The organism is Listeria sp. ILCC792 (genome assembly GCF_900186135.1).
GTDB lineage: Bacteria > Bacillota > Bacilli > Lactobacillales > Listeriaceae > Listeria > Listeria goaensis.
Genome location: NZ_FYBO01000013.1, coordinates 1 through 57,416, shown reverse-complemented (window position 1 = coordinate 57,416; position 57,416 = coordinate 1). Strand labels below are relative to the sequence as shown.

Here is a 57,416-nt window from a genome sequence, read left to right as displayed (position 1 = left end):
GTCGATTTCAATTGAAGCGGCAGAACTGTTAGAATGTTTTCAGTGGAAATCTTCAGACGAAGCTATAGCTATAAATCGTGAAGAAATTTTAGAAGAAGTGGCAGATGTGATGATTTACGCGCTGCAGCTTGTTGAAAGCTTAGGAGAAGACGGGGCGGAAGTCATTAGAAGAAAGCTCGAAATCAATCGACGACGGTCATGAAAAAAGCCGCGTAATGTCTGACAAAATCAGGCGATTACGCGGCTTTATATGTCAACGGAAAGAATAACTTCTCGAACGACGTTTTTTCGCTTTCATAAAGAGTAAAATACTCATGATGATGAACAAAAGGCAAATGAGAAACACGAAAAAACCAATTAAACCTGAAATGCTAAATGAAACAGCGACACCGACAATTCCGAGGATAAGTAAAATAAGTGCTGTAATTTTCACGTACAAGCTCCTTTCAAAAAAATCTCGTACATTCATTATAACGAAAAGCGAACCAAATTTTAAGAGGGAAAAGAGAAAAAATTTTTAAAGAAAAAGGGTTGGGGGAGCATAGGTTCGCATTTTTTGAGATTAGTCAAGACTGCAAATAGAATTCTTTTTTTGATATAGTGAAGTAGAATATGTTACAGGGGGAGTAAGGAATGAACTTTAATGAGTATCAGGAAAAAGCGAGCAGAACGGCGGCTCACCACGAGCAGGCGCTCACCAATTATGGCTTAGGGATTGCTGGTGAGGCTGGTGAAGTGACGGAAATTATTAAGAAATACGCCTTTCATGGTCATGATTTGGATAAAGAGAAGCTTACGAAGGAACTTGGCGATGTTCTTTGGTATGTTTCACAAATCGCAAAATGGGCGGATATTCAAATGGAAGATGTCGCGCATGCTAACATTGATAAATTACAAAGACGATACCCCAATGGCTTTGACCGCGAAAGAAGTAAACTTAATATTTAAGGGAAAATGGAGATGGGATTGTGGATTTTTTTCGCAATCCTATTTTTTGTGACGCGATTGAGAAAGCGCTCTATAAAGAAAAGTTAAGTGTAAAACAGATGACAAGACACTTAAAGTTAGCTTTTTTCTGAAATACCGCTTATAATGTGAAAGAAGTAATAAAAGACTAAGAGAAAAAAAGGGGTATTTTCGCATGAAAGAGTATTTTATTGATCGTTCTTACAAAGCATCAATGGGCATTGCAAATGCCGTGTTAGTCACACTGGGTATGGGCTTATTGCTCCAAACAATTGGAAATTTAACTAATCTCGATTTCCTTGTTAAAATTGGTGCAATCGGAAAAAACATGTTAATTCCAGGACTTGGAATTGGTATCGCGATATGTTTACGAGCGAATACACTCGTTGTCATTAGCGCTGCTGCCTCCGCTGTCATTGGAGGTGGCGGTATTTTGGCGCTTGAAAACGGGAGCTTTGCCATCGCTGGTGGTGAACCAGTTGGGGCCATTTTAGCCGTTCTCGTTGCCGTATGGGCAGGAAAGCGCGTTACCGGCAAGACGAAGTTTGATATGATTGTCATTCCAGCTGTTTCTCTGTTAGCAGGAGGGCTCTCAGGGCTTCTTTTTGCAAAAATTATGACGCCAATTTTAGTGACCGCAAGCGGATTCATAACGACACTCGTGTCTGGTTCGCCCGTCATTTCGTCCATGGTCATCGCGGCCGTTTTTGGCTTGCTCATTTTAAGTCCAGCGTCGTCCGCTGCGCTCGCCATTGCACTGCAATTAGATCCAACAGCAAGTGCTGCCGCATTAATTGGCTGTAGCGTTCAATTCGCTTCATTTGCCATTTTAAGTTTTCGCGACAACAATTGGGGCGGCTTTTTTGCCCAGCTCATCATTACACCAAAACTTCAAACGGCAAATATTATTCGCAAACCAAGTTTAATGTTGATACCGCTCCTAACCGCCCTTGTGGCTGGCCCAATCGGCGTCCTCGTTTTCAACTTGCAAGCTACCGCAGAAATTGCCGGCATGGGCTTATGCGCGTTTGTTGCCCCGCTATACCTCATTGCTAATTACGGAATCGAAACATTCCTAGCGTTTGTCCTCGTAGCGGTCATTTTCCCAGCAGTCGTAGCGCTCATCGTTCGTCCGATTTTACTACGAAATGAAAAACTTCGAACAGGCGATTTGAAAATCGAGTTAGAATAAGTTCGCAATATAAAACCCCCTATACATTTCGTATAGGGGGTTTTACCGATGAGTTGTCTTGCCACTCACCTGATGGCCGGTTTGCCCGATGTTTCTGTTTAAACATTTTCACTTGAGATAAAAATAACGGTTAGACTTTGATCACGCAAGTAGAGAAGTGGAGCCTTACTAATTGGAAATTACAATTAGTTGGGAAAAAAGTTAATTTTCCTGTTCCCTGACTCTTGACCGAATGATTAACATCATAAGGTAGCTACTTAACGCTTCGCCATCTTTTTTAATATACGATACTGTATTCACCTGCTTCAAAATCAAATTGAAGCGGTTGACGTAACGAAAATCCGTTTCTCAAGTCGTTTTCGAATTGAACTTTGGTCTTAGTCGCGGCTATTCACCATCGCCTTCCTCCTGCATCCAAGTTCGAAACACCATCCATCAGACGTTACCGGCATATGACAAAGCTGAAAAAATCAGCTTGTACACACACGTTTTTTACGTAGAAGCGATTTTATGCGATGTGTGCGTAATGAATTAAAAAATCTTTCATTCGCAACGCCTCTCTTTCTTTTGTTACTATATTATATCCGTTTCTCCTGTTTGTAAACGCTTTATAAGCAAAATAAGCCGAAAGATTGCTTTTTGGGAAAAATTGGCATTAAAGTGCGCCTTACGGACTATTATTTATACGGAAAAAGATTGACAGCAAGGTGAAATTCGATTATGATAAGTATCAATGAGAATGATTATCACTCTCGAAATCTAAGTGGAAAAAGGGGTAGGAAAATGAAAAAAGTTTTATTTAGTATGCTCGTTATTCTTACGCTTGCTCTTGCCGCGTGCGGTGCCAGCGATTCAGATAAAGCAGATTCAAAAGCAAATGAGGCCAAAACCATTACATATAAATCGGAAAACGGGGACATAAAAGTGCCTGCTAATCCAAAACGCGTTGTCATTTTAACTGGTTATACTGGGGATTTAATTCAACTTGGGGTCCCAATTGTGGGCGCGGATTCTTACAGTTTCGCGAATCCAAATTTTAAAGAAGGATTAAAAAATGCGAAAGAAATTTCTGAGGAAAACGTAGAGGACATTATTGCTCTAAAACCAGATTTAATTATTGGAGCGAGTACTTCGAAAAACCAAGATAAACTAAAAAAAATTGCGCCACTTGTGACTTTCACGTACGGTAAAAATGATTATTTAGAGCAACATATTGAAATTGGTAAAGTAGTAAACAAGGAAAAAGAAGCGACTGACTGGGCGGCGGATTTTGAAAAGCGTGCGGAAGCAGCCGGCCAAGAAATTAAAGATAAAATTGGCGCGGATACAACAATTTCCGTAGCTGAAAACTTTGATAAGCAACTCTATGTGTTTGGCGACAACTGGGGACGTGGCACGGAAATTTTATATCAAGCGATGAAACTCAAAATGCCGCAAACTGTAAAAGATGCCGCACTAAAAGCTGGCTACTATGCAGTTTCTCCTGAAGAACTCGGAAAATATACCGGCGATTATATGGTGCTTAGCAAAACAGAAGGTCAGGATGCCTCTTTCATGAACACAACAACGTACAAAGAGATTCCAGCTGTTAAAAATAATCACGTTTTACAAGTGAAAGCCAATGAATTCTACTTTAACGATGCATTGACGCTAGAATTCCAATTAAAAACATTTCAAGATTACTTTTAGGAAAATAGAAAAGGTGGGTTCACATGTCCTTCAAAATGCCGATTTGGTCCAGATTTATACTCGTACTGCTTTTACTAATTGGCGCATTTGGCCTTGCCTTATCTTTTGGCTCCGTCCATTACTCGTTCGGATTTCTCTTTGATGGCTTTTTTAATGGGCAACACCAAAAAGAAATCACAACCTTATATGAACTTAGATTGCCGCGTAACATCGCGGCAATTCTGATTGGTGCGGCACTCGGGGTGTCCGGAAGTATCATGCAAGCGGTCACACGAAATCCGCTAGCCGACCCCGGGCTTCTAGGCGTTTCAGCAGGGGGCAATTTAAGTTTAGCGCTCGTCATTGCGTTCATGCCAACCCTAGCTTTCCCCGGAAAAATGCTCGCGTCTTTTCTCGGAGCTGCGCTCGGAACACTTTTTGTTTTAGCGATTAGCAAGCAGGGGAACATTTATAAAATCGTCCTCGCAGGTGCGGCGATTTCAGCGTTTCTTACGGCGATTTCGAGTGCGGTAAGTATTCTGTTTAAAACTTCCAAAGAAATGAATATGTGGACGTCCGGAGGCCTTGTAGGAACGACTTTTCATGAGATGATTTTAATTGCTCCGGTCATTCTCTTGGCGCTTCTTGTGACGCTGTTTTTTTCAAAACAAATCGGAATCCTAACGATGAGCGATGAAGTTGCTGTTGGGCTAGGCATTTCGGTTGATCGCATGCGGCTACTCCTGTTTTTATTTGTCGCGATTTTAACCGGCGCATCTGTTGCGTTAATCGGCGAAGTAGCTTTTGTTGGTTTAATCGTCCCGCATTTCGCGCGTTTTATTGTGGGCGTGAATTATAAATACATATTGCCAATGTCAGCACTTGTTGGCGCACTATTTTTGCTGATTGCAGATACGCTAAGCCGCTCGCTTAATCCGCCTTTTGAAATTCCAATTGTGGCGATTTTATCCGTCATCGGCTTGCCGTTCTTTATTTACATCGTGAGAGGGGGACTAAAAGGATGAAAAAATCCCGTTTTATCATCATTTTTTGTACCGGACTTATCCTCCTAATCTTAACCGCTCTGTTCAATTTAACAGTAGGCACCGAGGCGTTGCCATTTTCACGCGTCCTTGCTGTTTTAACAGGCCAAGGCGAAATGCTCGAGAATTTCGTTCTATTCGATTTACGACTGCCAAGACTGCTTATCGTTCTTTTCGGCGGCATGGCACTTGTCTTGTCTGGGAGCCTGCTCCAAACATTAATGAAAAATGACTTGGCTGATCCAGGAATCATCGGAGTCAATTCTGGTGCAGGTGTGGGTGTCGCGATATTTTTCCTATTCATGCCATTTGGAGCTGCGAGCATCAATTTGATGTTGCCACTCGCAGGCGTCATTGGCGGACTCGTCACCGCGCTACTCATCATCGTCTTGTCGCGCAATAATCCGCAATATCTTATCCTAAACGGAATCGGTTTTTCCTTCGCAATGAGCGGCCTCATGGTCGTCCTCATGTCTTCTGCGAACCGCGAAAAAGTAGATTTCCTAGCCAAATGGCTGTCTGGCTCAATTTGGGGCGTCGACTGGCCGTATGTCTGGCTTATGCTCGCCATGCTCGTCCTTTTCGTGCCGCTACTCTTTTTATACAGCCATAAATTAGACCTTTTAACTTTGGATGAAAACACGATAATTAACTTAGGCTTACGGGCAGGCATTTGGCGCATTCTCTTCATCGGAATAGCCGTCGTTTTTGCTGCCGTAACCGTATCAATTACAGGTGCGATTACTTTCCTCGGCTTGATTGGTCCGCATATCGCGAAATCACTAGTCGGCCCAAAACACCGTTTCTTCATGCCTGTTGCTATGCTCATCGGTGCGGAACTATTTTTAATCGCAGACACCATCGCGAAACCATTTGATTTACCAGCCGGTATCATTGTTTCCATCATCGGCAGCCCATATTTTATCTATCTATTATTTAAAAAGTAAAGATTTCAAGAAATGAATCGACTAAAGACCTCAAAATCCGGATTTTGAGGTCTTTTTTTGTAGTAAAGTTCGAAAAACAGACACATTATAATATCTTCCTGAATGGTATACTAAAAAAGCAGATAACAAGTCAGAAGGGATGGAGATGATGAGTCGGATTGCGATTGCCGAAGTGGAGGATTTTCTAGAAAAACTGAAGAAGTCCAATACGGAGGCGAGTAGGTGGCTAACGGACTTTCAAAAAGCGGTGATTGCCTATACGAATGAATCCCGCGTGTCAGGAGAAGCCGTCGACCGGTCGAAAGCGTATTATGAAGTAAGTTACGTGCCGCTTGTGGAAACGGTTCTACAAGCGATGACGATGAGCGAGGAGCTCCTCGCGCAGTACATACAAGATTTTTATAGTCAAGTGGACGCCACGCCAGATATGTTCATCAATGCCGAGCGGTTACAAGACGTCATGGAGGACGTGCGGCGATTAGAGCGGGAAAAAGAGCGCATTACGCAGTCGATGAGCGGTGGCATGGGCACGACGCGGCAAGGTCAGCACCTACAGTATTCGATGCGACTTTACGAAGCCATCGAGGCTGAAAAAGTGCTGGAGAAATACATCGCGTTTGAACAAAGCCACACGACTTTTTTCGCCCCGTTTAGCTGCGGTGCAACGAGCGGTGGAGGCGCTGCAAAATCAGGTGCAATTCAACGCAGAAACCGGCCTGTACAGTGTCGCGAAAACCTTTGCGCCAGCGATGAAAAGTTTACAGAAATCGCTGAATGAAGCACGCGGGATTGATCCGAAACTCGACGCCCAGTTGGAAGAGTACCTCCTCTTCAAGGTGGCGTACAAAGATTCCAGTGGAAAAGAACAAGCGATGTGGATTTTGGAGAAAGACGGGGTACGTGTCCCGAACAGCGAACTCGAAGCGTATTTAAAACGAACCGCTGACTACCAAGATAAGGATAAATATACTATACTAACGTTAGAAGAGTTAAACGAGAAAATCATGAAAGCCTGGCAAGATAAGACGTATTACATGGACGGAAAAGTGTATTCAGGCGCGGCAGGGAGCATCTTACAAGCTTCTGCGTATGTGGAGGACTGGGAAGGCCAACTAGCCGAATCCGGCATTATGTCGGCGTTATCAGGCGTAGGCCTAGGCGCTGCGATAGCTCGTGGGAGTAAGGCGTATAAGGGTGGTAGTGGGGCTGCAAAAGCTTCCCAAGTTTTCAACAAAAATATAACTGTAGATAGTATTAAAAAAAATACAGGGGCTTTCAAAGGGAAAACAGCAGATGAAATTGCAGAGTCAATGAGAAAATCGGGATATGATGTAGTTGTAGAGGAATCGTCCAAGTCACAAACAGGAGCTATGATTATCAAAGTGAAGAATGCATCTGAGAAAGAAGGAAGAAATATTTCGCAGGTACAGGTTTCACCAGGTGGAGGAAGACATGGGGATTTACCATATACTAAAATTAGTACAACAAGTGCAGATGTGGGTAAGATAAAAATTGTATATGGAGAAGAGTCTTTGTATATCTCGAATGGCGAAAAAAATGTAACAGTTGTTTTTGAAGGAGGAAGATAAAAATGATAGATATTAATGCGCCGATTGTTCCATATGAAAGTATAGGAGGAATAAAGCTATATAGTACTATTAAAGAGTTGAAAGAGATTGTTACTGGAAAGAATGTTGAAGTACAGGTGTTTAACAAAGTACGGATTATCTATACTATAGGTGATTCGTTAAAACTGTTTTTTGATCTATTGACAGGAAAGCTTTTTAAAATTGTGACGCTGGCAGGATACAAAGGGGCTCTTTTTGGCGAAATAAAAGTAGGTATGAAAAGTGAAGAATTTTTAAAGATAGAGCCGTCTTTTGTATATGACGACTTTGAGGAAGTGTATGAAACTGAAAAGGGAGTATATATTGAAACCGAGGCACGGAATGATACAGTAAGATGGATATCTATTTTTGTAAAAGAACTAGGAACGGAGGCATTTAAAAAAGGTGAATGGTAGACGTATTATATTAACAAGATTGTAATAATAAGAAATTAATCTTAATTAAATCAAAAAATAGAACTTTCACTTTCCCCTCTCGGAAAGAGATAGTGGGTTATAAAAGCTTTCCAAATTATTTTTGAAGGGAGACAAGTGAAATGATAGATGTAAATGCACCCATCATTCCATATGAAAGTATGGGGGGAGTAAAGCTATATAGTACTATCAAAGATGTGAAAGAGATAATAACTGGAAAAAATGTGGAAACAAAGGTATTTCACAATACATGGATTGTTTATAGTATAGACGATTCATTGGAATTATTTTTTGATCTATTGACAGGAAAGCTTTTTAAAATTGTAACGCTTGGAGGATATAAAGGAACTCTTTTTGGTAAAATAAAGGTAGGGATGAAGAGCGAGGAGTTTTTAAAGATAGAATCATCTTTCGTGTATGATGATTTTGAAGAAATATATGAAACTAAAAAAGGAGTATATATTGAAACTGAGGTTGTGAATGATACGGCAAAATGGATATCCATTTTTGTAAAAGAAATTGATAGTGAAAGTTTTCGTTTAGGGGAATGGTAAGACAAATCGAGAAAGGGAGCTGTTAATTTAGCTCCCTTTTAATACTATTCATCCGAATTAATCTCATCCAAATAATTCTCAAAAATGTCATCTAAGACAGTTAAAAGTACTTCCTTACTTTGCCTGTATGCGAGCTCATGCTTATCTGTGAACGCTGTATGATTATGGGAGTGTAAAGTATGTGGACGTCTAAACCTGGTAAAAAAAGTAGTTTTTAAGAGGAGCTAAAAACATGCAATGGATTATTTTAATTGGCGATGAGAACTTTAATCTTGAGGTAGTAAAGGCAATTAAATATGATAAGAAAAATAAAATGGCGGATGTAGATAGAAATAGAATCGTTGTAGACTTTGGAGAAGAACATATTTTTTATGATTATGTTGAAAATCTATTGGAAGAGTATGAAGAGGAGGAGAATAAAAATATTCCCTATAGTCACCCATATTTTATTATACTAACCTATTCTTCAGTCTCATTACTAAAGCAAATTTTTTCACAAAAGAATTTTTTGAATGATATTTATGTGGATGATGATTATGGGAGGATTATGAAAATCGAAAAATTTAAAGACGTTTTATGTAATAGTTGATGGATTCGTATAAATATGTTGCAAGCAGGGAGTTATTGATTTAATTGTTACAATAACTAAAAAAGAGAAACAAATCCTAACACAGGAAATGTTTCTCTTTTTTCACAGATTTTATTCTGCATTTGTGACAGAAAAAATGCCAATTGGTTACATCAAGTGACTTTGAAAACGAGCTATCCCACAATGGTGGTTACAATTCTTTAATAGTTGGACTAAAAAAAAGAAGCAAATCCTAATGCAGAAAATGCTTCTCTTTTTTTCAATCTATTTCTCTATCCGCCATTTTTAGTGGAAGTTCTCTTTACAAAAAATACGCCATAATAATATCGTCCACATATTCCCCGTTTATTAGAAATTCCTTCTCCAAGCGTCCTTCCACGTGAAAGTCATTTTTCGTATAGAACGAAATCGCTTTTTCATTTTTGGAAAGGACACGCAATTGGAGTTTGGTGTAACCTTCTTTTTTGGCATTTTCTTTTAGGAAGGTCATCAATTGGCTGGCGATGCCTTGTTTTTGGTAGTCTGGGTGCACGGCGATGTCGAGTGTTGCGACATGTTTGTTTGATGGCAGTGGAATCGGAGAGTGGTAGCCGAGAATGCCGACAACTTGGTCCCCGTTAACTGCCACAAATTTGTCGCCAGCAGGGTTTTTCGCTAAGTAATCAGCGGGGGAGTCAAAATGAATTTCGCTAGGTGTAGTCCCGGGTGTCCAAACTAAATGTTCCAGCGCCATCATTGACGCAGCATCTTCTTTTTTTGAATGTCTAATTTCCAAATTTTGTCACCTTCTAATTTAATTTTTTAGCATAAGAAAAAGATTTTCTTAAGGTTTTGATAAGCCCATCATTCGAGTAAAGCAGCACGTTTCCTTTGTAAAGCTTGAGCGTAAGGAAGAAAGCGAGCGCTGTTGTGAGTATTAAAATACCGAGTGAAATGAAAATGCCCGTGTTCGAAACAGAAAGTAAATCCATGCGCGCAAGCATCATCATCGGTGAGAACATCGGAATGTAGGAGCCGATAATCACGAGAATGTTGTCTGGCACGTTGCTCGCCGCAATCGAACCCCAATAGCCGAGAATCGAGAGCATCGTAAGCGGATAAATAAACTGTGCGACCGTCTCGACGTTTGGTACCATCGACCCGACCATCGCGGATAAAATAATATAAAGCAGTAAACCAAACAAAATAAAGAGCAAGTTTAGGATTAAATAGTAGGTTGGGAATGCCGCTAATTGATCTAAAATGTTTTGCACAACATCCGTGTTTTTCATCACGAGCATAACAGAAACCGAAACCACAATGTAAAAGCCAATTTGCGTGAGAAGCATTAAAATAATCGCAGTGAGCTTAGCGAGCAAATGCGTTGTCGCAGAAACGCTCGACAAAATGACTTCCATGATGCGCGTCCCTTTTTCAGTTGCAATTTCAGACGCCACAATATTCGCGTAACTGACAACAAAAATAAAGATGACGAGGGTTAAAACTAAAATGGCGGCGCTCATCACTTCTTTTTGTTTATTCGTCAGCTGGTCAGTTGATTCAACATGATTTTTGACGGGCACAGGAGCAGTAATGTCTTGTAGCTGGGCTTCCGTAATCTTGTAATTTTCTGCCTTTGTAGCAACCTTTGCAGCAGTTAAGTCGGTCGTAATACGTGCAAGCACCTCTTGACCGGCCGTTTCTTCAGTAGTGTATACGGCTGAAACTTGCCCGTTTGTATCCGTAATCGTGAGATAGCCGTCTAGTTTGCCATTTGAAAGAGCCTTCTTCGCTGCGTCTTCCGTCTTAACATCGGTTTGTACTTTAAAATAATCCTTATCTTTTTGAAAAGCCGAAACAAAAGCTTCGTTATCACTTAAAACCGCAATTTTAGTCATATCATCACTATTAAAATAATCCATAATTTTTGGCAAGCCGACAATAAAAGCGGCGATTAAAATGGGAAACAACAGTGAAAAGAGAAAAGACTTCGTTTTGACGCGCCGCTTATAAACTTGCTTCGTGATGACCGAAAACTTACTCATTTTCTTCACCCGCTTTCCATTTGAAAATTTCTTCGAGCGTTGGCGGCTCCAAGCTAAACATTGGAATAAAGCCGTCTTTTGTCACATGTTCGAAAACCGCTTTTGCAAACGATTCATCGGCTAATTCAAGCTGTAAAATACCGTCGCGTTTCGCTTCGACGTGCTTAACACCAGGCAAAACCTGTAATTCTTCTTTTGAAAAAGGAGATTTTAAGCGAATCCTTTTACTTCCAAAACTAAGCTTCACCGAATCCGTATCACCGTGTAAGACCGTTTTCCCTTTTTTCAGCATGATTAATGAATCGCAGAGTTCTTCGACATTTTCCATGCGATGACTTGAAAAAATAATGGCCGTCCCGCGCGCCTTCATTTCAAAAACAATGCTTTTAAGAATTTCAGCATTTACAGGATCAAGTCCACTAAAGGGTTCGTCTAAAATAAGCAATTTGGGGTTGTGTAAAACAGTGCTTATGAGCTGGATTTTTTGCTGATTTCCTTTAGACAATGTCTTCACCAAATCACTTTTCTTACCGACGACTTCTGCTCGTTCCAACCAGCGATCAATTTCTGGTAGAACATTTTTTTTGCTCATTCCTTTTAGTTCAGCAAAAAAAAGCAACTGGTCTTCAATTGTAACATTCGGATAAAGGCCACGCTCTTCAGGCAGGTAGCCAATTAAATTAGGATTTATTTTAGTAGTTGGTTGCCCGTCCCAAGTAATTTGCCCACTTGTTGCTTCTATAAAATGCAAAACAAGTCGGAAAGTCGTCGTTTTGCCGGCCCCGTTTTGGCCAATTAAACCAAGTATTTCGCCAGGTTCGATTTTAAAAGATAAGTCATCAACAGCTATCTTCTGACCAAATTGTTTTGTAACATGCTGTAATTCGAGTGACATTTGCTCTCCTCCTTTTTTTCTACACATTCTATTCTACCAAAAAAATGCAGAATTGCTTGCGTAAATTTACGGATAATGTAAATTTTTTCCTTTTATAGTGAAAAGATTGATTTAAAAATGAGCGAATAATTCGATATGATAACAGTAGCTCAAAATATTTTTATTTTTTTAAAGAAGAAGGTAGCTGTATGAGGATAAAATTAACTTTCGTTGCAGACGAAATTTATGCAGAATTAAAAAAAGATATTTTGAACCATAAGTTCAAGCGAGAAGAAAAGATTTCAGTGGAATACGTCATGCGCAGATTCAATGTTTGCCGACCTTTTGCGATGGATGCACTTGAAAATTTAGTGGAAACTGGCTTGCTTAGCTTTGATTACAAGATACTTACAACTGACTATGCAGATTTTCGCCTAATATCAAGGCTAAAAATGACTTTTTATAATTTAAATTATGCTGTTCAAAAATTAGAAGAAAAAGATGTTCCCGTTTGTTTTGATTGTTTAAAACAGGAACTTATGAAAACTAAACTAGCTGTTCGCGAACAAAATTTTGATGTTCTAACAAGTGGAATCCGTAATTTTTACGGCTGCATGATTGAGCATACAGAAATGCCCAGTCTAGAAAAAAATACGGATTATTTAATTGCTCTTTTAATCTCTTTAGAAAAGGAAGATAGGCAGGCGTTTTTTAATGTGCAAGCACGCGGCATAATCGACTACTTGGACACGCTGATTGATTCACTCGATAAGCGAGAATTTGAAAAATGTCATCAAACGCTCAATCAATTTTATGTGCATAACGTAAATTTACTTTTTGGTTCATAAAAAATAGTTTGGAACAAAATTTAACGTTGTTCCAAACTATTTTTTTAATTTCCCATCTTAAAATCGTCATTCGTCAATTCGAATTCCCCTTTTAAGCCGGATGTAATATAGACTTTTTTATCTTTGCTTACAAAAATGGCTTCTACACCATCGTGCGATTCAATGAATTTAAGTCCTTCTTTAATGCCTTTTGAGAAAGCTGCAGAGGAGAGGCCATCACCAGTAATTGATTTTTTACTAATAATGGAAACACCCGCAATATCATTATCGAACGGATAACCCGTTTTAGGATCAAATAAATGGTGGTATTTTTTGCCATCTACTTCTAAATAGCGCTCGTAAATCCCGGAAGTAACAATCGATTTATTTTGTTCAGGCACTTTGCCGAGAATCGTATTGCGCGGGGAGAAGGGGTCTTGAATCCCAACATTCCAATCGCCACCTTTAGGACTTTCTCCTTGAAGTAAAATATTTCCGCCTAAATCAATGATGGCCGTTGTGACGCCATTTTCTTTAAACACTTTTCCAACTTCATCAGCGATAAACCCTTTGGCGATACCACCTAAATCAAGTTCCATACCTTTTTCTTTTAAATAAACCGTTTTATCGTCCTCATTTAGTTCCACATTTTTATAGTTGATAAGCGGTAATTTAGCATCGATTTCGCTTTGAGACGGCTTTCTCGCGTCTGGAAAACCAATATGCCAAAGAGAAGTAATCGGGCCAATTGTAATATCTTTCGTACCACTTGTTTGATCACTATATTTAATGCCTTCTTTTATGAGGTAGAAAATATCATCATCAACTTTAACGGGTGCAACACCGCTTTGTTCGTTGATTTTATCAATTTCAGATGCTCTTTCTTGTTCATCATTTACATCAATTTTATTTGCGAGTTCGCGAACGCGGTCAAATCCTTTATCTAAAACAGCTTCTTTTCCATCATCATATATTGTAAGCGTTACAACGGTCCCCATCAGGAACTCCGTTTTCGTGTACGGATTAGAAGCTAAATGGCGCTCTGCTTGACTCGTTTCGCTTTTTGCCTCTTTCGGAGCTTCCCCGCAACTAGACAAGAGAAGAACTGAGCAAGTCGCAATACTAACAAGCAATCTTCTTTTTTTCATTATGTCACCTCGAATTTTTTCCTACGCTATTAATGTAACTTGTTAAACAAATGAAGTCAATAAGGCTAGTGGACTACTTTTTAATCCGGAAATAACCCCGTTCATAAATAAAAGTCGCAAGGAAAATCGTCCCCAAACCAAGTAAGCACCCAGCGAGAACATCACTCGGATAATGGACCGATAAGTACACCCGAGAAATCATCACCAGTATCACGAAAAAGCCAAATAGAAGTGGCACAATAACCTTACTGCTTTTTTTCTTTAGGTAAAAAAGAATAAGTAAGATGGCTAAAAACCCGTAGAAAGTCGTGGAGCCTGTCGCATGACCACTCGGGAAACTGTAGCCGGAAATAGGAATTAGCGGTTCATCTGGCCGCGGACGTAAAGTGATATGTTTAAAAATTTGTGGCAGCAAAAGCTCACCGAAAAAAAATGTCGCACCCGTCCAGACCGCAATTTTCACGCCTAATTTGCGCCACACAATGATAACCGTAATAAGAGAGAAAATAATCATAGCTACAGTGCCACCAAATTGTGTAAGTATTGTAAAGAATTGGGTTTTTACATCTGTCATGTTTCCTTGAACAAGAGGGATAAGCGCATCATCCAGCTTTGAGATGAAAGAGAGTTGAAACATCACACCAATCCATAGAAAAAGAAAAAGTAAGTAGCAAATAATACTAATCATTAAAAACGAATATTTTTGAGTAGCTTTGTTAGCCATCATATTCACCTCGCCCTTTTTTGTTTTATAGTAAGAAAAAAGGATGAAAGAAAAATCTTTCATCCTTGATGAGCCATGATGGGCTCGAACCATCGACCCTCTGATTAAAAGTCAGATGCTCTACCAACTGAGCTAATGGCTCAAAAATGGCTGGGCTAGCTGGATTCGAACCAGCGCATGACGGAATCAAAATCCGTTGCCTTACCGCTTGGCTATAGCCCATTACTGGTGGAGGAGAGTGGATTCGAACCACTGAACCCTAAGGAACGGATTTACAGTCCGTCGCGTTTAGCCACTTCGCTACTCCTCCAAATATTAAGATGCCGACTGCAGGAATTGAACCCGCAACCTACTGATTACGATTCAGTTGCTCTACCAGATTGAGCTAAGTCGGCGTAAGCACATCTGAACGTTGAGGCAACACATATCAGTCTCTTTTAAAATTTCAGATGTAAACACAACTTCCATTAAAAGTTACTTCATCATAATATAACATTTTCTTAAATAAAGCTAGTTTTAAGAAATAAGTATTACGATGACCCGTACGGGATTCGAACCCGTGTTACCGCCGTGAAAGGGCGGTGTCTTAACCGCTTGACCAACGGGCCAAAAATAAAAAGTAATTTTACAGCCAAAATCTATTATATAAACACTTTATAGATTTGTAAATACCTAAAATAAAGTTTCACTTTTCTGAAAATAAAAATGCGTTTTCTTATTGAAAAGAGGGTATTAATCTATAAATTTGATTGCAATATGGGCACTTTATTAGGAAGAATAAAAAAACTCGTTACTTCTATGGCTAGCTATGCTATAATTTGTCATATTGTTTTTTGCTTATTTTAAATTAAACTAAAAAAGGTAGGGAATATCATGGCTTCGCCTCTTAAAAGATTATTAATTGGGCGCCCGCTTAAAAGTTCAGAAGCAGGGGAACAAAAATTAGGGAAATTAAAAGCACTCGCAGTTTTATCATCAGATGCACTTTCATCTATTGCTTATGGGACAGAACAAATTTTGCTTGTTCTTGTTACCGTCAGTGCAGCGGCAATGTGGTATTCACTTCCAATCGCACTTTGTGTACTTATCTTATTACTAGCGTTAAATTTATCCTACAAACAAATCATTTATTCCTACCCTCACGGGGGCGGGGCGTATGTTGTTTCAAGAGAAAATTTAGGAAAAAATGCTGGCTTAGTGGCCGGAGGTTCACTCCTTGTCGATTATATGTTAACGGTCGCTGTAAGTGTATCTTCTGGTACCGATGCAATCATATCGGCAATCCCTTCTTTATTTCCTTTTGCGGTTCCAATTGCTATTGTATTAGTCATTATCGTGACAATCATTAATTTACGTGGGATTACAGAATCCGCGAGCATATTAGCAATTCCCGTTTACTTATTTGTTTTTTCTATTGTCGTTTTAATATTTACGGGACTATTTAAACTAATAATGGGTGTTGATGCCACTCACGAAACAGCATCCGTCGGGACACACGTTCAAGGTGTTACCGTATTCTTGTTACTACGAGCTTTTGCATCAGGTTCTGCCTCTTTGACAGGCATCGAAGCCATTTCAAATGCAGTACCTCTATTTAAAAAGCCGCAAGCTAAAAATGCAGCGAAGACTTTGACGATTATGGCTTCATTATTAGGTTTTTTCTTTTTAGGAATTACCTTGCTTGCCTTTATGTACGGAACAGTACCCGAACTTAAGGTGACAGTGCTATCTCAAATTGCTGAAAATGTTTTCGGACGTAATTTCATGTTTTACTTTATTCAAGCAACTACTGCGCTCATTTTAGTACTCGCAGCAAACACCGGTTTTTCAGCTTTCCCGCTGCTTGCTTTTAATTTGGCTAAGGATAAATACATGCCAAGAATGTATTTAGCGCGTGGCGATCGTTTAGGTTATTCGAACGGGATTATCACGCTTGCAGTTGGCTCCATCGTGTTGATTATTTTATTTAAAGGAAAAACTGAATTACTTGTGCCATTATATTCTGTCGGGGTGTTTATTCCGTTTACATTATCGCAATCGGGCATGATTGTAAAATGGTGGAAAGAAAAGTCTGAAGGTTGGAAGAAAAAACTTGCAGCGAATCTGCTCGGAGCAGTCATTTCATTTACTGTTTTAATTGTGCTCTTTCTAACACGAATTGAATCTGTTTGGCCGGTTTTCATTTTCTTGCCAATCATGATTTATGTATTCCACAGGACGAGAAGGCATTATGTGAAGCTTGGTCCGCAACTTAGAGTCGATGAGTCGATGGATCTTGATATGCCTGACTTTAAAGGAAATGCCGTTATTATTGCAGTTTCAGATACGACAAGAGTTGTAGAAGGGGCATTAAAATATGCGAAATCAATTGGAGACACAGTCATAGCGGTTCATGTATCTGTGGACCGTGTACAAGGGAAGGAGTTTGTTGAAAGGTGGAATCGGGTTCATCCCGAAGTTAGAATTGCCCACTTATATTCAACATATAGGTCCATCTCCGAACCGCTGATGAAGTTTATTGATACCGCAAAACAAAAAGCGGATCAGGATAATTATTCATTAACTGTGCTCATTCCGCAGTTTATTCCTAAAAAAGGCTGGGAGAATGTTCTGCATAATCAGACAAGCCTTATGATACGAACGAAGCTTATGATGAAACGCGATGTCGTTGTTGCTACGTATCCATACCATTTGAAGGAATAGTTTTTCTTCGGGGGAAAGAAAAAGTAATTTGTGGAACAGCTATAGAATAACAACTTCTTTTGGCTTTGTAAAAAGCAGGAAATCCCGTTTTTAAAATGAAATTCGTTCGAAAATCCTCTTTTTGTTAAGACAAAAAGAGGATTTTTTGTAGCCTTATATACAATGAAATACAAAATTGGGCATTTAGTAACAATTTGGTTTTACAAAAAGATAACAATTGTATCATTTTGATGTCGTAAACAAAGTTAGCTTGTAAGGAAGTTGAAAAGCGTGTTATTGTCCCATTTGTCGAAAAAAAAGCGCAAACTTGACAAATTTGTGACGTTTTGAAAAACCCTTGAAAAATGCCATTTATCGGAGTATACTAAAGTTGTAAGTGAGAGATTTTCACAAAGTTATGAAAGTAGGGGTGCGTTGAATGTCGGAACAGGATATTAGATATTTTGTATTACCAGCTTGTATCATTTTTATTCTTGGTATTGCGGCTATGAATAGCGTGGCTTCCCCGCTACTAAACTTTTTTATTGTGGCACTCATCTCATGTATAGCAGGCGTTATTATAGGTACAACGCATCAGTTGTGTAAACTTGTCGCAGAAAACGTGCGTACATATCGCGCGAAAGAGTCACCCAAGAAGAAAATGGGGACACAGTACAACAAGGCCTAACGGATTACTTTTGCCTGAATACTTCGGTTTGTAGAAAAATTATAAGATAAATTAAAGTCAGATTGCTGTTAAAAGTTATTTATCAGTAGTCTGATATTTTTTATTTTCTTGTCCTAATCGGAAAAAATGATACAATTAAAGTACAAGATTTGAATTGGAAGGGGATTTTGATGGCCACATTAGCAGATGTCGCAAAAAAAGCGAATGTCTCAAAAATGACAGTTTCGCGCGTTATCAATCATCCTGATCAAGTTTCTGATGAATTAAAAACCCTTGTTTTTAAAGCGATGAAAGAGCTTGACTACGTACCTAACTTTGCTGCAAGAGCACTTGTACAAAACCGGACGCAGGTGATAAAATTTTTGATTTTAGAAGAAATTGATACGGTTGAGCCATACTACATGAATTTACTGACGGGGATTAGCAGGGAGTTAGATAAGCATTTTTATTCCTTACAGCTCGTTACACGAAAATCCAAAAATATCGGTTCTTACGATGGCTTGATTGTGACAGGTATTCGAAACGAGGATTTTGATTTAGGCGTGTTAGATATTGAAAAGCCTGTCATTTTGTATGGGGAAAATACGCGTGGTTATGATTTTATCGATGTGGATAATAAAAAAGGAACGCGACTTGCAACGGAACATGTTATCAATTTAGGCTTTAAACGTATCGTTTTTTTAGGGATTGATTTATTAGAAGAACAATTTATGGTTTCACGTTTGGCGGGGTTTGAAGAAACGATGCGCCGGCATGGGCTCACTCCAGAATCCTATTTTTTAAAAAACAGTTCACGTGTGGCAGAGCAGAAAGGGATTGATTTGCTCCGCTACAACTCCAATGATATTGCGTATGTTTGCGCTTCTGACCGAATTGCAATCGGAGTCGTTCGAGCAGGACTGAGTTTTGGACGGAAATTTGGTGAGAATTTTGCGGTCACTGGTTTTGACGGTGTTTTCTTAGATCGTATTTCTTCGCCGCATATTACGACTGTTCAATCGCCTGTTATTGAGATGGGGGAGGAACTGGCGCGCATGCTTCTTCGGAAAATAAATGACGCCGGAGCTCCTCAAGATAATATCTTATTCGAACCGCAATTAATCGTCCGCGGTTCAACTACCGGGGCAGAACAATCTTTCTACTAGGCTATTTAATGCTCTTAACGTTTAGTTCTCGAGCTAGAGGTTAAGAGTATTTTTTTGTTTAAAAATGTGAATTTACTCTGGCTACTATTAATAAGCTTTTAGAATATCTCATGTGATTTTAAGTAAAGTCAAAGCGCGTTATCAATTTTATTCTTTATAATGAAGTTATCTAAAATAGAGGATTTAGCAGTTAAACTTCGGCAACTAAATATAGGAGGCAAATAAACCGGATGAAAAAAAGATATTATCTTGGATTAGTATTTTTTTGCACAACGAGTTTAGTAGCCCTTCCAATTGCGAATCAAGTTTCCGCGGAGACATCTCATGCAGAAAATATAATTCAGACTACGAGCGAAACTGAAAAAACTAATCTTCTAGAAAACACTGAATTTATGAATACAACAGGGTGGACAGGTTGGCGAAAAGAAGGGGAAGACAAGGTAAAACAAAGCTTTATTGGTATTAACTTTAACCAAGACGGCTCTATGAAAATGATTCCAGAAACATTGCGAAAGGATGGGGTTTATGAAAATCATCATTTGCAGCAAACTTTTGAGACAGAGCCAGGAAAAGTATATGAATTAAAGGCTGACGCCGAGAATATAAATATTCAATTTGTCGATGGTGGAATTTATGCACCCAATACGACGCCAACTATTATTCCACAAGAAACGAAAGACGGTAAAATTCAATTTAGAGCTATGTCGGAAGAAACAACGATTAATATCACTACTGAAGGGACAGGGAGCTCATTGGAAGGTACGGTATCAAATTTAAGTGTAACCCGAGCAGACGTGGCGCCTATAACTGTCAATCCGGTGAATAGCAGTAGTACTGAAATAACTGGAACTGGTGAACCAGGTGAAACGGTGATACTCACACCAGCACCTAGCTCTAAAGAAACCTTTTCAAGTGAATATGCAGAAATGGAGTCATGGCAAAAATCAAGTCAATCGGAAGCGAGAGCAACCGTTGATGAAAGTGGTCATTTTTCGATGATGCTACCATCGAAACTCCCGGCAAATTTTAGCTTTTATGTTAATTATGCAGCGTTTAGTGATGATGGAAGTGTTACCCCGCTAGATGTAAATGGCGATGGTTCGGTTGAGACATCTCCTCTAGTGACGGTTATTCAAAACGAAGCCCCTGTTATTTCAGGTGTAGAGGATGAAACAGTAGCTTCTGGAAGCGAAATCAACTTGAAAGAGAATGTGACAGCTTATGATAAAGAAGATGGTGATTTGACGGACAAAATTGAGATTAGCGAAGCTGTCGATACCTCAAAAGCAGGAGATTATGTCGTCCAATATAAAGTCTCAGATAATGATAAGAATGTGACAACGGCAACGAGTGAAGTTCATGTTGTAGATTCGGCTCAGGCGGATAAAGAAGGTTCTAAGCCAGAAGAGGTAACCGAAGAGAATTCGAAAAAGCAAGCGACCTATTCCAGTGAAAATACAAGCCCAAATAATGAAAGCCCCCTAAGTGATAGCGATGCGCAGGAGGAAACAAACCTTACATTACCTCAAACGGGTGACGACAAGGAAGGCGCTTATGTTTTGGCAGGAGCTGCATTTGTCTACGGTGCGTGGAAGCTTTCTAGAAGAAAATTATAGTATACGAAATACGCCTACCTTTTATTTAAAAAGTTAGGTGTATTTTTTTGTTACCGTTAACGAGGAAAAAAAGATTGCGAGCGGTTACATTGTTTGCTAACGTTGGGGTAGAAAATAAAAAGGAGGACGTATTAGTGGAAAAAGCTGCAATTTATCATCAACCGGCAAGTCACTATGCATTTAGTTATGATGGTTTTGATTTACATATCCGCATTCGGGCAAAAAAGGACGATATTAAAAAGGTTACGCTAATTTGTGCAGATCCGTATGATTATGAAAACGAGAAATGGATGAGCGAGCGCCTTGAAATGAAAAAAATCGCCACGACGGAAGAGCACGACTATTTTGCTTTTGTATTAAAACCGGAGCGTAGACGTGTGCAATATGGTTTTATTCTAGAGGATTTCGAAGGAGATACAATATTTTACGGCGGACGTGGTTTTTTTGAAGATACGCTCGTTAATTTGAACACGATGGACTATTATTTTAAATTTCCATTCATTCATGAGGTGGATACTTTTAAAGCGCCGGAGTGGGTTAAAAACACTATCTGGTACCAAATTTTCCCAGAACGGTTTGCAAACGGAGAGCCAAGTTTATCACCAGAAAATGCACTTCCTTGGGGCAGTAAGGACCCAAGCACGACCGACTTTTTTGGCGGTGATTTAGTGGGGATAATCGAGCACTTAGATTATTTGGAAAATCTCGGAATTAACGGGATTTATATGACGCCGATTTTTGAGGCGCCTACGAATCACAAGTACGATACACTCGACTATATGAAAATTGATCCGCATTTTGGCGATAAAGAAACGTTCAGAAAGCTTGTTGATGAAGCGCATAAACGCGGGATAAAAGTGATGCTTGATGCTGTCTTTAACCACATTGGGGATACGAGTGAAATGTGGCAAGATGTCGTTCAAAATGAGGAGAAATCGCGCTATAAAGACTGGTTCCACGTGCATAGTTTTCCAGTTCGTTACGGAGAAAATGGGAATGTGGAGAATGCGACGTCGATTTCATATGATACCTTCGCCTTTACTACACACATGCCAAAATTAAATACGAGTCATCCAGACGTGCAAAAATACTTACTTGATATTGCGGCTTACTGGATTCGTGAGTTTGATATTGACGGCTGGCGCCTTGATGTTGCGAACGAAGTCGACCATGCTTTTTGGAAAAAATTCCGCCAAGTGGTGCGAAACGAAAAAGAAGATGTGTATATTTTAGGTGAAATTTGGCATGATTCGTGGATTTGGTTACTTGGCGATGAATTTGATGCGGTGATGAACTATCCGTTCACACAAACAATTATTGAAAACTTTATTGAAAATAAAATTTCGCCTGAGAAGATGGTTGCAAGTATTAATGAGCAATATATGCGCTATCCGAAACAAGTGAGCGAAGTCATGTTTAATATGCTTGACAGTCATGATACGGCGCGAATTTTAACGCGAGCAGATGGAAATAAAGATAAAGTAAAACAGGCACTTGCGTTCATGTTTGCCCACACAGGTTCACCGTGCATTTATTACGGAACGGAAATCGGCATGGACGGCGCGAACGATCCGCTGTGCAGAAAATGTATGGTTTGGGAAGAAGCGCAACAAGATTTAGAGATGTTGGCCTTTACAAAACGGTTAATTGCGATTCGAAAAGAGTATCAAGCACTCATTTCACGCGGCGAACTGATTTGGGATATTAGTCGTGTTCAGGAAGGCTTGGTTATTTTTAAACGCGAACTAGACGGAGAAGCGCTCACCTTTATTTTTAACCAAGCAAAAGAAGAGAAAGCAGTGCGCGTGGAAGCGGGCGTTGACGTTTTTCACGATGAGAAGTTGGGTGCGGAAGTTATCGTGCCAAAAGAAGGTTTCCGGATTGTGAAATAGGAAGCAGGTTTTGGAAACGAGTTTGCGTATTTTTCACAAATAAGTTTCCGAAATTCTGTTATCGGTAACATGAAAATTTGTGTTGAAAACGTTTTCTTGAAGAGGATATAATACATGTAAGGTTAACCTAGTTTTACAAAGAAGCGTCAAACTGATTTTTTAAATTTGAGGAGGAAAAGGTAATGGATTTGAAAAAGAAACTTGGTGTTTTAGGACTGGCAACTGGTCTTGTTCTAAGTCTAGCAGCATGTGGCGGGGGAGCATCTGATGATAAAGCAAGTGGTGGGGATACGAAAACATTAACTGTTTCAGTTGATAGCGGCTACAAAAAATATATAGACTCGATAAAAGGCGATTTTGAGAAAGAAAATGATGCGAAAATCAAAATTGTTGAAAAAGATATGTTTGAACAATTAGAGGCGCTGCCACTTGATGGGCCAGCTGGAACGGCACCAGACGTTATGATGTCTGCTTATGACCGAATCGGGGGACTTGGACAACAAGGGCACTTGGCGGAAGTGAAACTAGGAAATAAAGATCAATATGATGAAAAAGATGCAAAACAAGTCACAATAGACGGAAAAATATACGGAGCACCAGCGATTATTGAAACGGTTGTGCTTTATTATAATAAAGACTTGTTAGATAAGGCGCCTGAAACATTTGGCGATTTAGAAAACATCTCGAAAGACGCGCGATTTGATTTTAGTTCAGAAAAAGGTAAAAATATTGGTTTCTTAGCGAAATGGACTGATTTCTACTTCTCTTATGGACTTTTAGCTGGATACGGTGGCTATGTTTTTGGTGATGATGGTACGAATCCACAAGATATTGGTTTAAATAATAAAGGCTCTGTAGAAGGTATTACTTACGCTACGAAATGGTTCCAAGATGTATGGCCAAAAGGAATGCAAGATAATAAGAGTGCCGATGACTTTATTCAAGACCAATTTGTTAAAGGGAAAACAGCGGCAATCATTGGTGGTCCTTGGTCGGCAGCAAACTACAAAGAAGCGAAATTAAATTACGGGGTTGCTAAAATTCCAACGCTTCCAAATGGCAAAGAATACTCGCCGTTTGCAGGTGGTAAAGGCTGGGTGATTAGCAACTACTCGAAAAACAAAGATTTAGCACAAAAATTCTTAGATTATGTAACAAATGAAAAAAATCAATCTACACTTTATGATTTAACAAATGAAGTACCAGCAAATACTGCGGCAAGAAAAGCTGCTCTTGATAAAAATGATGAATTAACCAATGCAGTTATCGAACAATATGAAAATGCGCAACCTATGCCAAATATTCCAGAGATGGCTGAAGTTTGGACAGGGGCAGAAAACTTAATGTTTGATGCAGCTTCTGGCAAGAAAACACCTCAAAAATCAGCAGATGATGCTGTAAAAGTAATTGAAGATAACATTTCACAAAAATACACGAAATAAAATGACGTCTGGGAAAGCTGCCACGCTTTCCCAGACGGACTATAAAGAAGTGAGAGGGTCACAAAATGGATATCGAACAAAAGGAAATAAAAAATGTCCGTAAAGCGACTTTGTTATCAATCATTCCCGGTCTAGGCCAGTTTTATAATAAGCAAAATTTTAAAGGAATCATCTTTTTACTTATTTTCGTTTTGTTTGTCATAGAGCTTGTCATGTTCGGTTTTCGAGCTTTATATAATTTGATTACGCTTGGATCTATTCCTGGTGTCGATCATTCGCTCTTTCTCTTGATTGAAGGCACGTTGCAACTCATTATCACAATGATTTTTATTGGCTTTTACATACTTAATTTATACGATGCAAATCGAGTAGCCAAACAGTGGAACCTCGGTGAAAGTGTCAATGTTAGCACAAAAGCCATCTTAAAAAATATGGTGGATAAAGGCTTTCCATATCTCTTTACGATGCCAGCTTATATTGTGATGACATTTGTTATCATTTTCCCCGTACTAGTTACACTTTTCATGGCATTCACGAATTACGATTTTTACCATATCCCACCAGCGAATCTAATCGACTGGGTAGGGTTTAAAAACTTCTTTAATATTTTCTTCTTGAGCGCTTACCGCGACACATTCCTAAGCGTGTTCTCATGGACGATTGTTTGGACACTTTGTGCGACCACGTTACAAATCGTGATAGGTGTATTCACCGCAATCGTTGCCAACCAAAGCTTTATTAAAGGAAAACGCCTTTTTGGTGTTATCTTCCTGTTACCATGGGCGGTTCCGGCTTTCATTACGATTATGAGTTTTTCAAACATGTTTAATGACAGCATTGGCGCGATTAATTCGCAAGTCATTCCGCTACTCAATCATTTGCCATTTGTTGATATTGGCGCCATTTCATGGAAGACGGATCCATTTTGGACAAAGGTAGCCCTCATTTCTATCCAAGGATGGCTCGGTTTCCCGTACATTTACGTGATGGTGACAGGCGTCTTGCAAGCTATTCCGGGCGAGCTCTACGAAGCGGCGCGAATTGACGGCGCAAGCGCGATGGCGCGTTTTAGAAAGATTACGCTGCCGATGATTTTATTTGTCACGGCACCCGTTTTTATTACGCAGTACACGTTTAATTTTAACAATTTCTCAATTATATACCTCTTTAATGAAGGGGGACCAGGCAGTGTCGGTGGTGGTGCCGGCTCGACCGATATTTTAATTTCATGGATTTACAAACTTACGACGGGGACGTCCCCGCAATATGCACTGGCAGCGGCTGTGACGCTTATTATTTCAGCGATTGTCATCGGGGTTTCCATGATTGCCTTTAAGAAAACCAACGCATTCGGAAATGAGGAGATGATGTAATGAAAGCATTTTTTAAAGATCAACGCACAACGAACTTTTTAACGAAGTTTTTCACGTATTTGTTTTTACTCGCGCTTTCTGTCGTTATCCTTTATCCAATCTTGATTACAGCATCCTCAGCGTTTAAACCGGGCAACATTGCGGCCTTCTCACTCGAATGGTCGGACGACTGGACGCTAAATAATTTTGTGCGTCTGTTTAATGAAACACTTTACCTCGATTGGTATAAAAACACGCTAATTATTGCGACGTTCACAATGATTTTGCAGGTTACAATCGTCACATTTGCCGGCTACACGTATAGCAGATACCGTTTTAAAGGGCGTAAAAACAGCCTCGTATTCTTTTTAATCATTCAAATGGTGCCAACAATGGCGGCGCTAACTGCTTTTTACGTGCTAGCGATGCTCCTTGGGGCGCTTGATCACTACTGGTTCCTAACGCTTATTTATATCGGCGGCGGGATTCCGATGAACACGTGGCTCATGAAAGGCTACTTCGACACCGTCCCGCGCGATTTGGACGAATCGGCAAAACTAGACGGGGCCGGGCATTTCCGGATTTTCGGGCAAATTATTTTGCCGCTCGTAAGGCCGATGATTGCCGTTCAAGCGCTGTGGGCATTCATGGGACCGTTTGGCGACTTCCTACTCGCGAAATTTTTACTACGCACGCCAGAAAACTTAACGATTGCGGTCGGTTTGCAAAGCTTCATTTCAAACCCGCAGCAACAAAAAGTGGCGCTGTTCGCGGCCGGAGCCATACTTGCGGCACTGCCAATTTGTCTCCTTTTCTTCTTCTTGCAAAAAAACTTTGTTTCTGGTTTGACGGCAGGCGGTACGAAAGGGTAATCATTTTTTGAAAGGAGTCCTAAAATGAAAAAGCAAACCTTCCCGGAACTATATTTTCCAAATATTTGGAGCCCTAAGCGGATTTTTGCAGCCCGAAAAAACCTTTCGTGGTTGAAAATGATTTTTTGCTTCATTTTGCTGAATGCGCTACTTCTGATACCAATTTCGCTCCACCAAGCGAAGCAAAATGACTTTGAAATTCTGAAATGGACGAGCGGTTTAGATGCGCTTGCGACAAATCAGGCGGCTAGTCAGTTTGACGGGCTTAAAATTGCAGACGGAAAACTAGTGAATGCAAGCGAAATGATTTTTCAAGACGACGCTTCTGTGTCTGGCGTTTTCGTCCCAAAAGAAACGTTTGATACGGCTAAAAATGCCATTTCATTTGGTGAAACCCGTTTAGACTTAAAAGATGCGTCAGGCTACCAGTTTTCCCTAGCCTATCCGGAATCTGGCGTCGTGACAAACTTGGAAGAGTTTATTAACACGACTTGGTACGCGCAGTACAAACCGATAGTATTTCTAGGAATGGTTTTCGTTTTAGGAACGCTAACGCTCGTGAGCTCGCTCATGCTCGTACTTTTTAGTGCCATTTGCTTGGCGCTCACGAAAAAGAGCTCTTTTTCAAAAATCAATTCGTTTAAAGAAGCGATGAATTTATCACTGAATGCAATTGGGCTACCAACGCTCATCGCGACCATTTTCGGTTTCATTTATTTTGATATTACAGTAATGATTGGGATTCAGTCACTCGGTGCGGTCTTACTCATTGCAATGACATTTTTAAAAACCCGTTTTTACAAAGAAGATGTGAGGTTAGTTTAGGAGGATTTAGCATGAGGCAACGATTATTCGAGATAGACGCATGGAAACTGAAAACGAAAGAATTAAATAAAGAACAAAAACGTTTGCAGGAAAGTTTAACATCGCTTGGAAATGGCTACATGGGCATGCGTGGCAATTTTGAAGAAGGGTATTCAGGCGACACACACCAAGGCACTTATATTGCAGGTGTTTGGTTCCCAGATAAAACGCGCGTCGGTTGGTGGAAAAACGGTTATCCAGATTATTTCGGAAAAGTTATTAACGCACTTAATTTTATCGGCATTGAAGTGCTAATTGATGGGGAGAAACTGGATTTATACACGGATACATTAATCGATTTTGATATGAAACTTGATATGCAAAAAGGGATTTTGACGCGGCAATTCACCGTACTAAAAAATGAGAAGCGCTACGAAATTCGCGCCACTCGATTTTTGAGCATTCAAACGCGCGAACTCGCGGTTATAACGTACACGGTTACAGCACTAGACGGCGACGCAGAACTTGTTTTAGCGCCATTTTTAGACGGAGAAGTCCACAATGAAGATGCCAACTATGACGAAATGTTTTGGGAAGCTGTCCATGTGACGGAAAATTCATTAACCACACGGACTATCCCAAATGCATTTGATACGGAACGTTTTACGATTCATGCGTTGATGGAAAATAAAATTTCGGGTGAAGTTTTGGCGGAAACAGAACACTCAAGCGCGCTTTATACCGAAAAAAGGTTTAAGGTTTTAGCGAAGCAGAATGTAGCCGTCACCCTTGAAAAGCGTGTAATCATCACAACTTCGCGGGATACAACTGACTTGGAGCAACACGCGCAAGCGATTTTAGCGAGCGAAGCGGCGAAAACGTTTGAAAATCTGTTCGATGAGCAAGTCGCAGCATGGGGCGAACGTTGGAATAAAGCCGATGTGGTGATATCGGGAGACGATTCTGTGCAACAAGGAATTCGTTTCAACATTTTCCAATTGTTTTCCACATACTACGGCGAAGATGCCCGTTTAAACATCGGTCCAAAAGGCTTCACAGGAGAAAAATACGGTGGTGCAACGTATTGGGACACAGAAGCGTTTGCGCTCCCAATGTATTTGGCACTAACGAGCGAAGAAGTGCCGCGCAACCTTCTGAAATACCGTTTTAACCAACTCGAACAAGCGAAACAAAACGCGCGAAAAATCGGTTTAGACGGCGCACTCTATCCGATGGTCACCTTCACCGGAATTGAATGCCACAACGAATGGGAAATCACATTCGAAGAAATCCATCGAAACGGCACAATTGCGTACGCGATATACAACTATGTGACCTATACGGGAGACAAAAACTATCTCGCCGAATACGGCCTTGACGTTTTAGTTGAAATTAGCCGCTTCTTTGCAGATCGTGTTCACCTATCCGACCGTTTAAGCAAATATATGATTCACGGCGTGACCGGACCAAATGAATATGAAAATAACGTCAACAATAACTGGTTCACCAACTACATGGCAAGTTGGACGCTACAATTTACGTTGCAACACGTAGATGCAGAAGCGGCAGAGCGCCTGCATATTAGCAAGCAAGAACTTGAAAAATGGCAAGACATCGTCAAACGCATGTATTTCCCGTACGATGAAAAGTGGCAAATCTTTATTCAACATGACACCTTCCTAGACAAGGAACTACGCGCAACCGACACGCTCAAAGATACCGATCTGCCTTTAAATCAAAATTGGTCTTGGGATAAAATCTTGCGCTCCTGCTTTATCAAGCAGGCGGACGTGCTACAAGGCATATACTATTTCCCGAATCAATTTGATTTCGACACCAAACAGCGTAACTTCGAGTTTTATGAGCCGCTAACCGTCCATGAATCTAGCTTGTCGCCGGCGATTCACGCCGTCCTCGCGTCTGAAATTGGCAAGTACGACAAAGCCGTCGAGATGTACGAACGGACAGCGCGCCTCGATTTAGATAACTACAACAACGACACAGAAGACGGCCTGCACATCACTTCAATGGCCGGCAGCTGGCTCGCCATCGTACAAGGATTTGCGGGCATGCGCACAACGCAAGAAAAACTAGAATTCGCTCCTTTCTTGCCAAAAACATGGAATGATTATGCCTTCAAAATTAATTACCGCCATACACTCGTTCAAGTTCGCGTAGAAAAGGACCAAGTAACCTTAAAACTCCTTGCGGGAGATGAAATTCCAGTTTTCGTTTACGGTGTTCAATACTTGCTCACATCTACAACAGAATTAAAAGTCGCATACCAATAAGAAAAAAGCTTTGCTAGAAATCTGGCAAAGCTTTTTTCTTATAAAAATCTTTAACAAACTGCCTTTTTGATTTCTTTTTATGGCTGTATACTTATGCTATAATGAAACTTATGAAAGAACAGTGTTCGAACTGTTGATAAAAACTAGCACAGATACTAAGTTGCTGTAGTAATGGAGGCGAAAAGATGAGCTTTGCGAACATTCCACTTTTACAATATTTAGCTAACATTGTAGATATACTTGTTGTTTGGTTTGTCATTTATAAATTAATTATGCTTGTCCGCGGAACAAAAGCGGTACAGCTTCTAAAAGGTATTTTTATTATCATCGTTGTGAAAGTGGCAAGTAGCTTCCTGCATTTGCAAACGGTTGAATGGATTACCGATCAAGCGTTAACATGGGGTTTTCTTGCGATTATCATTATTTTTCAACCGGAATTACGTCGCGCGCTTGAATCACTCGGGCGGGGGAATATTTTTATCCGACTCGGTTCGAGAATCGAGAAAGAGCAACACAATTTGGTTGACTCCATTATGAAATCAACGAAATACATGGCAAGGCGCCGAATCGGCGCGCTCATTTCCATTGCGAAAGATACGGGCATGGAAGATTATATTGAAACAGGGATACCGCTTCATGCGAATATTTCTTCCCAACTTTTAATCAATATTTTTATTCCGAATACGCCGCTTCATGACGGTGCAGTCATCATTCGTGGAAATGAAATTGCTTCTGCGGCAAGTTACTTGCCGCTATCTGATAGCCCCTTTTTATCCAAAGAGCTTGGAACAAGACACCGGGCAGCACTTGGAATTAGTGAGGTAACGGACAGTTTAACGATTGTCGTGTCGGAGGAAACGGGTGGCATTTCTGTAACGAAAAATGGCGAATTGTTCCGTGAAGTGTCAGAGGAACGGCTACAAGAAATTTTGGAAAAAGAATTAGTGACGCAAGTGGAAGCGAAAAAATCCTTCTTTTCACGTTTGAAAGGGGGGCATAAAAAATGATGGATCGCATTTTAAATAATAAATGGTCAATTCGTATTCTTTCACTCGTTTTAGCCGCCATTTTATTTACGTCGGTTACGTCTGAAAATAATGCGGGCGATGGCTCTTTTCAAACGGCTTCTCAGATGGATACGGAAACAATTCAAAATGTTCCAGTTGAGGTTTATTACGACAAAGAAAACCTGTATGTTTCTGGCGTGCCAGACACGGTAACAGTAACGCTTTCTGGACCTAGAAGTATCGTGCAAAATGCGCGCGCACAACAAGATTTTAAAGTATACGCCGATCTAAGAAATGCCAAAATTGGTGAACAAACGGTGGAATTCCAAGTGAAAGATATTTCGGAACGCTTAAAAGTGACAATTAGTCCTGAATCTGCGAAAGTCAATGTCCAAGAAAAAGTAACGAAGAAATTTTCTGTTGAGGCAGAGATTGGTAACTCGGTTATTGCAGACGGCTATGAGGCAGGTACACCAAAAGTAGATCCAGGCAAAGTGTCCATTACAGGGGCAAAAGATACGATTGAACAAATTGCTTACGTGAAAGCAAACGTTGAGACAAGTTCAGCGCATAAGGAAGATTTTACAGCGAAAGCTACGGTTTCTGCTTTTGACAATAATTTAAACAAACTAGATGTTGAAATTAGTCCTGAAAAAGTAGATGTTTCAGTTCCGGTAGAAAAAGTTGGTAAATCGGTGCCGCTAAAAATTAATCAAACCGGGACGCCTAGTGAGGACATTACGATTTCGAGCATAACGCCTGAAACGAAGGAAGTCGTGGTCGAAGGTGATGCAGATGTGCTCGCTAAAATTGATGAAATTAGTGTGAATGTAAATGTAAGTAACATTACGGCGGATACGGTACAAGAAGTGACAATTCCTGTTCCAAATGGTGCGAAATCTGTTCAACCGCAGACTGTCGAGGTGCGAATTAAGACGGTAAAAAAGTCGAATGATGATTCAAACGCTAATCAAAATGAGCCAGATTCAAATGATGACAATCCAAACTCAGATGACGGAACAGACGGGGATCAAACGGTTTCAAAGACTTTCCAGAGTTTAGACGTCTTTACAAGAGGCTTACCGTCCACCTACACGGCACAAATGATTACGCCAACTAATGGAAAAGTTAACGTAACTTTAAGCGGTCCGAGAAGTACCATCAATCAAATTAGTGCATCAAGTATTACCGCAGTAGCGGATTTATCTAACGCAAAAGAAGGCGAATATAGCACTAGAATTCAAGTGAATAATCTGCCTAATAAAGTGAGTTATAAACTTTCGGTAAGCACTGCTGACTTTTTAATTAAGCTAAAAGAAACGGCTGCTGTAAGCTGACAAATGGCATCTAAAGCTATGTTTTTCTTGAGAAGATGAAATTTTTAACAAAAAAAGGTATAATAGAACTTGCATTGTCTTTTGCATAGAAATGAAATAATTGACGAATGGAGCAGAAATCAATCTGCTGCTAGAAATGTAATCCAATGTTTTGATACAGAAGGAGAGAATTATAATGGGAAAATATTTTGGAACGGACGGAGTTCGCGGCGTAGCTAATCAGGAATTATCACCAGAACTTGCTTTCCGCTTAGGACGCATGGGGGGCTACGTTCTAACCAAACATGTGGGAGAACACCCAAGAGTATTGGTAGGAAGAGACACACGTATTTCTGGGGAAATGTTAGAATCTGCACTTATTGCAGGACTTGTTTCTGTAGGAATTGAAGTCATGCGTTTAGGTGTTATTTCAACACCAGGAGTTGCTTACTTAACACGTGCACAAGGTGCTTCAGCCAGTGTCATGATTTCCGCATCACATAACCCAGTTGAAGATAACGGCATTAAATTCTTCGGCTCAGATGGCTTCAAGCTGTCCGATGACCAAGAACTTGAAATCGAAGAACTACTTGATCAAGTAAAAGATGAGCTTCCGCGCCCGAGTTCTGACGGATTAGGAACAGTGAGCGATTATTTGGAAGGAAAGCAAAAGTATTTACAATTCTTGAAGCAAACGGTTGACCAAGACTTTTCAGGTGTCCTTGTAGCCCTGGACTGTGCAAACGGAGCCACATCTAGTTTAGCGAACCATTTGTTCGCAGATTTAGAAGCAGAAACGGTTTCAATGGGTGCCTCGCCAAACGGTTTAAACATTAATGACGGCGTCGGCTCAACACATCCAGAAAGTTTAGCTGCATTTGTAAAAGAAAAAGAAGCAAATGTTGGCTTAGCATTCGACGGTGATGGCGACCGCGTCATTGCAATTGATGAGAACGGCGAAATTGTCGATGGCGACAAAATCATGTTTATTTGTGCTAAATATTTAAATGAACATGGCTCGCTCAATCAAAATACAGTTGTCTCAACAGTTATGAGTAACCTAGGTTTCTATAAAGGATTAAAGGAATTGAATATCGCGGATGTGCAAACGGCTGTTGGTGACCGTTACGTCGTCGAAGCCATGCGCGCTGGTGATTATAATCTTGGCGGGGAACAATCCGGTCATATCATTTTCCTTGACCATAATACAACGGGTGATGGTTTATTATCAGGCATTCAACTTATCAACGTGATGAAAGCAACAGGTAAGAAATTATCGGAACTTGCTAGTGAGATGCAAACTTTCCCGCAAAAATTAGTGAACATTCGTGTGACGGATAAAAATGCGGTAGAAGAAAATCCTAAAGTAAGCGAAGCAATTCGTCTCGTTGAAAACGATATGGGAGATAACGGACGCGTTTTAGTTCGTCCTTCAGGAACAGAACCACTTGTTCGCGTAATGGTCGAAGCCGAAACAACCGAAAAAACTGAAGCTTATTGCGAGCAAATTGCAAGTGTTGTTCGCACAGAAATGGGCTTAAACTAAGTAACCTAAAAATCCCGTTATCGATTGCGATGACGGGATTTTTATGAAAGAAAGGATTTTTTTGTTGCAAAAATTACGTCAAGTGGCTGCAAGTTTCACAATCATGATCGGTTTCGCCCAACTATATAGCTTTTCTAGTGCCGTGTACGGCTATTTCATGAGCGACGCTGGAGATTATAACTTTGTGTGGAATTACTGGATTATCGGCCTATTTGCGCTACTCCTAATTGTGAGCGGAGCCGTCATGATTCAAAATGATATTTTCCGTTTAGCAGTAGCTGTCGTTCTACTAGCCTACACAGCGTTCCAAGCATTCTCAGTTTATTTTTACCAAATTCAACCTCTACTTGATAAAACAGAAGATATTCAAGGGCCATTTAATTACACCAATTCCATCTTGGCTGTCATTAGTCTCGTACTATTTTTTATTTTTATTTTTAACAAAAAAGGGCAACTTAGTACAGAGCTCAATCAAAATGAAAATTGGAAACGAAAATGGCTGATTACAAGTATTGTCTTTTTAGTAGCAAGTGCAGGGCTCGCGATTTGGCTAGCGGTCATTATTATTCAACATTTTCAAAACCCTAAAGCGAGTGATGCATACATTTTTACAAATGACTTTGATGCACTGTTTGCTTGTGTAAGCGCACTTCTCTTACTGATAGCGGCAACATCGAGCTTAAAACGAGGCTCTTACTTCATGGCTGGAATCGTGCTCGGAATCGGTTTTTTATATTTGGTCAACTATACTTGGTTCGAACAATGGATGACTTTTGCGATAAAAAACGGGTATGACCTTGCCAAAAATGAAAATCGCTTATTCGGCATCCAATTTGTTGTGGGTGTTTCCAGTTTTCTTTCAGGAATATTGATTTTGATTGGAAGAAAACGTTAAAAGTTCCGTTTTTTTGAAGTAAAACTACTTATTCTGTGTCTAATAAGTGAATTTTGTCACAAATCTATTGTGACTTTGCTTGAAAATGATATACTGAACTAGAAAGTATATTATTGAATTTAGGGAGGAATTGTTTTGAAGAAAAAGGGTATTGTTAGCTTAATTTTAATTTTCGTAATGTCCATCTTTTTAACAGCATGTGGAAATGACCGTGTAGAGCCTAAGGAAGCAGCAGAAATTACTGTTAACGCGCTTGTGTACGGAAAAGACACAGACAAAGTAAAAGACGTTTATGGGGAAGACGGAACAGACACTGAAAAAGAGTTTGAAAAAGGTTTTAAAGAAAGCTTTACATCAACTTTAGCACGAATGACAGGTAGCGCTCTAGATATCGACAAAGAAGTGGATGACTTATATAGTGCGCTACGCAACCGTGTGAAAGAAAAAGCAACATATACGACAAAAGTAACTAACGACGATAAAGAAAATCCTGAAATTACTTTTTCCGTCAAAGGTCTTGATATGAAGGCCGTTCAACAAGGGTTAACAACGGAATTACAAAAAGAAGTTATAGCGGATCCATCACTAGCTACTGATAAAGATAAACTTGTTAAGAAAATGCTTGAAGTTTATACAGAGCAAATCAAAAAAGCAGATGTCGTATCAACACCAGTAGATGTCAAACTTAAACTTGAAGTTAATTCGAAAGATGAAAGCGAATGGAAAATAAGTAATCAAATTGCCTTTGTCCAAAGTTTAATGAAAGCTTTCTACATGGGTGGTATGTAAAACTAAGAAAAATGGAAATCATAATTGATTTCCATTTTTTTTGATTTCTGGGAATATGTATATACCAATTCCTCTTAATTGGCTTAACAAAATGCTTGACCAACTATACAATTTAGTGTAGAATGATTTTGTTTCCTTGAAAAAAGGAAAGGAGGATCGTTTAAAACTAAATAAAAGCGCCAGAACTAATTGGACGGAACTAGCCGCTAGTGAAACTCTAGCTTGCTATGAAATTAGTTGACGAGGAGGAGATTAATCGAAATTTCGGCGGGAGTCTCCCGGCTGTACATGCAGTCGTTACGCTTTAGCTACAAACCATTTGGGCGACCAGATGAACAGAGCGCTAAAGAGCATGTGTTTTTCTCCAAGGAAACGAAAAATTTTCGGGGAGGGCAAAAATTGGATTCGTCTGCCCTTTTAACTATTGGAGGATAAAAGTATGTGTGGAATTGTTGGATTTATTGGAGAAAAAAATGCGAAAGATGTGTTACTAAACGGACTAGAAAAACTAGAATATCGTGGCTACGATTCAGCTGGAATTGCGCTTTTAGACAAAAATAATGTGTATGTTGTGAAGGAAAAAGGTAGAATTGCTGACCTAGCTAAAGCAGTAGCAAACGAGGCATACGGAGAAATCGGAATCGGGCATACGCGCTGGGCAACGCACGGGAAACCGAGTCATGAGAATGCGCATCCGCATCAAAGCCCGTCTGGTCGTTTTACGATGGTGCATAATGGCGTCATTGAAAACTATTCCCTTTTAAAAGAAAACTATTTAAAAGAGGCGACTTTCAAAAGTGACACCGACACAGAAGTTATCGTTCAATTAATTGAGAAATTCGCAAATGAAGGCTTAGCGACGCAAGAAGCGCTTCAGCAAACGCTTGCGCTCCTACAAGGCTCCTATGCGATTAGCTTAATTGACAACAAAGAAAGCCAAACGCTTTATGCAGCTAAAAGTAAAAGTCCGCTTCTAATCGGCAAAGGAAATGGCTTTAATATTATTGCAAGCGATGCGATGGCAGCTTTAAAAGAAACCGACGAGTTCATTGAGATTATGGACGGAGAAATGGTGATTTTAAAACGCTCTAGCATTCAAATCTTAAATCTTGAAGGGGAAGAAATTGAGCGTGCGCCTTACACCGCAACAATCGACGCGACAGACATTGAAAAGGGCACTTACCCACACTATATGTTAAAAGAAATCGATGAGCAACCGGCTGTCACACGCCGCATCATTCAGTCGTATCAAAATGAAGCTGGCGATCTTACCGTGGATGAAGCTATCCTAGACGCGATTTTAGCATCCGACCGCGTGCACATCATTGCGTGCGGCACAAGCTATCATGCTGGCCTAGTTGGAAAAAATCTAATTGAAAAGTTGGCGCACATTCCAGTAGAAGTCCATGTTTCCAGTGAATTTGGTTATAACATGCCACTCCTTTCCGAGCGCCCGCTATTTCTATTTATTACGCAAAGCGGGGAAACGGCGGACAGCCGTCAAGTTCTCGTGAAGGTGAAGAGTATGGGCTATCCAACGCTAACGCTTACGAATGTGGCAGGATCGACACTCGACCGTGAAGCGGACCATGCCATGTATTTGTTCGCCGGTCCCGAAATTGCCGTAGCTTCTACAAAGGCGTATACCGCACAAATCGCGGTTTTAAGTGTGCTGGCGGTTACACTTGGTCGGGCGAAAGGGATTCAAGACGCAAAAGAGTTGAATCTTGCTGCCGAGCTTGGTATCGTAGCGACAGCCATGGAAACGATGGTCACTTCAAAGGAATTAGTTGAACATATTGCAGGTGAGTTTCTCGCAACTACACGGAATGCTTTTTTCCTAGGAAGAAGTGTTGACTATTTTGTCGCGATGGAAGCGGCCTTAAAGCTGAAAGAAATTTCGTATATTCAAGCAGAAGGGTTTGCGAGCGGCGAGCTAAAACACGGAACAATCGCACTTATTGAGGACGAAACGCCTGTTTTAGCGATTATCACGCAGGAAAATATTAATTGGAATATCCGCGGAAATGTCAATGAGGTTTTAGCACGCGGAGCAAATGCTTGCGTATTTGCGATGGAAGGCCTAGAACAGCCTGGAGACCGTCTTGTAATTCCACAAGTCCATCCGTTATTAACTTCACTTGCTAGTGTTATTCCGTGCCAATTGCTCGCTTATTATGCGGCACTCCACCGCGGATGCGATGTGGACAAACCACGTAATTTAGCGAAAAGTGTTACAGTAGAATAAAGCAAAAGGCTTCCAAAAATTGGAAGCCTTTTTAATTTTCATCTGATGGTGGAACGTCTTTTTTAAATCCTTGAATAATAAAACGGGCGCCGGTCACAAAATCAACAGCAGCCATGCCGGCAATCACGTAGGCAAAAAAGCCCCAACCACTTGTATTTACTTGTTGTATAGCGAAATAAACGAATACGATACCTAAAATAATGTAAAGTAATCCTTGTAATAAAAAACGTCGATTCATATCCCTTTTTTACCCCCAAAAGAAAAGACTTAAGATTATAACGAAAGAATTCATTAAGATATGTGCAAACATCGGAACAATAATGCGCTTTGTTTTCGTATACAGATAACAAAGAATAAGACCAATCAAGAAGTAAGAAAGTAAATATTGTATGTCACCATGTAGAAGGGCAAAAACAAACGAACTAATAACCGCCGCAACATGAATATTTATAATGTTTGCCAGTCCTCCGTACAACACTTTTCGAAATACTAACTCCTCTAAAATCGGACCGAGGATGCTGATAAAAATGAGGAAGATAGGCGCTGTTTTGGAATAGCCTAAAAGGTCTGCCGTATTTTCTGACCCACTAGGTAGGCCGGCAAAAATGGTAATGACAAAAACCGCCACGTATTGAGCAACAAGTAAAATGAAGAAGCCACCTACGGCCCAAAGAATGCTACTTGGAAGTCCCGCTTTTTGTCCGGTAGCAATTTTATTAAATTCAGGCTGGTTCCGAAGAAGCAACCAAATAATACATAATGAAGCGATATTTGCAAGAATACTCCAAATTACGACGGATAGATTTGCAATTTCAGTTTTTGAAGCTGAGCTAAATGAGTTTAAAATGGCCGCAACAAGAGGCACACCTAAAATTCCAGAAAATAGTAGAATAAAATAACTTATAATAATAGTGATATATCGTTTTGCCAAAAAACCGCTTCCTTCCAAGAAACCTAATGTTTCATTTCAATTCTGTTCTATTGTACTAAGAAATAGGTGGCAGTTGCAAATAAGAAAGAAATTTTAATAAAAACGAGCCCTTTATACTTGCAATTTTAACCTATTTTGACTAATATAAGAATTGTGTTAGCACTCAAGTGTATCGAGTGCTAAAAAGATTCAAGGAGGTTATGGAATTGTTAAAACCATTAGGAGATCGCGTTATTATTGAAGTTGTAGAGGCTGAAGAAAAAACAGCGAGCGGGATAGTTTTACCTGATTCAGCGAAAGAAAAGCCACAAGAAGGTAAAGTTGTCGCAGTAGGCTCTGGTCGAATTCTTGATAACGGTGCAAAAGAAGCGCTAGAAGTTGAAACAGGCGACCACATTATTTTCTCCAAGTACTCTGGGACGGAAGTAACCTTTGAAGGAAAAGACTTATTGATTATCCGCGAAAGCGACATTTTAGCAGTAATTAAATAGAATTTTGGATTAAAACGGAGGTATTGACTTATGGCAAAAGATATTAAATTTAGTGAAGACGCTCGTCGCGCAATGTTACGCGGCGTTGACCAATTAGCGAACGCAGTAAAAGTAACGCTTGGCCCAAAAGGACGTAACGTCGTTCTTGAGAAAAAATTTGGTTCACCTTTAATCACAAATGATGGTGTTACGATTGCTAAAGAAATCGAATTAGAAGATGCTTTTGAAAACATGGGAGCTAAACTTGTTTCTGAAGTGGCATCTAAAACAAATGACGTAGCTGGTGACGGAACAACAACGGCAACAGTTCTAGCTCAAGCAATGATTCAAGAAGGTCTTAAAAACGTAACAGCTGGCGCAAACCCTGTAGGCATCCGCCGCGGAATTGAAAAAGCTGTTGCAACAGCAATTGAAGAGCTTCAATCGATTTCAAAACCAATTGAAGGAAAAGATTCCATTGCGCAAGTTGCTGCTATTTCTTCTGGTGATGAGGAAGTTGGGAAATTAATTGCCGAAGCGATGGAACGAGTTGGTAATGACGGAGTTATTACGATTGAAGAATCAAAAGGCTTTGCAACTGAACTTGATGTTGTAGAGGGGATGCAATTTGACCGCGGCTATACAAGTCCGTACATGGTGACTGATTCTGATAAAATGGAAGCAGCACTCGAAAAACCTTATATTTTAATCACAGATAAAAAAATCTCTAATATTCAAGAAATTTTACCTGTCTTGGAGCAAGTAGTACAACAAGGGCGTCCGCTTCTCATTATTGCAGAAGATGTTGACGGCGAAGCACAAGCGACTCTTGTTTTAAACAAACTACGCGGAACCTTTAACGTGGTAGCAGTTAAAGCGCCTGGCTTTGGTGATCGTCGTAAAGCAATGCTTGAAGACATCAGTATTTTAACTGGTGCACAGGTGATTACGGAAGATTTAGGTCTTGAACTTAAATCAACAACGATGGAACAACTTGGAACTGCTCAAAAAGTAGTCGTAACAAAAGATGATACGACAATCGTTGAAGGAGCTGGCGATTCCGACCAAATTGCGGCACGTGTGAACCAAATTCGTGCGCAAATGGAGGAAACAACTTCTGAATTCGATAAAGAAAAACTTCAAGAACGCCTAGCAAAATTAGCTGGCGGTGTAGCTGTCATCAAAGTTGGTGCCGCTACTGAAACGGAATTAAAAGAGCGCAAACTTCGTATTGAAGATGCGTTAAACTCCACGCGTGCAGCTGTTGAAGAAGGTATCGTATCCGGTGGTGGTACGGCCCTTGTAAATGTCTACAATAAAGTAGCTGCTATCGAAGCAACTGGCGATGAAGCAACTGGTGTGAAAATCGTTCTTCGTTCGCTTGAAGAACCAGTTCGTCAAATCGCGCACAATGCCGGCTTAGAAGGTTCTGTTATTGTTGAACGCTTGAAAGGCGAAAAAGTTGGTGTTGGTTTCAACGCAGCTAACGGCGAATGGGTCAACATGATTGAAGCTGGTATCGTGGATCCAACAAAAGTAACGCGTTCTGCGCTTCAAAATGCCTCTTCTGTTGCAGCTCTACTTCTTACAACTGAAGCAGTAGTCGCTGATCAACCAGAAGAAAACGCTCCTGCAGTACCTGATATGGGCGGCATGGGTGGAATGGGCGGTATGATGTAACTAGCCCAGCTATTTACATGCTGCCTACTAAGAGATCTCCTCGGAGGTCTCTTTTTTTTGATTAAAATCTTGATTCCCGCACCTTTCCAAGTTAAAATGAAATCAAAGCCATAAAAGGAGAGCGAAATCATGCAAAAAAGATTTACATGAAATAAAAGCTAGCAAGTTCACTCTAAGTAAAAGTTAAAACAAAAGGAGTGAACGGAAATGACGATTATGAAGACGGATTTATTAATTTTTGGATGGAAAATACAATTAGAAAACAATTTGAAGATTTATCAAAGCGTAGAAGATGTTTATTTGGTTGTAGATGAAGACGATGATGTACTCCTAAAATTTAGTTGTACAGAAAAAGAAATTTCACTCATTCGAACCGATTGGAATAACTTTGTTCGCGTTACGGCAGATAAAGAGCTTATTTTAACGAAAAGAAGTCGTATGGATTAAAAAAAGCCGGCAGATGCCAGCTAAAGTTAGGGAGTTTAAAGGTTACAAGTTCAAAGCTTGTAACCTTATTTTAGCGCAATTTTGTAAAGCCATTATGAACGATAGGTTGATTTCTAGTAAAGAAATGGTCAAAAAAACTCAGGTTGTAATCGCTTACTAATTATGATACACTATAGGAAATTAATGGATTGTGACTGGTAAAGCAGGCAAAACCCGTGTTAGTACATACTGTTTGTTTAGGAACGCAGTGTGTCAACTAATACGGGTTTTATTTCGTGCAAAAGGAGATTTTTCAGATGCTCATTACAAAAATTTTAAATAACAATGTTGTTTTTTCAGTCAATCAAGTGAAAGAGGAAGTTATCGTCACAGGACTTGGCGTGGGGTTTAATCGTAAAATTGGCGATACAATCCCGACAGAAAAGATTGAGAAAATATTTACAACAGACAATGACCCTTCGAACAAACAACTTATTCAGCTTCTGGAAGAAATACCATTTGATTACTTCTCGTTGGCAGATGATATTATTTGCTATACGGAAAAAGAACTCGTAAAATCATTAAATAAGATTATTTATGTCACGTTAACCGATCATATCCATTACGCTGTATCACGTTTTAAACAAGGCATCTTTTTTGAAAATCGGTTGCTTTGGGAAATAAAAAAGTTTTATCCGGAAGAATTTGCTATTGCAAAAACATGTTTGGCGCGAATCAATGAGCATGCGGATGTTGACTTGCCAGAAGACGAAGCGGGTTTCATGGACAAACTAGGTTTATTCCCACAAGCAGAAGATGTGATTCGTGAAATGGCCGAATTTACAAAAAGGTAGCTTAGAACGCCGTTTTGCAGTATGATAAAGAAAAATGGAGCAAGCGAGGTGCTAGCATGAAACAAATTATTCCTTATTTTACGATGGACAACTGCGCAGAAGCGGTTTCTTTCTACCAAACCGTATTTGGGGGCGAAATTCTGCACGCCTCCTACGGAAAAGATGTCCCCGGGTTTGAAAAATTCCCAAATAAACTCATCCACGCCGAACTGCACATTGCTGAAAATTTAGTCCTTTTTTTCAACGATTTACAACTCGGCGAAATGACTCACGGGAACACGCTAATCATTGGGCTAGAATGTGATTCAAACGAAGAACTTCTCCGCTATATGGAAATACTTCAAATTGGCGGACGCGTCGAAATGGAAGTCGCGAACATGTTTTGGGGAGCGACACATGCCAAAGTGGAAGACAAGTTCGGTTACATGTGGGAATTAAATTATACACATGTTTAATAGCAAACTCTCTTTTGCAAAGCAAAAGAGAGTTTATTTCGTGTTCATTTAACAAAGGAAGGAGGCATAAAAATGAGCGTTAAGTTAGAAGAATTACTTAAATTACCATCTTTACGAGAAGCAAAAGTGGTCGCCGGAAAGACCGGGCTAAAAAAATTAGTTTCTTCCATATCCGTTTTAGAACATACCGATGTTGAAATTTTGGAAGACGCGTTATTCGATAATGATGAATTTTATGGCAGTGAAATTGTGATTTCCGCCTTTATCAATATAAAAGATAATGTGGATGCTCAGTGCAATATGATAGAAAGGCTACATCATGCAGGCGAAGTGGCATTAATTCTTTACTATGTCGGTATTTTTATGCCAAAAGTAGATGAGAAATTAATCCGATTAGCCAACAAACTGGATTTCACGCTTATTGTTATGCCTGAAAATGAAATGACGCTCAGATATAGCGAAGTGATTTATGAAGTTGTAGAAGCAATCGTAAAACAAGAAATGCGCGTCACCCATTTTGCAAGTGAACTTCTCGAACAAATTTCAAACTTACCAAATAATCAGCGAAATATTGATACAATGCTTAAAATTTTAACAGACCGCACCCGTTCTTCGATTGTGTTAACCGATAATTCAGGCGAAATTGTACATGCCGTAACCTGGCCGCGCATCAATACGATTGCTTTAGACAAAGTAATCCACCTTCCTATTACAGAAAAAATCGAGCAACATGACCAGCTGTTCATCACGAAACGACCACTTATGCAAGATGGTATTAAGATGCTACAGCTTTTTTTGATCAAAGAAAACGAAGCTTTGACGGAGGAGCTCGCCGCACAAATGACGGAAGTGGTTCAAGTCTTTATGAACCTTTGGGGTGAAAAATATAGCGAGATTAGCACGTCTGAACTTGTGAAAGCGATCTTAAATAATGAGAGTGTCAAAATGCGTCGCCTAGCGAAAATTCTAGGAATTGATGTGGCGAGCATTCAAACCATGTGGCTTATCGAAGCACAAAATGCGCAAGCAAATGAACAAGCACTACAAAAAATTCAGTCTTACTTTTCGGCCCATTTCCAAGTTTCGCTCGTTGATTTTCATGATGATTTCATTGTGGCGTTAATGGATAATAGTTTAACGCAAGGGGAGTATGATGAACTGGCGAAGCATTTGCTAAAAGAGCTAGACGTCCAAATTATTATATGCGGTGGGCAGGAAAACACGACTGATGTGCAGCAAAGTTATGCGACAGTTTCAAGCTATTTTGAGGCCGCGAAAATCATTTATCCACTTAAAACCATTTTTTCTATTCAAGAAGTGATGTTTGCTGCAGAATGCTATGAAATTGTCAACAAAGGTGAAAGAGCCATTTCTGAGCAGCTTAAATTGGTACAGCCTCTCTTCCAAATGCAAAGTCAAGGTGAAGAATTATTACAGACATTGGCGGTTTTTCTACTTGATACAGAAAACAATATGGGAAAAGCAGCAGACGTTTTATTCCTTCACAAAAACACAATTAAGTACCGCTTAGCACGGTTACATGAAATTTTGCAATATCCGGTCACTAAACTTCCAGAAAGCTATAATCTATACACATCTGTTGCTATTTGGCGCTTACTTCAGGAAATGAACCAAACGTAAATTTTAAATAAAATAAGCTTTCGTTGTCCAATTGAACAATGAAAGCTTATTTTATTTTGTGTTTTTAACAATTACAACAGTATAACGTTTCTATATAATAAAAATATTAAAAAAATTGGAGGTACAAAATCATGACAAACAAGAATTTAGAACAAGCCCAGTCGTGGGGAAGTCTAGCTTTTGTATGGACTGGCGCAATGATCTGTGTACCTGCCCTCTTGGTAGGTGGAACGTTAATTGGAGGTATGCCTTTCTGGGAGGCGATTCTAACCGCTTGTGTCGGTTATGGAATCATCGTCTTATTTATGATTTTTCAAGGAATCCAAGGGAGTGATTTAAAACTTCCGACTGTGAAAGCGGCAGCGCAAGTTTTTGGTGAGCAAGGTTCTAAAAAAATCATTTCTATCATTTTAGCTATCGCTTGCCTCGGTTGGTTTGGTATTCAAGCCAATGTTTGTGGCGTTGCGTTTTCAGGTTTCTTAGCCGTGTACGGTATTGATTTTCCTGTTTGGCTGGCATCGCTCATCTGGGGGATTATCATGCTGTTATCTGCCTTATACGGAATACGAATTTTGAATATTTTAAATTATGTTGCGGTACCGATTCTATTAATCGTTTGTCTATACGCCCTTATCACTTCGCTACAAAGCGGGGGCTTAGCTCAAATTACAAACTATACGCCGAAGACGACATTACCGTTTTTATCTGGCTTATCTGTAACAGTCGGGTCATTTGCGCTTGGTGCAGTTATCGCTGGGGACTATGCGCAATATACAAAAGGACGAGCAAACATTATGAAAGCCGCTATTAGCGGAATCCTGCCATCTGGCATTTTGATGATAGGCGTAGGCGCAATTCTTACTTTAACTTCAGGAACAGCCGATATTACATCTGTTTTTAATGAACTAGGTATGCCCGTTTTAGGCGTTGTAGCCCTAATTCTAGCTGCTTGGACAACTAATGCCGTCAATGCTTTTTCTGGCGGAATAGCGATTGTCAATGTCTTTAATATCTCTAAAAAGCGCGAAAAAGTAGCAGTTGCAATGGCTGGCGGAATAGGCACACTCTTAGCCGTTTTTGGCATTTTAAACTATTTTATCCCCATTATGTCAGTCCTCTCCGCTATGGTGCCGCCAGTCGCAGGAGTCATGATTGCCTCTTACTGGATTGTTCAAAAAGGAGATCCAAACAAATGGCAACTTGTAGAAGGTGTAAACTGGCTAGGCGTTCTAGCTTGGTCTGTTGGTGCTGTATTTGCAGCACTCCCAGTTATTTTCTCCTTTTTCCCTGAAACGTTGCCACAGTTACCGAACCAACCGCTAATTGGGATTGTTATTTCGCTAGCCCTTTATCTTATTGGACAAAAGCTAGTTGGAAATACAGCCCAAGGAAGCGTTAAGAAAAATTATTAAGCGTTGGAGGAATGATGATGCGTTATTTAGACGAACAAGCAATTGAAGATATTGCAGTGGGTGCTGCATTTTTAGGAACAGGCGGGGGCGGAGACCCCTACATCGGAAAAATGATGGCCCTTTCGGCAATCAAAAAATATGGCCCAGTCGAGCTTTTATCAACAGAAGAAGTAGCAGACGAAGATTTTTTTATCCCAGCAGCAATGATGGGTGCGCCTTCTGTCTTGATTGAAAAATTTCCAAAAGGCGACGAGTTTACGCGCGTTTTCCAAAAGTTAGGCCGCTATTTAGGGCGAGAAGTAAAAGGAACATTCCCGATGGAAGCGGGCGGAGTTAATTCAATGATTCCAATTGTGGTAGCTGCACAATTAGGTTTGCCGCTAATCGATTGTGACGGAATGGGCCGCGCGTTTCCTGAACTCCAAATGGTGACGTTCCATTTGCACGACATTCCTTCGACACCAATGGCTATCACAGATGAAAAAGGAAATATTGGCATTATGGAAACAATTGACAATAAATGGACAGAGCGCCTAGCTCGTGTTTCGACAGTTGAAATGGGTGCCAGCTCATTGGTTAGCATTTATCCGTGTACAGGAAACCAGCTTAAAACAGCTAGTGTGAAAAATATTGTGACGCTCTCTGAAAAAATTGGTCGAATCATTCGTTCCAACCAACAAGATGAGCAAGTGAAACTAAACGAGCTTTTAGAAGCGACAGGGGGCTTTCACTTATTTGATGGCAAAATTGTTGACGTTGAACGTGGCACAACGGGTGGATTTAATCGCGGCTGTGTGACCATTGAGGGCTTACATGCATATGCAGACCATCAAGTGAAAATCTTTTTCCAAAATGAAAATTTAGTCGCCGAAATGGACGGCAAGCCCATTGCATTAACGCCTGATTTAATTTGCCTTGTCGATTTAGAAACACTAAATCCAGTTACAACCGAAGGACTAAAATACGGAAAAAGAGTGCGCGTACTAGCCCTTCCTTGCGACTTGGAATGGCGTACAGCTAAAGGCATCGAAACTGTTGGCCCGCGTTATTTCGGCTACGACTATCCGTATACGCCTGTTGAAGAACTTGTTGGAAAGGTAGGGAAACTTAATCATGTATAAAATAGGAATTGATGTTGGCGGAACAAATACCGATGCCGTCATTTTAGATGAAAACTTAAATTTAATTCACAGTGTCAAAATCCCAACAAGTGAAGATATTGAAACGGGCATTGCGCGCGCCTTAAAACAAGTCTTAGCAGAAACAGGTATCGACCGCAAATTAGTGACGCACGCCATGCTTGGCACAACCCAATGTACAAATGCCATCGTAGAGCGCAAAAAGCTAGCCAAAGTCGGTGTCTTGCGCCTAGGCTACCCAGCGACAGCTTCTGTCCTCCCCTACACGGCATGGCCAGAAGATATGATTGAAACCCTTTCAGGCACATATGCACTCGCCAAAGGTGGTTACGAATATGATGGGAGCGAACTTTCCGCATTTTCAGAAGCTGAGATTCGTGATGTCTTTAAAAAGTGGCAAAATGAAGTGGAATCTATCGCCGTTGTTGGCGTTTTCTCGTCACTTAAAAATGAGCAGGAAGAAAAGGTTGCTGAACTTGCAAAAGAAGTATTAGGTAGTGCCATCCCTGTTTCGCTGTCTTCCTCCATCGGCTCGGTCGGCTTAATCGAACGGGAAAATGCAACGATTTTAAATGCAGCTCTCATGAAAGTGATGGCTTTAACTTCAAATGGGTTTGAAAAAGCACTTCAACAAGAAGGGGTGGAAGATGCGGCCATTTATCTTTGTCAAAATGACGGGACGCTCATGTCGCTTGATTATGCGCGCCAGTTTCCGATTTTGACGATTGCTTGTGGTCCAACGAACAGTATTCGCGGGGCGGCGTATCTTGCTGGCCTTGAAAATGCGATGGTGCTTGATGTCGGCGGGACGACTTCGGATATTGGCGTGCTTTCAGGCGGATTCCCGCGTGAGTCTTCGCTAGCTGTTGACGTTGGAGGCGTGCGTACTAATTTCAGAATGCCAGATATTATTTCCATCGGTCTCGGTGGTGGCAGTCTCGTTCGTGAAGTAAACGGTGAAGTGACAGTCGGACCAGATAGCGTAGGTTATCAAATTACAGAAAAGGCTCTTGTTTTTGGCGGTAGCGATTTAACAGCAACGGATATTGCCGTGCGACTAGGAAAAGTCGCGATTGGAGATGCAGAACTAGTTGCGCATATCAGTCAAGAATTTGCGGAAAAAGCCTATGCGCAGATGGCAGAAATGACCGAAGACGCAATTGATAAAATGAAGACGAATTCAGGCGATGTGACACTTATTCTTGTCGGCGGGGGCAGCGTTATTATCCCTGAAGAACTAAATGGCGTTTCAAAAATTATCCGCAATCCAAACGGCGCTGTTGCAAACGCAATTGGTGCCTCCATCTCACAAATTAGCGGCCAATATGAGCAAATTTATATTTATGCCAAGCAACCACGCGAAGAAGCACTCCAAGATGCCGAAAATAAAGCGCGTGCGCAGGCAACTTTAGCAGGAGCCATTGAAAATACCATTGAAGTGGTGGAAATCGATGAAATTCCGCTCGCCTATCACCCAGATAACGCAAACCGATTGCGAATAAAAGTGGTTGGAAACTTAGTCTAAAAAACGTTTCTTTGTATAAAACGAGCAAGACTAGGCAAAATGAATGGTTGACAATCCCTTTCCATCTATGCTATAGTTACTAAGGTTATTAAACAAGAAAGAAGAAGCAACCCGCTTCTCGCCTCGTTAACGAGTGTTTTCAGGCAAAAAGTTCAATTTTTCGTTGCGCCAGTCTTGGTGTGACTTTGAATCGGCGGGTTTGCAAAGTTTGCAGACTCGCTTTTTGTATGTCTGCCGCTGGTAGACGCATGATTTGCTCTTTTCTGACTTGTTGTACCAATAAACTACGGAGGTGGCTCGCCATTAGCAAAGACATGTTGGTAAATGATGGGATTCGTGCACGTGAAGTGAGATTGATCGATCAACACGGTGAACAATTGGGTGTAAAAAGTAAATTTGACGCACTTGGTATTGCTGAGGCGGCTAATCTTGATCTTGTGCTTGTTGCGCCAAACGCGAAACCGCCAGTAGCTCGTATCATGGACTACGGTAAATTCCGTTTTGAACAACAAAAGAAAGAAAAAGAAGCCCGCAAAAACCAAAAAGTCATCGTGTTAAAAGAAGTGCGACTCAGCCCAACAATTGATGAGCATGATTTCAATACGAAGCTACGTAATGCGCGTAAATTCCTTGAAAAAGGCGATAAAGTAAAATGCTCTATCCGCTTTAAGGGTCGTGCAATCACCCACAAAGAAATCGGTCAAAAGGTGCTTGACCGTTTTGCAGACGAGTGTAAAGATGTAAGCACAGTCGAGCAAAAAGCGAAAATGGACGGACGTTCAATGTTCTTAGTCCTAGCACCACTTCAAGAAAAGTAAAAGTTTTGAGGAGGAAAATTTCATGCCAAAAATGAAGACTCACCGCGGTTCCGCTAAACGTTTCAAAAGAACAGGATCTGGAAAATTAAAACGCAGACATGGTTTTACTAGCCATATGTTTGCTAACAAATCTCAAAAACAAAAACGTAAACTGCGTAAAGCGGCAATGGTATCAGCTGGCGATTTCAAACGTATTCGTCAAATGGTCGCTAAAATGAAATAATAAAAAATAATTTTCTAAATTCTAGGAGGTAGACAATATGCCACGCGTAAAAGGCGGAACAGTAACTCGCAAACGTCGTAAAAAGGTCATTAAATTAGCCAAAGGATATTATGGCTCTAAACATACACTATTTAAAGTAGCTAACCAAGCGGTAATGAAATCTTACCAATATGCTTACAGAGATCGTCGTCAAAAGAAACGTGATTTCCGTAAATTATGGATTGCTCGTATTAACGCAGCAGCACGTCTAAACGATTTATCTTACAGCAAATTAATGCACGGCTTAAAATTAGCTGGTATTGACATTAACCGTAAAATGCTTGCTGATTTAGCTGTAAACGATGCACAAGCTTTCACTTCATTAGCTGATGCAGCGAAAAAAGAATTAGCGAAATAAATGAATAAAAGCGACTTGACACTTTGTCAGGCCGCTTTTTTTTATTTTTGACGAAAATGACGCAGCTTCATTTGCAGATGCTGAAGTAACAAAAACTGCTTGCGAGCCCGTTTGATTTTCCGATACCTTTTCGGATTTTTTCGGTAAAATTGTTGATGGAAATTTTCTGCTGGCCAAAATGTACTTGCAGGCTCAATAGCAGTGACAATTGGCCGTTTATATAGGTTAGAGTCAATTAAATGCTGTTTATAATGTTCCGCAATTTCGCGTTGCTCGGCATTTATTACAAAAATAGCAGGTCGATAGTTGCTGCCACGGTCTGCCATTTGACCAAGCTCATCAGTTGGATCTGTCAATTGGAAATAAAGCGTTACAAGTTCCAAATAACTGACAATTTCAGTATCAAAAATAATTTCAACAGCTTCCGTATGTCCCGTATACCCGCCACTGACTTGCTCATAAGTCGGGTGAGGAACATGTCCGCCCGTATATCCTGACAAAACAGAAATAATACCCGGTTTCGTTTCAAACGGTTCCACCATGCACCAGAAACAGCCTCCCGCAAAGATGGCGCGTGCTTGATGGGGCTTTTTTTCGTAGTCATGAATAGAAAAATCAAAAGGTTTATTAGCATTGCCCGTTATTTTTAAATAAAAATCCGTCACATCAGGCGTTAAATTATTTCGTAACGCAAGGGGACGTAAGCTCGCTTCAAGTTTTAAAAGCTGATTGTGAAAATTGGCTCCGTCTTCCAACGAATTTTTCGTTTTAGTTAAAAGGGAGCGTTCAAATTCACGTGTTCCAGGATTCAAAATTAAATTATATAGGTCATTTATAATTTCTGACGGCGTATATTTCATTGAAACATCCCTCACATAGCTATTTTTATTTTGAGTGCTACTATTGAAATGTGTATTCTGTACATTTTTAGCAGTATATTGGATGAAAAATACATATCTTTGTCACAGGCGAAGTGTGTTTTTTATTATATAATAAAGGTGCTTTAAAACGAAATGTTCAGCTTGTTTTGAGGAATACTCGAAGTAAAGGGGCTAATTCAAATGAACAAAGTGAAGGATAGAAATTCGTTACTTGTTTTACTCGTTCTATTCATAGGCTATACGAGCGTGTACGTCGATAAGTACACAATTGGAATCTCCCTTGTGCCTGTTGCGCAAGATTTAGGCTTCGATCCCAGTCAAAAAGGATTAATTTTAAGCGCTTTCTTTTTAGGTTATACACTTTTCCAAATTCCAATGGGCTATTTAAATAACCGTATTGGCGCGCGCCCTGTGCTAGCGCTATCCATCATTATCATCGGTTTGTTTTTAGCCATTTTTGGTTTTGGCTACTCACTCTTATTTTTAGTCGTCGTCCGCTTTTTAGCAGGCTCCCTCGGACACTCCGGCTATCCGCCTTCGGTCAGCAATTATATATCGCTTCATTTTCCTTTGAATAAAAGGGGATTTGCGCAGTCAGCGATGCTCGCCTCTTCTGGTTTTGCGGCATTCATTGGGCCGTTGCTAATTGCACCGCTACTCGTTTCGATTGGCTGGCGGCATACGTATTATATTATGGGCGCAATTGTCGTTTTCATCGGCCTTTGCATCTTCCTAGTCATTCCAAAATCGACCAAGGAAGAACGCCTTTCTTACAAAGAAAAAAATAAAGTCCCTTTTTCAGAACTATTGCGTGATAAGCAACTTTGGATTTTATTATTGTCAGCCTTTTTCATTAACGCCGCTAATTACGGTTTAACCAGCTGGCTCGCTTCTTATTTAAACGAGGCAAGAGGGCTTTCACTTAGCCAAGTGAGCTATATTAGTTCCTTAGCTGGACTTTGCATTCTTATCGCCGGAATTTTAGGTGGATATTTAATCAGTCGCTTTTTTATTGGAAAAGAACGGATGATAATTTTCGTTTTCAGTATTTTAGGTGCGTTAAATGTTTATGGCGTTTACTTGTCAAATCAATTAACCCTTTCCATTATTTGTTTGTGTTTAGCCAACATTTTTCTTATCATGGCTTTCACAACTTTAATGGGATTGCCACACAAACTATTTAAACAAAGTCATATCGCAACTAAATATGCAGCTATCAACTCTGGTGGCGTTCTAGGTGGCTTCTTTGCCCCGATGGTTATTGGCGACTTAGTAGCCGCAACAAATTCCTATCAAACAGCCTTCTTATTCATGGCTCTTACCTTTTTACTATCTGGTATTATCATACTAGCAGCAAAAAGAACTAGAAACGCTGAATAAGTGAAAAATAATTTTAATAGCCTGAGTTTTGGTTAATCAAATTTTGAAATGGGCAAGACTCAGTTTTTCTTTGAACCATTAAATTAAAGAGGGTGTAATAATTAAACACGTCTATTTAATAAAAAGCAGGATATTAAGTTTAAAAGAAAAGGGATAAACCTAGCAGATATGAACAGGCAATAAAGCTAAAAACGCGTGAAGAATCGAAAATGATTCTTCACGCGTTTTTTTATAGTTTAATTTCAAGCTCAACCGGACAATGATCCGACCCGAGCACATCAGCATGGATTTTCGCATCAACAAGCTGACTCTCCAAACGGCTTGACACGACAAAATAGTCAATCCGCCACCCCGTATTGCGCGCCCGGGCGTTCATGCGGTACGACCACCAAGAATAAGCACTTTCTTTTTCGGGATAAAAATAGCGAAATGTATCGGTGAAGCCAGCCGAAAGCACCGTCGTAAATTTAGCGCGCTCCTCATCCGTAAACCCAGCATTCTTCCGATTTGTTTTCGGATTCTTTAAATCAATTTCGTTATGCGCAACGTTTAAATCCCCACAAAAAACAACTGGCTTTTCTGCGTCCAAACTTTTAATGTAGTTTAGGAAAGCTTCTTCCCAAGTCATGCGGTAGGCGAGGCGCGCTAATTCAGGTTGCGAATTTGGCGTGTAGACGGTAATGAAAAAGAAATTTTCGAACTCGAGCGTAATGACGCGGCCTTCTTGGTCATGCTCATCAGCCCCAATGCCGTAAAAGACGTTTAGCGGTTCTTGTTTCGTGAAAATCGCCGTACCTGAATAGCCTTTTTTGACGGCATAATTCCAATAATCATGGTAGCCCGTTAAATCGAGCTCAATTTGACCTTCTTGCAATTTCGTTTCCTGCAAACAAAAAATATCAGCATCGACCTCATGAAAATAATCCATAAACCCTTTTTTGACAGCCGCGCGCAAGCCGTTCACATTCCAAGAAATCAATTTCAAAAAAATCACCCTCCAAGTCTTTTTTTCATTATACCGCAGATTGCTTTTAAGATATAATATAATAACTAGTAATAAAGGGGGATTAAAATGAGATTTGTAGTACTACTACGAGCTGTAAACGTGGGTGGACACAATAAAATAAAAATGGCAGAACTAAGAGAGAGCTTAGCGAAAGAGGGATTTCAAAATGTGATCACGTATATTCAAAGCGGCAACCTCATTTTAAACGCCCCTTTCAATGAGGCCGAAGTGCGCACCAAAATGGAGCAACATCTAGAAGCGTATTACGCCATCAAAAACCCAATTGTTGTGGTGCTAAATGAGGAAGCTTATCGGTTGACGCTAGCCGAAAATCCATTTCCAATCATTTCGGAGTCGGAGCGTTTGATGATTTTCTTTCATAACGGCCATTTGCCAAATGCCAAAATTGAAACGGCGGACGCGATTTATGTGGCGAGCGGTGCAGCTATTTTTGTTAAAATGTTCACCACAAAAGTTCATGAAGTTAAGACGGATAAAGTAATCAAAACTTGGACGGAAGAAGCGGTTACTGGGCGCAATTTAAAGACGAGTGAGAAGTTGCTTGATCTTTTGGAAAAGCCTATAATGGAGTAGACAATGAATTGAAGGAAGTGTAGAAAATGAGAGAAGAACTTATTAAGCGCTTTACTACATACGTAAAAGTGGATACGCAGTCGAACGAGGAAAGCACGACTTGCCCAACAACGGAAGGTCAGCTCGAACTTGGTCGCATTCTTGTGCAAGAACTTAAAGAAATCGGTATGAGCGATGTGACGGTTGACGAAAATGGCTACGTGATGGCGACTTTACCTGCAAATACGTATAAAGATGTGCCGGTGATTGGCTTTTTAGCGCATCTTGATACGGCTACGGATTTTACGGGGAAAGATGTAAATCCAATTGTGCACGAAAATTACGACGGTGGGGACATCATGCTAAACCCGAATTTGGCATTGTCACCGAAGCAGTTTCCAGAATTGACGGGCTATAAAGGGCAAACACTCATTACAACGGACGGCACAACGCTACTAGGCGCTGATGATAAGTCGGGTATCACGGAAATTATGGTTGCGATGAATTATCTTTTGAAGCACCCAGAACTAAAACACGGTAAAATTCGCGTTGCTTTTACACCAGACGAGGAAATTGGACGAGGCCCAGCGCTTTTTGATGTTGCTGCATTTGGCGCGAACTATGCGTACACAATGGACGGCGGCCCGCGCGGACAACTGGAATATGAAAGTTTCAATGCCGCTGCCGCGAAAATCACCTTTAAAGGAAACAGTGTTCACCCCGGAACAGCCAAAAATAAAATGGTCAACGCAACAAAAATGGCGATGGAATTTAACGCACAGCTCCCACAAAATGAAGCACCAGAATATACGGAAGGTTACGACGGTTTCTATCACTTGATTTCTTTAAACAGCGAGGTAGAAGAAGCGAAAGCCACTTACATTATCCGTGATTTTGATCATTTGAAGTTTGTGGAGCGGAAAACAAAAGTTGCAGAAATCGTTTCTTCTATGCAGGAAAAATATGGGAAGGACAAAGTGGTGTTGGAACTAAATGACCAATACTACAACATGCGTGAGAAAATCGAACCCGTGAAGGGCATTGTCGATATTGCGTTTGATGCGATGAAAAACCTAGACATTGAGCCTCTTATCGAACCTATTCGCGGCGGTACAGACGGCTCCCAGCTATCTTTCAAAGGCTTACCAACGCCAAATATATTTGCCGGCGGGGAGAACATGCACGGTAAATTTGAATATGTTTCTGTTGAAAATATGGAACTAGCAACAAAAGTCATCATCGAGATGGTTCAATTATTTGAAAAACGCGCATAAAAAAACAACCGCAAATGCATGCATTTGCGGTTGTTTTTTGTTTCATAAGACAATTCAAATGGAGATTTCAAAAAATGAAAAGTTCGATTAGTTTCTTTTCCGAAGCATGTCTTGATAAACCAATTTGTTTTTCTTTCAAAAAATGGATATGTTTTTCAATCTCCAGCTTTTTGCTTAGAAGCAGTTCTTCTTGGGCGTCTAACAAGGCCATTCTCGCTTCAATTGTTTGGTCCCCAAGATCTCTTAGTCGAGCATATTTCTGAATTTCGCTTAACTCCATTCCAGTTTGTTTTAAGCGGATAATGAACTGAATCCACTCTAAATCCTGTTCACTAAATTCACGGTAACCATTTTTATTTCGTTTAGGTTGAATCATTCCAAGCTCTTCGTAGTAGCGTAAAGTTGGAATTGTTAAGTCCACTAGTTTTGAAACTTCACTAATTTTATACATATTTTCCCCCTTGCTATAAAGTAGGCTTGATAGTTTACACTTAGTCTATCACAAACAAGGAGGAATTGGATATGGAAAATAATCGTTTTAAAATTGGACTAGAAAATTTGAATCGAATTGATGGTGAAGCAGGAGAGAGAGTCATTCAATCACTGGAGGAAATCGCGCCTGATATTGGTCGATATATCGTTGAATTCGCATTCGGAGAAATTTATGCTAGAGAAACTTTGACACTACAAGAGCGAGAAATCATTACAATCACCAGCTTACTCACTCAAGGAGATACTCATGATCAGTTACATGTTCATATCAATGCTGCTCTAAATGTTGGCATAACGCCAGAAAAGATTATCGAGGTCTTCATTCAGTGTATTCCTTATGTCGGCTTTCCAAAAGTATTAAATGCGGTGACCGCTTCAAAAGAAGTTTTTGCAGCTAGGAATAAGTGAAAGTAAATCTATAGAACACAAAAACGAGAAGAAGTTTGAGTGACAACTTCTTCTCGTTTTTAAATGAACTACGCATGATGCTGACGCTCTCGAACTGTTTGCACAAAGCGCTTGGCATCCTCTTGCTCCACAAGCATAGTATATGTAGTACCGTCTAAAAGAGTAAACTTAATTTTTGGACTCATGGCCAGTAAACTTATATGTCTGGAGCAGTGGGCAATATCGTGATAAGAAAACATTTTATTGACGAAATAAGCTTCGGTTTCAGAGAAGAAAGTAACACCCGCTAAGTTGGCAATCCAAAGGCCGTCTAATTGGACTAATTCGCCTGCCACGCTGAAGGGAAAACTACCATAAACTGGCACGCTTGTTTGTTCAATTAAATTGTGCGTGAGCGCCTTCGCAATCATACTTTTATATGCCATCATACAATCAGCCTCCTCTAACCATTATAACTTTCCCGCGGATAAATCGCTATGCGGTTGTTCGCCACTTGAAATATCTCAATCGGATGTTCGTAAAAGCTCTCCATATTTTTAACCGAAAGCATCTCGCGAGTAGCTCCTTTTGCGAAAATCTCACCATCCTTAAGCAGGACGGTTTTTGTAAATTGTGGTAAAATTTCTTCAGTATGATGCGTGACAAACAGAATCGTCTTGTCGCTAGCCGCAATTTGCTCCACTTGATAAAGCAACTTTTCGCGCGCGAACAAATCAAGCCCACTACATGGTTCGTCTAAAATAAGCAATTTGGGATCCGCCATCAGTGCGCGGGCAATCAAAACAAGTTGGCGCTCACCTTGTGAGAGTGTCGCATAAACTTTGCCGATAAGCGACCCACCGTGCGCCGAGAGAAGCAACTCCTTCGCCTGATGGATATCCGCTTCTGTAAACGGCTGGTAAAGCCCGATGCTAGCATACTTACCGCTAAGTACAATTTGCTCCGCCGTTTCATACTCCTTCAGCTGATACTGCAAGGCGCTGCTCACCCAGCCAATTGATTTCCGAAGTTCAGGCAAAGAAGTCTGTCCAAACCACTGGCCAAGCACTTGTAACCGCCCGCTACTCGGCCAAATATAACCATTTAAAAGCTTTAAAAGCGTCGTCTTTCCGGCGCCATTTAAACCGAGCATTGCCCATCTTTCGCCTGTCTGCACAGCCCAATTAATATTTCTGATAATCTGTTTTTCTTCCCGAGTAAAAGTCACTTGTTGAAATTCAAACATCGTATCACCTCAATCTTTATTTTACACAATTATCTGAAAAAAGAAAGGAGAATGCGAAATGAATATAATAGAAGCAGCTAAACATTGGATGCAAGAAAAATTCGAGTCTGACCGCACTGGGCATGATTTCGAACACATTATGCGCGTCTTTCGAACTGCCAAACATTTGCAGAAAAAGGAGGGTGGTGACACGCTTATCATCGAACTAGCCGCGCTTTTCCACGATTACCCTGATGAAAAACTAACTACAGACTCTGCTTTGGCTAAAGCTGAGTTAAGCGACTGGATGAAAAAATCAGGCTTAGATCCAGACACTATTAAAAAGATTATGCGCGCAGTCGAATCTGTTTCCTACAAACAAGGTAAGAATCCCGTTTTGGCAGAAACTCTCGAAGAAAAAATTGTGCAAGACGCCGACCGCCTAGATGCCCTTGGAGCAATCGGAATCATCCGAGCATTTACTTACGGCGGCGCCAAAGCCCGCCAGGCACTCGATTACCATCTCGAAAATCCAAACACAACGCTGGCACACTTCTTTGATAAGCTTCTACTATTAAAAGATAAGATGCACACAAAAACCGCAATCAAAGCCGCAGAAAAACGGCATTCCTACATGCTAAAATTTCTTTCAGAACTACAAGACGAAAAAGTTATCAAAAACAAGTAGCTTTTCCTTGAATTATTTCATTGATTATTATATACTTAAAAAGCTCAAAAAAAGAGGTTAATAAAATATAAATTTTTTATTGACGTAGCAACCTAATCATGATATGATAATTAAGTTGTCTCGAAAGAGCAATGTGACCTTTGAAAACTGAACAAAACGAAGATGAAAAAGCGATGAAACAGATGTTTCACCAATCAATTCATAGGACAGGAAACAAAAAGATGTTTCCAAAAAAAGTAAGAAACAAGCTAGCAAAGTCAATTTGTGACGCTAAGGAAACTTATTCACGGTGTTGAATAAGTATTCAAATTCGATTTATTTTAAAGAGAGTTTGATCCTGGCTCAGGACGAACGCTG

58 protein-coding genes, 5 tRNA genes, 1 pseudogene and 1 other annotated feature (1 of these 65 running past the window's edge) are annotated in these 57,416 nt (G+C 40.2%); of the genes and pseudogenes, 45 read left to right on the top strand and 19 right to left on the bottom strand.

From position 1 onward, the window contains the following. Nucleotides 1-202: the 3' portion of a nucleotide pyrophosphohydrolase gene (locus CFS60_RS12270; RefSeq protein WP_088811075.1), read on the top strand. 86 nt of this gene lie to the left of the window's left edge; the window shows 202 of its 288 coding nt (coding positions 87-288); its start codon lies off the left edge, out of view; it ends in the stop codon at nucleotides 200-202. 51 nt (nucleotides 203-253) lie between these two features. On the opposite strand, the gene CFS60_RS12265 is transcribed toward CFS60_RS12270, so the two are convergent. After that, the gene (locus CFS60_RS12265) at nucleotides 254-433 is read right to left on the bottom strand and encodes a hypothetical protein (protein ID WP_088811061.1); all 180 of its coding nucleotides are present in this window, start codon (nucleotides 431-433) and stop codon (nucleotides 254-256) included. Nucleotides 434-633: 200 nt separating this feature from the next. Here CFS60_RS12265 and CFS60_RS12260 point away from each other — a divergent pair, with 200 nt between their 5' ends. The 10 genes from CFS60_RS12260 (at nucleotide 634) to CFS60_RS12215 (ending at nucleotide 9,000) form a co-directional block, all read left to right on the top strand. Beyond that, nucleotides 634-948, top strand: a complete 315-nt coding sequence (locus CFS60_RS12260) for a nucleoside triphosphate pyrophosphohydrolase family protein (RefSeq protein WP_088811060.1) — start codon at nucleotides 634-636, stop codon at nucleotides 946-948. Nucleotides 949-1,141: 193 nt separating this feature from the next. Continuing rightward, the gene (locus CFS60_RS12255; protein ID WP_088811059.1) at nucleotides 1,142-2,158 is read left to right on the top strand and encodes a PTS transporter subunit IIC; all 1,017 of its coding nucleotides are present in this window, start codon (nucleotides 1,142-1,144) and stop codon (nucleotides 2,156-2,158) included. Between the two features lie 783 nt (nucleotides 2,159-2,941). Continuing rightward, nucleotides 2,942-3,847, top strand: coding sequence for an iron-hydroxamate ABC transporter substrate-binding protein (locus tag CFS60_RS12250; protein ID WP_088839316.1), 906 nt, complete (start codon nucleotides 2,942-2,944; stop codon nucleotides 3,845-3,847). A 23-nt stretch (nucleotides 3,848-3,870) separates the two neighbouring features. Beyond that, the gene (locus CFS60_RS12245) at nucleotides 3,871-4,851 is read left to right on the top strand and encodes an iron ABC transporter permease (protein WP_088839315.1); all 981 of its coding nucleotides are present in this window, start codon (nucleotides 3,871-3,873) and stop codon (nucleotides 4,849-4,851) included. Further along, the gene (locus CFS60_RS12240; RefSeq protein WP_088839314.1) at nucleotides 4,848-5,816 is read left to right on the top strand and encodes an iron ABC transporter permease; all 969 of its coding nucleotides are present in this window, start codon (nucleotides 4,848-4,850) and stop codon (nucleotides 5,814-5,816) included. The genes CFS60_RS12245 and CFS60_RS12240 overlap by 4 nt, the downstream gene beginning before the upstream one ends. Before the next feature lie 145 nt (nucleotides 5,817-5,961). After that, nucleotides 5,962-6,594, top strand: coding sequence for a T7SS effector LXG polymorphic toxin (locus CFS60_RS12235; protein WP_159458311.1), 633 nt, complete (start codon nucleotides 5,962-5,964; stop codon nucleotides 6,592-6,594). Beyond that, nucleotides 6,509-7,405 (top strand): hypothetical protein, encoded by an 897-nt coding sequence (locus tag CFS60_RS12230; RefSeq protein WP_159458310.1) that lies wholly within the window; start codon nucleotides 6,509-6,511, stop codon nucleotides 7,403-7,405. Before CFS60_RS12235 ends, CFS60_RS12230 begins: the two co-directional genes overlap by 86 nt. A 2-nt stretch (nucleotides 7,406-7,407) precedes the next feature. Next, nucleotides 7,408-7,839, top strand: coding sequence for a hypothetical protein (locus CFS60_RS12225; protein WP_088810942.1), 432 nt, complete (start codon nucleotides 7,408-7,410; stop codon nucleotides 7,837-7,839). A gap of 140 nt (nucleotides 7,840-7,979) precedes the next feature. Further along, on the top strand, nucleotides 7,980-8,411 hold the full coding sequence (locus tag CFS60_RS12220; RefSeq protein ID WP_088839311.1) for a hypothetical protein: 432 nt from the start codon (nucleotides 7,980-7,982) through the stop codon (nucleotides 8,409-8,411). A 232-nt stretch (nucleotides 8,412-8,643) separates the two neighbouring features. Beyond that, entirely contained in the window at nucleotides 8,644-9,000 is a 357-nt protein-coding gene (locus CFS60_RS12215) for a hypothetical protein (RefSeq protein ID WP_088816398.1), read from the top strand. A 301-nt stretch (nucleotides 9,001-9,301) separates the two neighbouring features. Here CFS60_RS12215 and CFS60_RS12210 read toward each other — a convergent pair whose 3' ends face one another. From CFS60_RS12210 to CFS60_RS12200, 3 genes are read right to left on the bottom strand one after another with little or no spacing between them, the layout of a single operon-like run. Next, on the bottom strand, nucleotides 9,302-9,775 hold the full coding sequence (locus CFS60_RS12210; protein WP_088825932.1) for a GNAT family N-acetyltransferase: 474 nt from the start codon (nucleotides 9,773-9,775) through the stop codon (nucleotides 9,302-9,304). Nucleotides 9,776-9,788: 13 nt separating this feature from the next. Further along, the gene (locus tag CFS60_RS12205) at nucleotides 9,789-11,024 is read right to left on the bottom strand and encodes an ABC transporter permease (protein WP_088810946.1); all 1,236 of its coding nucleotides are present in this window, start codon (nucleotides 11,022-11,024) and stop codon (nucleotides 9,789-9,791) included. Next, nucleotides 11,017-11,919: an ABC transporter ATP-binding protein gene (locus CFS60_RS12200; RefSeq protein WP_088839310.1), complete on the bottom strand. Its 903-nt coding sequence runs from the start codon at nucleotides 11,917-11,919 to the stop codon at nucleotides 11,017-11,019. The genes CFS60_RS12205 and CFS60_RS12200 overlap by 8 nt, the downstream gene beginning before the upstream one ends. 188 nt (nucleotides 11,920-12,107) lie before the next feature. Here CFS60_RS12200 and CFS60_RS12195 point away from each other — a divergent pair, with 188 nt between their 5' ends. Next, nucleotides 12,108-12,746 (top strand): GntR family transcriptional regulator, encoded by a 639-nt coding sequence (locus CFS60_RS12195; RefSeq protein ID WP_088839309.1) that lies wholly within the window; start codon nucleotides 12,108-12,110, stop codon nucleotides 12,744-12,746. A 44-nt stretch (nucleotides 12,747-12,790) separates the two neighbouring features. On the opposite strand, the gene CFS60_RS12190 is transcribed toward CFS60_RS12195, so the two are convergent. From CFS60_RS12190 to CFS60_RS12160, 7 genes are all read right to left on the bottom strand, one after another. After that, nucleotides 12,791-13,873 carry an FAD:protein FMN transferase gene (locus CFS60_RS12190; RefSeq protein ID WP_088810949.1) on the bottom strand — a complete coding sequence of 361 codons (1,083 nt, stop codon included), beginning with the start codon at nucleotides 13,871-13,873 and terminating at the stop codon, nucleotides 12,791-12,793. A gap of 73 nt (nucleotides 13,874-13,946) precedes the next feature. After that, a complete protein-coding gene (locus CFS60_RS12185; RefSeq protein ID WP_159458309.1) occupies nucleotides 13,947-14,600 on the bottom strand; it encodes a phosphatase PAP2 family protein in 654 nt (217 codons plus the stop codon). Between the two features lie 66 nt (nucleotides 14,601-14,666). After that, nucleotides 14,667-14,739 (bottom strand) — tRNA-Lys (locus CFS60_RS12180). Nucleotides 14,740-14,744: 5 nt separating this feature from the next. Next, nucleotides 14,745-14,819: transfer RNA gene (locus CFS60_RS12175), tRNA-Gln, on the bottom strand. A 4-nt stretch (nucleotides 14,820-14,823) separates the two neighbouring features. Next, nucleotides 14,824-14,907, bottom strand: a tRNA-Tyr gene (locus tag CFS60_RS12170). 11 nt (nucleotides 14,908-14,918) lie between these two features. Further along, nucleotides 14,919-14,992 (bottom strand) — tRNA-Thr (locus CFS60_RS12165). Between the two features lie 141 nt (nucleotides 14,993-15,133). Continuing rightward, nucleotides 15,134-15,205: transfer RNA gene (locus tag CFS60_RS12160), tRNA-Glu, on the bottom strand. Nucleotides 15,206-15,470: 265 nt separating this feature from the next. On the opposite strand from CFS60_RS12160, the gene CFS60_RS12155 reads away from it, so the two are divergent. From CFS60_RS12155 to glmS, 16 genes are all read left to right on the top strand, one after another. Beyond that, nucleotides 15,471-17,300 carry an APC family permease gene (locus CFS60_RS12155; RefSeq protein ID WP_088810951.1) on the top strand — a complete coding sequence of 610 codons (1,830 nt, stop codon included), beginning with the start codon at nucleotides 15,471-15,473 and terminating at the stop codon, nucleotides 17,298-17,300. Nucleotides 17,301-17,718: 418 nt separating this feature from the next. After that, on the top strand, nucleotides 17,719-17,967 hold the full coding sequence (locus CFS60_RS12150; protein ID WP_088810952.1) for a hypothetical protein: 249 nt from the start codon (nucleotides 17,719-17,721) through the stop codon (nucleotides 17,965-17,967). 170 nt (nucleotides 17,968-18,137) lie between these two features. Beyond that, nucleotides 18,138-19,112 carry a LacI family DNA-binding transcriptional regulator gene (locus tag CFS60_RS12145; RefSeq protein ID WP_088810953.1) on the top strand — a complete coding sequence of 325 codons (975 nt, stop codon included), beginning with the start codon at nucleotides 18,138-18,140 and terminating at the stop codon, nucleotides 19,110-19,112. A gap of 230 nt (nucleotides 19,113-19,342) precedes the next feature. Continuing rightward, nucleotides 19,343-20,728 (top strand): immunoglobulin-like domain-containing protein, encoded by a 1,386-nt coding sequence (locus CFS60_RS14165; protein ID WP_088810954.1) that lies wholly within the window; start codon nucleotides 19,343-19,345, stop codon nucleotides 20,726-20,728. A gap of 134 nt (nucleotides 20,729-20,862) precedes the next feature. Continuing rightward, the gene (locus tag CFS60_RS12135; RefSeq protein ID WP_088810955.1) at nucleotides 20,863-22,620 is read left to right on the top strand and encodes a glycoside hydrolase family 13 protein; all 1,758 of its coding nucleotides are present in this window, start codon (nucleotides 20,863-20,865) and stop codon (nucleotides 22,618-22,620) included. Nucleotides 22,621-22,802: 182 nt separating this feature from the next. Further along, entirely contained in the window at nucleotides 22,803-24,062 is a 1,260-nt protein-coding gene (locus tag CFS60_RS12130; RefSeq protein ID WP_088810956.1) for an extracellular solute-binding protein, read from the top strand. Between the two features lie 65 nt (nucleotides 24,063-24,127). Then, nucleotides 24,128-25,435, top strand: coding sequence for a sugar ABC transporter permease (locus tag CFS60_RS12125; protein ID WP_088810957.1), 1,308 nt, complete (start codon nucleotides 24,128-24,130; stop codon nucleotides 25,433-25,435). Next, on the top strand, nucleotides 25,435-26,286 hold the full coding sequence (locus CFS60_RS12120) for a sugar ABC transporter permease (RefSeq protein WP_088810958.1): 852 nt from the start codon (nucleotides 25,435-25,437) through the stop codon (nucleotides 26,284-26,286). Before CFS60_RS12125 ends, CFS60_RS12120 begins: the two co-directional genes overlap by 1 nt. A gap of 24 nt (nucleotides 26,287-26,310) precedes the next feature. Continuing rightward, nucleotides 26,311-27,111, top strand: a complete 801-nt coding sequence (locus CFS60_RS12115; protein ID WP_088810959.1) for a DUF1189 family protein — start codon at nucleotides 26,311-26,313, stop codon at nucleotides 27,109-27,111. Nucleotides 27,112-27,122: 11 nt separating this feature from the next. Further along, nucleotides 27,123-29,381, top strand: coding sequence for a glycoside hydrolase family 65 protein (locus tag CFS60_RS12110; RefSeq protein ID WP_088816394.1), 2,259 nt, complete (start codon nucleotides 27,123-27,125; stop codon nucleotides 29,379-29,381). Nucleotides 29,382-29,566: 185 nt separating this feature from the next. After that, nucleotides 29,567-30,388 carry a diadenylate cyclase CdaA gene (gene cdaA, locus CFS60_RS12105; protein WP_088810961.1) on the top strand — a complete coding sequence of 274 codons (822 nt, stop codon included), beginning with the start codon at nucleotides 29,567-29,569 and terminating at the stop codon, nucleotides 30,386-30,388. Beyond that, nucleotides 30,385-31,725, top strand: a complete 1,341-nt coding sequence (locus CFS60_RS12100; RefSeq protein WP_088810962.1) for a YbbR-like domain-containing protein — start codon at nucleotides 30,385-30,387, stop codon at nucleotides 31,723-31,725. The genes cdaA and CFS60_RS12100 overlap by 4 nt, the downstream gene beginning before the upstream one ends. A 175-nt stretch (nucleotides 31,726-31,900) precedes the next feature. After that, nucleotides 31,901-33,250 (top strand): phosphoglucosamine mutase, encoded by a 1,350-nt coding sequence (gene glmM, locus CFS60_RS12095; protein WP_088839307.1) that lies wholly within the window; start codon nucleotides 31,901-31,903, stop codon nucleotides 33,248-33,250. Nucleotides 33,251-33,293: 43 nt separating this feature from the next. Continuing rightward, nucleotides 33,294-34,145 (top strand): hypothetical protein, encoded by an 852-nt coding sequence (locus tag CFS60_RS12090; RefSeq protein ID WP_088816391.1) that lies wholly within the window; start codon nucleotides 33,294-33,296, stop codon nucleotides 34,143-34,145. A 177-nt stretch (nucleotides 34,146-34,322) separates the two neighbouring features. After that, nucleotides 34,323-34,934, top strand: a complete 612-nt coding sequence (locus tag CFS60_RS12085) for a DUF5105 domain-containing protein (protein ID WP_088816400.1) — start codon at nucleotides 34,323-34,325, stop codon at nucleotides 34,932-34,934. 439 nt (nucleotides 34,935-35,373) lie between these two features. Continuing rightward, on the top strand, nucleotides 35,374-37,182 hold the full coding sequence (gene glmS, locus CFS60_RS12080) for a glutamine--fructose-6-phosphate transaminase (isomerizing) (RefSeq protein WP_088810965.1): 1,809 nt from the start codon (nucleotides 35,374-35,376) through the stop codon (nucleotides 37,180-37,182). Between the two features lie 31 nt (nucleotides 37,183-37,213). On the opposite strand, the gene CFS60_RS12075 is transcribed toward glmS, so the two are convergent. Next, entirely contained in the window at nucleotides 37,214-37,420 is a 207-nt protein-coding gene (locus CFS60_RS12075) for a YdiK family protein (protein WP_088810966.1), read from the bottom strand. A 9-nt stretch (nucleotides 37,421-37,429) separates the two neighbouring features. Further along, a complete protein-coding gene (locus CFS60_RS12070) occupies nucleotides 37,430-38,113 on the bottom strand; it encodes a CPBP family intramembrane glutamic endopeptidase (protein WP_088810967.1) in 684 nt (227 codons plus the stop codon). 206 nt (nucleotides 38,114-38,319) lie between these two features. On the opposite strand from CFS60_RS12070, the gene groES reads away from it, so the two are divergent. From groES to rplT, 12 genes are all read left to right on the top strand, one after another. Further along, nucleotides 38,320-38,604, top strand: coding sequence for a co-chaperone GroES (gene groES, locus CFS60_RS12065; protein WP_007475470.1), 285 nt, complete (start codon nucleotides 38,320-38,322; stop codon nucleotides 38,602-38,604). A 30-nt stretch (nucleotides 38,605-38,634) separates the two neighbouring features. Beyond that, nucleotides 38,635-40,263 (top strand): chaperonin GroEL, encoded by a 1,629-nt coding sequence (gene groL / locus CFS60_RS12060; protein WP_088810968.1) that lies wholly within the window; start codon nucleotides 38,635-38,637, stop codon nucleotides 40,261-40,263. A 207-nt stretch (nucleotides 40,264-40,470) separates the two neighbouring features. Then, a complete protein-coding gene (locus tag CFS60_RS12055; protein WP_088810969.1) occupies nucleotides 40,471-40,710 on the top strand; it encodes a hypothetical protein in 240 nt (79 codons plus the stop codon). Between the two features lie 296 nt (nucleotides 40,711-41,006). Further along, nucleotides 41,007-41,543, top strand: a complete 537-nt coding sequence (locus CFS60_RS12050) for a PRD domain-containing protein (protein ID WP_088810970.1) — start codon at nucleotides 41,007-41,009, stop codon at nucleotides 41,541-41,543. A 56-nt stretch (nucleotides 41,544-41,599) separates the two neighbouring features. Then, nucleotides 41,600-41,998: a VOC family protein gene (locus tag CFS60_RS12045; protein WP_088810971.1), complete on the top strand. Its 399-nt coding sequence runs from the start codon at nucleotides 41,600-41,602 to the stop codon at nucleotides 41,996-41,998. A gap of 72 nt (nucleotides 41,999-42,070) precedes the next feature. Then, entirely contained in the window at nucleotides 42,071-43,639 is a 1,569-nt protein-coding gene (locus CFS60_RS12040) for a PucR family transcriptional regulator (RefSeq protein ID WP_088839306.1), read from the top strand. Nucleotides 43,640-43,770: 131 nt separating this feature from the next. Next, nucleotides 43,771-45,051 carry a cytosine permease gene (locus tag CFS60_RS12035; protein ID WP_088816389.1) on the top strand — a complete coding sequence of 427 codons (1,281 nt, stop codon included), beginning with the start codon at nucleotides 43,771-43,773 and terminating at the stop codon, nucleotides 45,049-45,051. 17 nt (nucleotides 45,052-45,068) lie between these two features. Next, a complete protein-coding gene (locus tag CFS60_RS12030; protein WP_088810974.1) occupies nucleotides 45,069-46,172 on the top strand; it encodes a DUF917 domain-containing protein in 1,104 nt (367 codons plus the stop codon). Further along, nucleotides 46,165-47,715 (top strand): hydantoinase/oxoprolinase N-terminal domain-containing protein, encoded by a 1,551-nt coding sequence (locus CFS60_RS12025; RefSeq protein WP_088816388.1) that lies wholly within the window; start codon nucleotides 46,165-46,167, stop codon nucleotides 47,713-47,715. The genes CFS60_RS12030 and CFS60_RS12025 overlap by 8 nt, the downstream gene beginning before the upstream one ends. 92 nt (nucleotides 47,716-47,807) lie before the next feature. Further along, nucleotides 47,808-47,949, top strand: a sequence feature (ribosomal protein L20 leader region). A gap of 68 nt (nucleotides 47,950-48,017) precedes the next feature. After that, nucleotides 48,018-48,533 (top strand): translation initiation factor IF-3, encoded by a 516-nt coding sequence (gene infC / locus CFS60_RS12015; protein ID WP_088810987.1) that lies wholly within the window; start codon nucleotides 48,018-48,020, stop codon nucleotides 48,531-48,533. A gap of 22 nt (nucleotides 48,534-48,555) precedes the next feature. Continuing rightward, nucleotides 48,556-48,756, top strand: coding sequence for a 50S ribosomal protein L35 (gene rpmI, locus CFS60_RS12010; protein WP_007477029.1), 201 nt, complete (start codon nucleotides 48,556-48,558; stop codon nucleotides 48,754-48,756). A 37-nt stretch (nucleotides 48,757-48,793) separates the two neighbouring features. Beyond that, nucleotides 48,794-49,153 (top strand): 50S ribosomal protein L20, encoded by a 360-nt coding sequence (rplT, locus tag CFS60_RS12005; RefSeq protein WP_007477027.1) that lies wholly within the window; start codon nucleotides 48,794-48,796, stop codon nucleotides 49,151-49,153. 41 nt (nucleotides 49,154-49,194) lie between these two features. Here the strand turns inward: rplT and msrA are convergent, their stop codons facing one another. Both msrA and CFS60_RS14125 read right to left on the bottom strand, forming a co-directional pair. Then, nucleotides 49,195-49,761 (bottom strand): peptide-methionine (S)-S-oxide reductase MsrA, encoded by a 567-nt coding sequence (gene msrA / locus CFS60_RS12000; protein ID WP_304441197.1) that lies wholly within the window; start codon nucleotides 49,759-49,761, stop codon nucleotides 49,195-49,197. A gap of 45 nt (nucleotides 49,762-49,806) precedes the next feature. After that, a pseudogene (locus CFS60_RS14125) lies at nucleotides 49,807-50,013 on the bottom strand (bacteriocin immunity protein); the annotation flags it as partial. A gap of 201 nt (nucleotides 50,014-50,214) precedes the next feature. Here CFS60_RS14125 and CFS60_RS11995 point away from each other — a divergent pair. Then, nucleotides 50,215-51,414: an MFS transporter gene (locus tag CFS60_RS11995; protein WP_088810977.1), complete on the top strand. Its 1,200-nt coding sequence runs from the start codon at nucleotides 50,215-50,217 to the stop codon at nucleotides 51,412-51,414. Nucleotides 51,415-51,643: 229 nt separating this feature from the next. Here the strand turns inward: CFS60_RS11995 and CFS60_RS11990 are convergent, their stop codons facing one another. Continuing rightward, nucleotides 51,644-52,399, bottom strand: coding sequence for an exodeoxyribonuclease III (locus CFS60_RS11990; RefSeq protein WP_088810978.1), 756 nt, complete (start codon nucleotides 52,397-52,399; stop codon nucleotides 51,644-51,646). An 87-nt stretch (nucleotides 52,400-52,486) separates the two neighbouring features. On the opposite strand from CFS60_RS11990, the gene CFS60_RS11985 reads away from it, so the two are divergent. Continuing rightward, nucleotides 52,487-53,014 carry a DUF1697 domain-containing protein gene (locus CFS60_RS11985; RefSeq protein WP_088839305.1) on the top strand — a complete coding sequence of 176 codons (528 nt, stop codon included), beginning with the start codon at nucleotides 52,487-52,489 and terminating at the stop codon, nucleotides 53,012-53,014. Nucleotides 53,015-53,040: 26 nt separating this feature from the next. Further along, entirely contained in the window at nucleotides 53,041-54,267 is a 1,227-nt protein-coding gene (pepT, locus tag CFS60_RS11980; RefSeq protein ID WP_088839304.1) for a peptidase T, read from the top strand. Nucleotides 54,268-54,334: 67 nt separating this feature from the next. Here the strand turns inward: pepT and CFS60_RS11975 are convergent, their stop codons facing one another. Further along, nucleotides 54,335-54,718: a MerR family transcriptional regulator gene (locus CFS60_RS11975; protein ID WP_088839303.1), complete on the bottom strand. Its 384-nt coding sequence runs from the start codon at nucleotides 54,716-54,718 to the stop codon at nucleotides 54,335-54,337. 71 nt (nucleotides 54,719-54,789) lie between these two features. Here CFS60_RS11975 and CFS60_RS11970 point away from each other — a divergent pair, with 71 nt between their 5' ends. Further along, entirely contained in the window at nucleotides 54,790-55,167 is a 378-nt protein-coding gene (locus CFS60_RS11970) for a carboxymuconolactone decarboxylase family protein (protein ID WP_179946586.1), read from the top strand. 68 nt (nucleotides 55,168-55,235) lie between these two features. Here the strand turns inward: CFS60_RS11970 and CFS60_RS11965 are convergent, their stop codons facing one another. Beyond that, nucleotides 55,236-55,595: a hypothetical protein gene (locus CFS60_RS11965; protein ID WP_240310407.1), complete on the bottom strand. Its 360-nt coding sequence runs from the start codon at nucleotides 55,593-55,595 to the stop codon at nucleotides 55,236-55,238. A 14-nt stretch (nucleotides 55,596-55,609) separates the two neighbouring features. Further along, nucleotides 55,610-56,392, bottom strand: a complete 783-nt coding sequence (locus CFS60_RS11960; protein ID WP_088839302.1) for an ABC transporter ATP-binding protein — start codon at nucleotides 56,390-56,392, stop codon at nucleotides 55,610-55,612. A 58-nt stretch (nucleotides 56,393-56,450) separates the two neighbouring features. On the opposite strand from CFS60_RS11960, the gene CFS60_RS11955 reads away from it, so the two are divergent. Then, a complete protein-coding gene (locus CFS60_RS11955) occupies nucleotides 56,451-57,059 on the top strand; it encodes an HD domain-containing protein (protein ID WP_088839301.1) in 609 nt (202 codons plus the stop codon). The last annotated feature ends 357 nt before the right edge of the window (nucleotides 57,060-57,416 follow it).

Coding starts and splice junctions, on each gene's coding strand:
- groL (WP_088810968.1), top strand. CDS start 38,635: ATGGCAAAAGATATTAAATTTAGTGAAGACGCTCGTCGCGCAATGTTA.
- CFS60_RS12200 (WP_088839310.1), bottom strand. CDS start 11,919: ATGTCACTCGAATTACAGCATGTTACAAAACAATTTGGTCAGAAGATA.
- CFS60_RS12220 (WP_088839311.1), top strand. CDS start 7,980: ATGATAGATGTAAATGCACCCATCATTCCATATGAAAGTATGGGGGGA.
- CFS60_RS12075 (WP_088810966.1), bottom strand. CDS start 37,420: ATGAATCGACGTTTTTTATTACAAGGATTACTTTACATTATTTTAGGT.
- CFS60_RS14165 (WP_088810954.1), top strand. CDS start 19,343: ATGAAAAAAAGATATTATCTTGGATTAGTATTTTTTTGCACAACGAGT.
- CFS60_RS12195 (WP_088839309.1), top strand. CDS start 12,108: ATGAGGATAAAATTAACTTTCGTTGCAGACGAAATTTATGCAGAATTA.
- CFS60_RS12235 (WP_159458311.1), top strand. CDS start 5,962: ATGATGAGTCGGATTGCGATTGCCGAAGTGGAGGATTTTCTAGAAAAA.
- CFS60_RS12025 (WP_088816388.1), top strand. CDS start 46,165: ATGTATAAAATAGGAATTGATGTTGGCGGAACAAATACCGATGCCGTC.
- CFS60_RS12085 (WP_088816400.1), top strand. CDS start 34,323: ATGTCCATCTTTTTAACAGCATGTGGAAATGACCGTGTAGAGCCTAAG.
- rpmI (WP_007477029.1), top strand. CDS start 48,556: ATGCCAAAAATGAAGACTCACCGCGGTTCCGCTAAACGTTTCAAAAGA.
- CFS60_RS12240 (WP_088839314.1), top strand. CDS start 4,848: ATGAAAAAATCCCGTTTTATCATCATTTTTTGTACCGGACTTATCCTC.
- CFS60_RS12045 (WP_088810971.1), top strand. CDS start 41,600: ATGAAACAAATTATTCCTTATTTTACGATGGACAACTGCGCAGAAGCG.
- CFS60_RS11955 (WP_088839301.1), top strand. CDS start 56,451: ATGAATATAATAGAAGCAGCTAAACATTGGATGCAAGAAAAATTCGAG.
- CFS60_RS12110 (WP_088816394.1), top strand. CDS start 27,123: ATGAGGCAACGATTATTCGAGATAGACGCATGGAAACTGAAAACGAAA.
- CFS60_RS12205 (WP_088810946.1), bottom strand. CDS start 11,024: ATGAGTAAGTTTTCGGTCATCACGAAGCAAGTTTATAAGCGGCGCGTC.
- pepT (WP_088839304.1), top strand. CDS start 53,041: ATGAGAGAAGAACTTATTAAGCGCTTTACTACATACGTAAAAGTGGAT.
- CFS60_RS12100 (WP_088810962.1), top strand. CDS start 30,385: ATGATGGATCGCATTTTAAATAATAAATGGTCAATTCGTATTCTTTCA.
- CFS60_RS12255 (WP_088811059.1), top strand. CDS start 1,142: ATGAAAGAGTATTTTATTGATCGTTCTTACAAAGCATCAATGGGCATT.
- CFS60_RS12215 (WP_088816398.1), top strand. CDS start 8,644: ATGCAATGGATTATTTTAATTGGCGATGAGAACTTTAATCTTGAGGTA.
- CFS60_RS12185 (WP_159458309.1), bottom strand. CDS start 14,600: ATGATGGCTAACAAAGCTACTCAAAAATATTCGTTTTTAATGATTAGT.
- CFS60_RS12260 (WP_088811060.1), top strand. CDS start 634: ATGAACTTTAATGAGTATCAGGAAAAAGCGAGCAGAACGGCGGCTCAC.
- CFS60_RS12120 (WP_088810958.1), top strand. CDS start 25,435: ATGAAAGCATTTTTTAAAGATCAACGCACAACGAACTTTTTAACGAAG.
- CFS60_RS11970 (WP_179946586.1), top strand. CDS start 54,790: ATGGAAAATAATCGTTTTAAAATTGGACTAGAAAATTTGAATCGAATT.
- CFS60_RS12040 (WP_088839306.1), top strand. CDS start 42,071: ATGAGCGTTAAGTTAGAAGAATTACTTAAATTACCATCTTTACGAGAA.
- CFS60_RS12145 (WP_088810953.1), top strand. CDS start 18,138: ATGGCCACATTAGCAGATGTCGCAAAAAAAGCGAATGTCTCAAAAATG.
- CFS60_RS12250 (WP_088839316.1), top strand. CDS start 2,942: ATGAAAAAAGTTTTATTTAGTATGCTCGTTATTCTTACGCTTGCTCTT.
- CFS60_RS11965 (WP_240310407.1), bottom strand. CDS start 55,595: ATGATGGCATATAAAAGTATGATTGCGAAGGCGCTCACGCACAATTTA.
- CFS60_RS12130 (WP_088810956.1), top strand. CDS start 22,803: ATGGATTTGAAAAAGAAACTTGGTGTTTTAGGACTGGCAACTGGTCTT.
- CFS60_RS12050 (WP_088810970.1), top strand. CDS start 41,007: ATGCTCATTACAAAAATTTTAAATAACAATGTTGTTTTTTCAGTCAAT.
- CFS60_RS11995 (WP_088810977.1), top strand. CDS start 50,215: ATGAACAAAGTGAAGGATAGAAATTCGTTACTTGTTTTACTCGTTCTA.
- CFS60_RS11985 (WP_088839305.1), top strand. CDS start 52,487: ATGAGATTTGTAGTACTACTACGAGCTGTAAACGTGGGTGGACACAAT.
- cdaA (WP_088810961.1), top strand. CDS start 29,567: ATGAGCTTTGCGAACATTCCACTTTTACAATATTTAGCTAACATTGTA.
- glmM (WP_088839307.1), top strand. CDS start 31,901: ATGGGAAAATATTTTGGAACGGACGGAGTTCGCGGCGTAGCTAATCAG.
- rplT (WP_007477027.1), top strand. CDS start 48,794: ATGCCACGCGTAAAAGGCGGAACAGTAACTCGCAAACGTCGTAAAAAG.
- CFS60_RS12030 (WP_088810974.1), top strand. CDS start 45,069: ATGCGTTATTTAGACGAACAAGCAATTGAAGATATTGCAGTGGGTGCT.
- CFS60_RS12125 (WP_088810957.1), top strand. CDS start 24,128: ATGGATATCGAACAAAAGGAAATAAAAAATGTCCGTAAAGCGACTTTG.
- glmS (WP_088810965.1), top strand. CDS start 35,374: ATGTGTGGAATTGTTGGATTTATTGGAGAAAAAAATGCGAAAGATGTG.
- CFS60_RS12245 (WP_088839315.1), top strand. CDS start 3,871: ATGTCCTTCAAAATGCCGATTTGGTCCAGATTTATACTCGTACTGCTT.
- CFS60_RS12155 (WP_088810951.1), top strand. CDS start 15,471: ATGGCTTCGCCTCTTAAAAGATTATTAATTGGGCGCCCGCTTAAAAGT.
- CFS60_RS12225 (WP_088810942.1), top strand. CDS start 7,408: ATGATAGATATTAATGCGCCGATTGTTCCATATGAAAGTATAGGAGGA.
- CFS60_RS12190 (WP_088810949.1), bottom strand. CDS start 13,873: ATGAAAAAAAGAAGATTGCTTGTTAGTATTGCGACTTGCTCAGTTCTT.
- CFS60_RS11960 (WP_088839302.1), bottom strand. CDS start 56,392: ATGTTTGAATTTCAACAAGTGACTTTTACTCGGGAAGAAAAACAGATT.
- CFS60_RS12150 (WP_088810952.1), top strand. CDS start 17,719: ATGTCGGAACAGGATATTAGATATTTTGTATTACCAGCTTGTATCATT.
- CFS60_RS12115 (WP_088810959.1), top strand. CDS start 26,311: ATGAAAAAGCAAACCTTCCCGGAACTATATTTTCCAAATATTTGGAGC.
- CFS60_RS12055 (WP_088810969.1), top strand. CDS start 40,471: ATGACGATTATGAAGACGGATTTATTAATTTTTGGATGGAAAATACAA.
- CFS60_RS11975 (WP_088839303.1), bottom strand. CDS start 54,718: ATGTATAAAATTAGTGAAGTTTCAAAACTAGTGGACTTAACAATTCCA.
- CFS60_RS12090 (WP_088816391.1), top strand. CDS start 33,294: ATGAAAGAAAGGATTTTTTTGTTGCAAAAATTACGTCAAGTGGCTGCA.
- CFS60_RS12035 (WP_088816389.1), top strand. CDS start 43,771: ATGACAAACAAGAATTTAGAACAAGCCCAGTCGTGGGGAAGTCTAGCT.